At 70.3% G+C, this 54257-nt stretch carries 58 protein-coding genes (1 of these 58 running past the window's edge); 15 read left to right on the top strand and 43 right to left on the bottom strand.

Going from position 1 to position 54257, the window contains the following annotated elements; genetic code table 11:
* Positions 1–432 carry the 5' end (the start) of a relaxase/mobilization nuclease domain-containing protein gene (locus ACZ46W_RS34700; RefSeq protein ID WP_468346276.1) on the bottom strand. The gene continues 1338 nt to the left of window position 1, outside the view, so only the first 432 of its 1770 coding nucleotides appear in the window; its start codon is at positions 430–432; its stop codon lies beyond the left edge, outside the window.
* The gene (mobC, locus tag ACZ46W_RS34695; RefSeq protein ID WP_468346274.1) at positions 429–863 is read right to left on the bottom strand and encodes a plasmid mobilization relaxosome protein MobC; all 435 of its coding nucleotides are present in this window, start codon (positions 861–863) and stop codon (positions 429–431) included. The genes ACZ46W_RS34700 and mobC overlap by 4 nt, the downstream gene beginning before the upstream one ends.
* A 245-nt stretch (positions 864–1108) precedes the next feature.
* Between mobC and ACZ46W_RS34690 the strand changes: the two genes are divergently transcribed.
* Positions 1109–1489, top strand: coding sequence for a hypothetical protein (locus ACZ46W_RS34690; RefSeq protein WP_468346272.1), 381 nt, complete (start codon positions 1109–1111; stop codon positions 1487–1489).
* 80 nt (positions 1490–1569) lie between these two features.
* Here ACZ46W_RS34690 and ACZ46W_RS34685 read toward each other — a convergent pair whose 3' ends face one another.
* From ACZ46W_RS34685 to ACZ46W_RS34665, 5 genes are all read right to left on the bottom strand, one after another.
* A complete protein-coding gene (locus tag ACZ46W_RS34685; RefSeq protein ID WP_468346270.1) occupies positions 1570–3240 on the bottom strand; it encodes a DNA cytosine methyltransferase in 1671 nt (556 codons plus the stop codon).
* 424 nt (positions 3241–3664) lie between these two features.
* A complete protein-coding gene (locus ACZ46W_RS34680; protein WP_468346268.1) occupies positions 3665–6076 on the bottom strand; it encodes a DUF6248 family natural product biosynthesis protein in 2412 nt (803 codons plus the stop codon).
* Between the two features lie 213 nt (positions 6077–6289).
* A complete protein-coding gene (locus ACZ46W_RS34675; protein ID WP_468346266.1) occupies positions 6290–6889 on the bottom strand; it encodes a hypothetical protein in 600 nt (199 codons plus the stop codon).
* Between the two features lie 254 nt (positions 6890–7143).
* Positions 7144–7731, bottom strand: coding sequence for a hypothetical protein (locus ACZ46W_RS34670; RefSeq protein WP_468346264.1), 588 nt, complete (start codon positions 7729–7731; stop codon positions 7144–7146).
* Between the two features lie 101 nt (positions 7732–7832).
* Entirely contained in the window at positions 7833–8222 is a 390-nt protein-coding gene (locus ACZ46W_RS34665; protein ID WP_468346262.1) for a hypothetical protein, read from the bottom strand.
* 720 nt (positions 8223–8942) lie between these two features.
* Here ACZ46W_RS34665 and ACZ46W_RS34660 point away from each other — a divergent pair.
* Together ACZ46W_RS34660 and ACZ46W_RS34655 are read left to right on the top strand one after the other, a co-directional pair.
* The gene (locus tag ACZ46W_RS34660) at positions 8943–9956 is read left to right on the top strand and encodes a hypothetical protein (protein WP_468346260.1); all 1014 of its coding nucleotides are present in this window, start codon (positions 8943–8945) and stop codon (positions 9954–9956) included.
* Between the two features lie 263 nt (positions 9957–10219).
* Positions 10220–10552 carry a hypothetical protein gene (locus tag ACZ46W_RS34655; RefSeq protein WP_468346258.1) on the top strand — a complete coding sequence of 111 codons (333 nt, stop codon included), beginning with the start codon at positions 10220–10222 and terminating at the stop codon, positions 10550–10552.
* Positions 10553–10720: 168 nt separating this feature from the next.
* Here the strand turns inward: ACZ46W_RS34655 and ACZ46W_RS34650 are convergent, their stop codons facing one another.
* Positions 10721–12019, bottom strand: a complete 1299-nt coding sequence (locus ACZ46W_RS34650; protein ID WP_468346256.1) for a competence protein CoiA family protein — start codon at positions 12017–12019, stop codon at positions 10721–10723.
* 345 nt (positions 12020–12364) lie between these two features.
* Here ACZ46W_RS34650 and ACZ46W_RS34645 point away from each other — a divergent pair, with 345 nt between their 5' ends.
* Positions 12365–12682: a hypothetical protein gene (locus tag ACZ46W_RS34645; protein WP_468346254.1), complete on the top strand. Its 318-nt coding sequence runs from the start codon at positions 12365–12367 to the stop codon at positions 12680–12682.
* Positions 12683–13212: 530 nt separating this feature from the next.
* On the opposite strand, the gene ACZ46W_RS34640 is transcribed toward ACZ46W_RS34645, so the two are convergent.
* The 15 genes from ACZ46W_RS34640 to ACZ46W_RS34570 all read right to left on the bottom strand — a co-directional run bounded on the left by ACZ46W_RS34640 (position 13213) and on the right by ACZ46W_RS34570 (position 27605).
* Positions 13213–14325 carry a helix-turn-helix domain-containing protein gene (locus ACZ46W_RS34640; protein WP_468346252.1) on the bottom strand — a complete coding sequence of 371 codons (1113 nt, stop codon included), beginning with the start codon at positions 14323–14325 and terminating at the stop codon, positions 13213–13215.
* 329 nt (positions 14326–14654) lie between these two features.
* Complete coding sequence (locus tag ACZ46W_RS34635; protein ID WP_468346250.1) at positions 14655–14882, bottom strand: hypothetical protein; 228 nt, start codon at positions 14880–14882, stop codon at positions 14655–14657.
* Between the two features lie 592 nt (positions 14883–15474).
* Positions 15475–16197, bottom strand: coding sequence for a hypothetical protein (locus ACZ46W_RS34630; RefSeq protein WP_468346248.1), 723 nt, complete (start codon positions 16195–16197; stop codon positions 15475–15477).
* A 221-nt stretch (positions 16198–16418) separates the two neighbouring features.
* On the bottom strand, positions 16419–16982 hold the full coding sequence (locus ACZ46W_RS34625; protein ID WP_468346246.1) for a Uma2 family endonuclease: 564 nt from the start codon (positions 16980–16982) through the stop codon (positions 16419–16421).
* A gap of 104 nt (positions 16983–17086) precedes the next feature.
* On the bottom strand, positions 17087–17482 hold the full coding sequence (locus ACZ46W_RS34620; RefSeq protein ID WP_468346244.1) for a hypothetical protein: 396 nt from the start codon (positions 17480–17482) through the stop codon (positions 17087–17089).
* A gap of 361 nt (positions 17483–17843) precedes the next feature.
* Positions 17844–18353 (bottom strand): hypothetical protein, encoded by a 510-nt coding sequence (locus ACZ46W_RS34615; RefSeq protein ID WP_468346242.1) that lies wholly within the window; start codon positions 18351–18353, stop codon positions 17844–17846.
* Between the two features lie 76 nt (positions 18354–18429).
* On the bottom strand, positions 18430–20634 hold the full coding sequence (locus ACZ46W_RS34610) for a hypothetical protein (RefSeq protein WP_468346240.1): 2205 nt from the start codon (positions 20632–20634) through the stop codon (positions 18430–18432).
* A gap of 83 nt (positions 20635–20717) precedes the next feature.
* Positions 20718–21107 carry a hypothetical protein gene (locus ACZ46W_RS34605; protein WP_468346238.1) on the bottom strand — a complete coding sequence of 130 codons (390 nt, stop codon included), beginning with the start codon at positions 21105–21107 and terminating at the stop codon, positions 20718–20720.
* A 2-nt stretch (positions 21108–21109) separates the two neighbouring features.
* The gene (locus ACZ46W_RS34600; RefSeq protein WP_468346236.1) at positions 21110–22981 is read right to left on the bottom strand and encodes an ICP22 family protein; all 1872 of its coding nucleotides are present in this window, start codon (positions 22979–22981) and stop codon (positions 21110–21112) included.
* 416 nt (positions 22982–23397) lie between these two features.
* Positions 23398–23634 carry a hypothetical protein gene (locus ACZ46W_RS34595; RefSeq protein WP_468346234.1) on the bottom strand — a complete coding sequence of 79 codons (237 nt, stop codon included), beginning with the start codon at positions 23632–23634 and terminating at the stop codon, positions 23398–23400.
* Positions 23631–24110: a hypothetical protein gene (locus ACZ46W_RS34590; protein ID WP_468346232.1), complete on the bottom strand. Its 480-nt coding sequence runs from the start codon at positions 24108–24110 to the stop codon at positions 23631–23633. The genes ACZ46W_RS34595 and ACZ46W_RS34590 overlap by 4 nt, the downstream gene beginning before the upstream one ends.
* An 85-nt stretch (positions 24111–24195) precedes the next feature.
* Entirely contained in the window at positions 24196–26073 is a 1878-nt protein-coding gene (locus tag ACZ46W_RS34585) for a hypothetical protein (protein ID WP_468346230.1), read from the bottom strand.
* A gap of 59 nt (positions 26074–26132) precedes the next feature.
* Complete coding sequence (locus tag ACZ46W_RS34580) at positions 26133–26555, bottom strand: hypothetical protein (RefSeq protein WP_468346228.1); 423 nt, start codon at positions 26553–26555, stop codon at positions 26133–26135.
* Positions 26552–27097 carry a hypothetical protein gene (locus ACZ46W_RS34575; RefSeq protein ID WP_468346226.1) on the bottom strand — a complete coding sequence of 182 codons (546 nt, stop codon included), beginning with the start codon at positions 27095–27097 and terminating at the stop codon, positions 26552–26554. Before ACZ46W_RS34575 ends, ACZ46W_RS34580 begins: the two co-directional genes overlap by 4 nt.
* Positions 27098–27218: 121 nt before the next feature.
* Positions 27219–27605, bottom strand: a complete 387-nt coding sequence (locus tag ACZ46W_RS34570) for a hypothetical protein (RefSeq protein ID WP_468346224.1) — start codon at positions 27603–27605, stop codon at positions 27219–27221.
* A 497-nt stretch (positions 27606–28102) separates the two neighbouring features.
* On the opposite strand from ACZ46W_RS34570, the gene ACZ46W_RS34565 reads away from it, so the two are divergent.
* Both ACZ46W_RS34565 and ACZ46W_RS34560 read left to right on the top strand, forming a co-directional pair.
* Positions 28103–28864, top strand: coding sequence for a GntR family transcriptional regulator (locus ACZ46W_RS34565; protein WP_468346222.1), 762 nt, complete (start codon positions 28103–28105; stop codon positions 28862–28864).
* The gene (locus ACZ46W_RS34560; RefSeq protein WP_468346220.1) at positions 28864–29430 is read left to right on the top strand and encodes a P-loop nucleotide/nucleoside kinase family protein; all 567 of its coding nucleotides are present in this window, start codon (positions 28864–28866) and stop codon (positions 29428–29430) included. The genes ACZ46W_RS34565 and ACZ46W_RS34560 overlap by 1 nt, the downstream gene beginning before the upstream one ends.
* A gap of 110 nt (positions 29431–29540) precedes the next feature.
* On the opposite strand, the gene ACZ46W_RS34555 is transcribed toward ACZ46W_RS34560, so the two are convergent.
* From ACZ46W_RS34555 to ACZ46W_RS34545, 3 genes are all read right to left on the bottom strand, one after another.
* The gene (locus ACZ46W_RS34555) at positions 29541–30560 is read right to left on the bottom strand and encodes a ParB/RepB/Spo0J family partition protein (RefSeq protein ID WP_468346218.1); all 1020 of its coding nucleotides are present in this window, start codon (positions 30558–30560) and stop codon (positions 29541–29543) included.
* A complete protein-coding gene (locus tag ACZ46W_RS34550; RefSeq protein WP_468346216.1) occupies positions 30557–31291 on the bottom strand; it encodes a ParA family protein in 735 nt (244 codons plus the stop codon). The genes ACZ46W_RS34555 and ACZ46W_RS34550 overlap by 4 nt, the downstream gene beginning before the upstream one ends.
* Positions 31292–31560: 269 nt before the next feature.
* Complete coding sequence (locus ACZ46W_RS34545; protein ID WP_468346214.1) at positions 31561–32808, bottom strand: cell wall protein; 1248 nt, start codon at positions 32806–32808, stop codon at positions 31561–31563.
* A gap of 456 nt (positions 32809–33264) precedes the next feature.
* Between ACZ46W_RS34545 and ACZ46W_RS34540 the strand changes: the two genes are divergently transcribed.
* Positions 33265–33618 carry a hypothetical protein gene (locus ACZ46W_RS34540; RefSeq protein ID WP_468346212.1) on the top strand — a complete coding sequence of 118 codons (354 nt, stop codon included), beginning with the start codon at positions 33265–33267 and terminating at the stop codon, positions 33616–33618.
* A gap of 315 nt (positions 33619–33933) precedes the next feature.
* The gene (locus ACZ46W_RS34535; protein WP_468346210.1) at positions 33934–34542 is read left to right on the top strand and encodes a hypothetical protein; all 609 of its coding nucleotides are present in this window, start codon (positions 33934–33936) and stop codon (positions 34540–34542) included.
* A gap of 403 nt (positions 34543–34945) precedes the next feature.
* Here the strand turns inward: ACZ46W_RS34535 and ACZ46W_RS34530 are convergent, their stop codons facing one another.
* Entirely contained in the window at positions 34946–35188 is a 243-nt protein-coding gene (locus ACZ46W_RS34530; RefSeq protein ID WP_468346208.1) for a hypothetical protein, read from the bottom strand.
* Between the two features lie 389 nt (positions 35189–35577).
* Between ACZ46W_RS34530 and ACZ46W_RS34525 the strand changes: the two genes are divergently transcribed.
* Entirely contained in the window at positions 35578–36402 is an 825-nt protein-coding gene (locus ACZ46W_RS34525; RefSeq protein WP_468346206.1) for a hypothetical protein, read from the top strand.
* Between the two features lie 167 nt (positions 36403–36569).
* On the opposite strand, the gene ACZ46W_RS34520 is transcribed toward ACZ46W_RS34525, so the two are convergent.
* Together ACZ46W_RS34520 and ACZ46W_RS34515 are read right to left on the bottom strand one after the other, a co-directional pair.
* On the bottom strand, positions 36570–37622 hold the full coding sequence (locus tag ACZ46W_RS34520) for a zeta toxin family protein (protein WP_468346204.1): 1053 nt from the start codon (positions 37620–37622) through the stop codon (positions 36570–36572).
* Positions 37615–37848: a hypothetical protein gene (locus tag ACZ46W_RS34515; protein WP_468346202.1), complete on the bottom strand. Its 234-nt coding sequence runs from the start codon at positions 37846–37848 to the stop codon at positions 37615–37617. The genes ACZ46W_RS34520 and ACZ46W_RS34515 overlap by 8 nt, the downstream gene beginning before the upstream one ends.
* Positions 37849–38020: 172 nt before the next feature.
* Here ACZ46W_RS34515 and ACZ46W_RS34510 point away from each other — a divergent pair, with 172 nt between their 5' ends.
* Positions 38021–38230, top strand: a complete 210-nt coding sequence (locus ACZ46W_RS34510; RefSeq protein ID WP_468346200.1) for a DUF397 domain-containing protein — start codon at positions 38021–38023, stop codon at positions 38228–38230.
* 207 nt (positions 38231–38437) lie between these two features.
* On the opposite strand, the gene ACZ46W_RS34505 is transcribed toward ACZ46W_RS34510, so the two are convergent.
* A complete protein-coding gene (locus ACZ46W_RS34505; RefSeq protein ID WP_468346198.1) occupies positions 38438–39052 on the bottom strand; it encodes a hypothetical protein in 615 nt (204 codons plus the stop codon).
* 206 nt (positions 39053–39258) lie between these two features.
* On the opposite strand from ACZ46W_RS34505, the gene ACZ46W_RS34500 reads away from it, so the two are divergent.
* Together ACZ46W_RS34500 and ACZ46W_RS34495 are read left to right on the top strand one after the other, a co-directional pair.
* Positions 39259–40161, top strand: a complete 903-nt coding sequence (locus tag ACZ46W_RS34500) for a hypothetical protein (protein ID WP_468346196.1) — start codon at positions 39259–39261, stop codon at positions 40159–40161.
* 35 nt (positions 40162–40196) lie between these two features.
* The gene (locus ACZ46W_RS34495; protein ID WP_468346194.1) at positions 40197–41327 is read left to right on the top strand and encodes a tyrosine-type recombinase/integrase; all 1131 of its coding nucleotides are present in this window, start codon (positions 40197–40199) and stop codon (positions 41325–41327) included.
* 86 nt (positions 41328–41413) lie between these two features.
* Here ACZ46W_RS34495 and ACZ46W_RS34490 read toward each other — a convergent pair whose 3' ends face one another.
* The 7 genes from ACZ46W_RS34490 to ACZ46W_RS34460 form a co-directional block, all read right to left on the bottom strand.
* Entirely contained in the window at positions 41414–42583 is a 1170-nt protein-coding gene (locus ACZ46W_RS34490) for a GNAT family N-acetyltransferase (RefSeq protein WP_468346192.1), read from the bottom strand.
* A gap of 9 nt (positions 42584–42592) precedes the next feature.
* Positions 42593–43123, bottom strand: a complete 531-nt coding sequence (locus ACZ46W_RS34485) for a MaoC family dehydratase (protein WP_468346190.1) — start codon at positions 43121–43123, stop codon at positions 42593–42595.
* Positions 43120–43968 carry an HpcH/HpaI aldolase/citrate lyase family protein gene (locus tag ACZ46W_RS34480; RefSeq protein ID WP_468346188.1) on the bottom strand — a complete coding sequence of 283 codons (849 nt, stop codon included), beginning with the start codon at positions 43966–43968 and terminating at the stop codon, positions 43120–43122. The genes ACZ46W_RS34485 and ACZ46W_RS34480 overlap by 4 nt, the downstream gene beginning before the upstream one ends.
* Before the next feature lie 7 nt (positions 43969–43975).
* Complete coding sequence (locus ACZ46W_RS34475) at positions 43976–44206, bottom strand: acyl carrier protein (protein WP_468346186.1); 231 nt, start codon at positions 44204–44206, stop codon at positions 43976–43978.
* A 114-nt stretch (positions 44207–44320) separates the two neighbouring features.
* Positions 44321–45340 (bottom strand): 4-hydroxy-2-oxovalerate aldolase, encoded by a 1020-nt coding sequence (gene dmpG, locus ACZ46W_RS34470; protein WP_468346350.1) that lies wholly within the window; start codon positions 45338–45340, stop codon positions 44321–44323.
* A gap of 23 nt (positions 45341–45363) precedes the next feature.
* Positions 45364–46230: an acetaldehyde dehydrogenase (acetylating) gene (locus ACZ46W_RS34465; RefSeq protein ID WP_468346184.1), complete on the bottom strand. Its 867-nt coding sequence runs from the start codon at positions 46228–46230 to the stop codon at positions 45364–45366.
* A gap of 73 nt (positions 46231–46303) precedes the next feature.
* Positions 46304–47095 carry a 2-keto-4-pentenoate hydratase gene (locus ACZ46W_RS34460; protein WP_468346182.1) on the bottom strand — a complete coding sequence of 264 codons (792 nt, stop codon included), beginning with the start codon at positions 47093–47095 and terminating at the stop codon, positions 46304–46306.
* 191 nt (positions 47096–47286) lie between these two features.
* Here ACZ46W_RS34460 and ACZ46W_RS34455 point away from each other — a divergent pair, with 191 nt between their 5' ends.
* Positions 47287–48660 carry a hypothetical protein gene (locus tag ACZ46W_RS34455; protein ID WP_468346180.1) on the top strand — a complete coding sequence of 458 codons (1374 nt, stop codon included), beginning with the start codon at positions 47287–47289 and terminating at the stop codon, positions 48658–48660.
* Between the two features lie 2 nt (positions 48661–48662).
* Here the strand turns inward: ACZ46W_RS34455 and ACZ46W_RS34450 are convergent, their stop codons facing one another.
* Positions 48663–49115 (bottom strand): NUDIX domain-containing protein, encoded by a 453-nt coding sequence (locus ACZ46W_RS34450; RefSeq protein WP_468346348.1) that lies wholly within the window; start codon positions 49113–49115, stop codon positions 48663–48665.
* 572 nt (positions 49116–49687) lie between these two features.
* On the opposite strand from ACZ46W_RS34450, the gene ACZ46W_RS34445 reads away from it, so the two are divergent.
* Positions 49688–50116, top strand: a complete 429-nt coding sequence (locus ACZ46W_RS34445; protein WP_468346178.1) for a hypothetical protein — start codon at positions 49688–49690, stop codon at positions 50114–50116.
* A 152-nt stretch (positions 50117–50268) separates the two neighbouring features.
* Here ACZ46W_RS34445 and ACZ46W_RS34440 read toward each other — a convergent pair whose 3' ends face one another.
* The 3 genes from ACZ46W_RS34440 to ACZ46W_RS34430 form a co-directional block, all read right to left on the bottom strand.
* Positions 50269–50511 carry a hypothetical protein gene (locus tag ACZ46W_RS34440; protein ID WP_468346176.1) on the bottom strand — a complete coding sequence of 81 codons (243 nt, stop codon included), beginning with the start codon at positions 50509–50511 and terminating at the stop codon, positions 50269–50271.
* Between the two features lie 318 nt (positions 50512–50829).
* The gene (locus ACZ46W_RS34435) at positions 50830–51144 is read right to left on the bottom strand and encodes a hypothetical protein (protein WP_468346174.1); all 315 of its coding nucleotides are present in this window, start codon (positions 51142–51144) and stop codon (positions 50830–50832) included.
* A gap of 16 nt (positions 51145–51160) precedes the next feature.
* Positions 51161–52168, bottom strand: coding sequence for a DNA polymerase Y family protein (locus ACZ46W_RS34430; RefSeq protein WP_468346172.1), 1008 nt, complete (start codon positions 52166–52168; stop codon positions 51161–51163).
* Positions 52169–52314: 146 nt separating this feature from the next.
* Between ACZ46W_RS34430 and ACZ46W_RS34425 the strand changes: the two genes are divergently transcribed.
* Positions 52315–52509, top strand: coding sequence for a hypothetical protein (locus ACZ46W_RS34425; RefSeq protein ID WP_468346170.1), 195 nt, complete (start codon positions 52315–52317; stop codon positions 52507–52509).
* 39 nt (positions 52510–52548) lie between these two features.
* On the opposite strand, the gene ku is transcribed toward ACZ46W_RS34425, so the two are convergent.
* Positions 52549–53460, bottom strand: coding sequence for a non-homologous end joining protein Ku (gene ku, locus ACZ46W_RS34420; protein WP_468346168.1), 912 nt, complete (start codon positions 53458–53460; stop codon positions 52549–52551).
* 252 nt (positions 53461–53712) lie between these two features.
* Entirely contained in the window at positions 53713–54063 is a 351-nt protein-coding gene (locus ACZ46W_RS34415; protein WP_468346166.1) for an SH3 domain-containing protein, read from the bottom strand.
* Positions 54064–54257: the final 194 nt, after the last annotated feature.

The following is a 54257-nucleotide window of genomic DNA, read 5'->3' as shown; positions in this document are numbered from 1 at the left end:
CGTGTCGGGCTGGCGCCCGTCCTCGCGGGCCCGGGTCGCCACGATGTGAATGTGGTCGTCCGCGTGACGCACAGCCACCCATCGGCACCCCTGCTCGTCGGTGTGCGGGGCGATGCCGGCGGCGTGCATCATCTCGCGCGCCACCCGGCCCCACTCCTCGTCCGACAGATGTCGATCCTCCGGTGGATTACGCACGGCGACGTGGAAGACGTGCAACGGCGGCTTCTTGCCCCGCAAGGCACGCACAGGAGCATCCAGCAACGTCGCGAGATCGGGGATGGAGAACTCCGGCGACCGAGCCGGATCGGGCACATAGGGGTCCCACGCGGCCACCATATGCGGGTCCACGTGCTCATCACGCTTGCCCGGACCGTACAGGTAGAACAGCAACCCGGCGGTGTCATCACCCGGCCTTGCTTCCTTCGGAATCACGAGCGCGGCCGCCGCTCTCTCATAACCTGCAACGTGGCCTCGTCGACATGCCGAACCGCCTCATGAACCCGCGCCAGCACGGCCTGGAGCTGGGCGCTAGTGACCTCACCTTCCGCGTTGAGCGCGTAGGCCACCTGGTTCAAGTTGTTGCCGATGCGGCGTAGCTGTCCTCGCGACTGGATGAGCTCCTGCAAGACGACCTTGGCGTCCGCCGAGACGGGGACCACCAGTTCCGTGGCGACGGCCAGCGACGCTTGCCCAACCCATGAGGCGAGTGCTTGATTTTCTCGGTCAGCCGCCGCCTGCACGATGGCCAGTTCGGCATCGTTGAAGGAGACCTTGAGGCGGTGCGACCGAGGCCCACCCGGCTCGCGCCCTCGGCGTCGTACCAAAGCGCGCGGTGTCTTCTCATCCGACGGCGACTCGTCCACGCTGGCGCCCCCACTCTTGCCTCACCGGTCCGTCCCCGGACCAAGATCGATGACGGCCAACCCTAGTGCAGACCGTTCAGCGAATTCCGGTTACTGGGCCCAGTAACCTACAACTCGCTGCCGGTGGTTACTGCCTCCCCTAAAAGCGCCAGGTAGTCGTGACGTGCGGTCAAAGTCGATGCCATCTCCGGCACTCGACCGGAGACCGGGCGGTCGCCGAAATGCCGGGCGCTACGATCGCCCCCATGCCAAGCGCTGATGAGATCTTGCAGAAGATGAGGGAACTCCAGGCACGCCGGGAAGCGGCCGTGGCCCCCCTGGTGGACATCCTGGCCAAGCGGAGCAGCCTGCTGGAGCAGGTCGCCGCGCTCGACGAGCCGTACGGCAAGGCATACGTCGACGCCGAAGCGGGGGGATGGACGGCGGAGGAGCTGGCGAACCTGGGCGCGGACGAGCCGGTGAAGCGGCCGCGGGTCCGCTCGCGGCGGTCGCGGTCGTCGGCGACAAAGGCCGACGGCCAGCCGTCTGCGGCGGCCTCCGAGGGCTCCTCTCCGGCGGGGACGATCCCGGCTCAGGACGGGGCGGCCGCGGCCGCGGCGACGGCGGACAGCACCCGCTCGGCCTGACCGTTCCACTCCCCCGGACGCACGCGAAGGGCCCCGCATCGCGGGGCCCTTCGTCGTTGGTGTCTCGTCCCGGCCGCCGGTTAGACGGCGGGCTTCCAGTCAGTGGCCGTGGCCGACGTCCGCGGGGCGAACAGGGTGCGCAGGAGAGTCTGCTTCCCGATCAGCGTGAGCTGCGCCTCGACCTTCGGCTCCGCCTTCTTGTGCAGCCGGTACAGCGCCGCCTGGTAGCCGGAGACCGGCTTGTACCAGTCCTCGCCCTGGACCGCGGCGGAGATGGCGGCGCCCATGAATGGTGAGACGGCGTCGGCGATCATCTGGGCGATGTTCCGCTTCCCTTCCGCGCGTACCCGGGGCGGGATGTAGGTCCACGGGTAGTCCCGGCGGAAGCCGACCAGGACTCCGAGATCCGGCAGGGACACCGTGGTGGTTCCCTCGCCCTGGGGGACGTCGGCCGGGCGGAACTTGATCCCGTACCAGGGGGTGGTGACGCACATGCCGACCCGGTTGAGGGGGAAGCTGCCGCCGCCGTTCGGCCTGCCGGTCTTGGGGTTGACCTTGCGCTTGCCGCGGGTGTCGGCCCACCAGGTGGCCGGGAGGTTCAGGGCGTGGGCGACGGTCACGACCGGGAGCGCGGGGCGGCCCTGGTAGGGCTCGATCCGGCGGTCCAGCTCGGGCATCCAGTCGGGCAGCTTGCCGGTCTTCTTGAGCACGTGGGCGAACATGTCGCGGGCCGCCGCCTGGCCGTCGACGTGATCGGCGTACCGGGGGTGCTCGTAGCGGGTGGCGACCATCCAGGCCCGCTCGCGGTGGGTGGCTGCGCCGAAGTCGGCGGCGTCCGCGATCTGCCACGAGCACCAGGCCCAGCCGAAGCCCTCGGGGATGGTGATCTCGGACTGGATGGCCTCCGCCAGGGCGGGGGTCTGCTTCAGCAGGTTCGCCGATTGCTCCATCGTGATGGAGACCAGGGGGGCGCCGATCTGCACCAGGCACATGGGCCAGATGAGCATCTCCGCCATGAGCGCGGTGCGCTCGTCGGAGACCGCCGATGCGGCCCACTCGCGGAACGCGGCCGGGGCCATGCAGGGGGGCAGGTGGCCGCCGCCGCACTGGTCGCCCCAGCCGTGTGCGTCGGGGTGGTCCTCCATGCCGTCGATGATGTCGCCGTAGTAGTGGTGGGGGCCGCCGTAGAGGCTGCACAGGTCGTCGACCTCCCGGAAGCCGAACGCCTCGGACGCCTGCCACATGACGCTCTGGAGTTCGGTGATTTCCTGGCTGTTCCAGGCGGACCGCTTGCCCCCGTCGGAGAGGGTCTGGCAGGGGGGCGAACCGTGGAAGCGGCGGGTGCAGCGCAGGGCGGGGTGGCGGGGGTCCAGCGTCCTGATGTCCGCCTCCACCACCCAGTGACCGGCTGCCCGGGCCGTCGCCGCGGCGTGCCGGTTCTGCTCGATGAGCACCCAGTCGCCGCCGTCGTCGACCAGTGCGCGCCCGGCCGACATGCCGCCCGGTCCGCCGAAGGCCTCGACGCCGCGCTCCGGCTCGCCCTTCTGCCAGGTGCGCGCCCAGTGCGGAGGGTAGGGGGCGGCGAAGTCGGTGCACGCGCGGCAGTCGGCGCAGTCCGCGCCGGTGTCGCACACGGTGCAGTCGTCCTCGCATGTCCAGCCGTCCCACTCGTACACCGCCGGCTTGAAGCCGTTCGCGTACGGACGCCCGTCCTCGTCCGTCGCCACGGCGGTGTCGTGCACCTCGTTCATGCGCTCTGTCCTTGATCGTTGAGGCTTCTCGGTGGTGCCGGTTCGGGATTCCCGCCCCGTCCGACACTGCTAATTCAATCAAGTTTTGGGGGGCTCGTCAAGGCATCTACGCAGGTCACATGACGTTTCCGCCCCGGCGTCGGGACGCCGTACGACCGCCTCGGTCGGGGGGCTCCCTCCTCGGTCGGGCAGGCGTCAGCCGACCGCGGGCCGTGTCGGGGTGCCGGGCTCGCCGGAGGCGACCGCCGGAGGCGGCTTGGCCTGGCGGCCCGGCGCGGGCTGTGGTCCCCTCGGGGTGCCCGTCCGAGGAGGGAGCGCTCCGGCCGCCCACCCCCCCTGCACCACCCACTCACCGCAAGGTCGCCGCATCCGCCCGCCCCCTCCGAGGGAGGGCCGGGGGGTGTGGGGGGCAGCGCCCCCCGCGTCACCACAAGGCGGCCTGCAGGGCGCCTTCCGCGGGCGCCTGTACCGGCGTTGCGGCCGGTGCAGGGACGGGCGCGGGCGCCGCTGGCGGAGCGGCCGGAGCGGGCTTCGCCTTCGCCGCCGGACGGGCCGGAGCGGGGCCGTCCTTGGGGCACGCGCACCGGCACCACCACACGCACGGCTCGCCGCCGGGCCGCAGAATGAGCCGGGCGACGGCGCGCCCCTGATGGTTGGTCACCGAGTCCCGGTTGTCGTCGATGTCCGGGCCGCCCTTCTGCCGGTGCACGCAGATGTCGCACCGCCCGGAGAGGCAGTTCCAGCAGGTGCCCCGCTCGCACATGCTCCAGCGCGCGAAGCCGTGCGGGTACTTGCGCTCGATCTGCTGGAGGTGCCCGGGCCACACGTGCTCGCGCACCCACGCGCCTGCCTCCTCCGGCATCGGCGAGGCGTTGGGGACCGGGTCGATGATGCCCATGATCAGGGCGCCCTGGAAGTTGAGCGCGGCCGTGTCCCGCACCCGCTTGCGCTCCTCGTGGGTGAGGACCCGTTGGGGGCGCCGGATGACCGTGCGGATGTCGTGCGCGGGGCGCTCTTCGCGAGCGGCTCGGGGGGCGAACAGGCGCCGCAGCAGAGGCTGCTCGGCGTGCACTGCGGCGGCCGCCGGCGGGGCCGTCTCGGCGGGCGCGGGGACGGCGGCGTGCTCCGCCGGGGCCGCGTCGTGGGCGGGCCGCTGCTCGCCCTTGAACAGACGCCCCTTGGACAGCAGCGGGTAGCCGCCGCTGCGCTTCGGCAGCGAGGGGAGCTTGGCGTCCTTCGCGGCGGGCTCGGCGACGCCCTGGCGCTCCGCGCGCCACAGCAGACGGGCTACCCGGTGCCCCGTCGGCGACTTCACGAGACAGCGGCGACCGGAACCGTCCAGGTGCACGTTCAGCAGCCCAGCCGCCCACAGTCCGGTCACGCGCGCCCGGGCCACCCGCTTGTTGACGTCCCACCGGTCCGGCACGCAGTCCAGGGCCCAGAACCCGTCATCAAGCTCGGCCAGCTCGGCGTGCTCGGCCCAGGTCAGCACGGTGCGCTGCGCGGCCGACAGCGGCCAGCGCTTCACCTCGGCGACCTCCTCTTCGGTGAGCCGGTCGTCGGCCGGGCGGTGCGCCTCGTCGTAGTGCTCGCGGGCCGCCCGGGCGGCGTCGTGCTTGTCGTCCCACTCGCCGGGCAGCTCGGTGCGCATGCCGCCCTGGCACCGGCCGCACTGGATGGCCCACCAGTCGCGGTACCGGGTCGACGGCAGCGGCAGGAAGTACATCCCCGGCGGCAGGGTCGGCCCGGCCGGGACCGGCGTCGCGATGGGCTCGGCGGCCGTCGCCGGCGCGTCCGCGGCCCGGGGTTCGTCGGCCGGGCGGGGCGTCTGCGCGGCGGGAGCGGGGTTCGGGACGCCGGGGCAGTAGCCGCCCTCGTCCTCCCACTGCTCGACCGCTTCGCGTTCAGCGCGCATCTCCTGCTCGGCGAGCGTCACCGGCCGCCGGTACCGGCCCACCGCGCCGTACTCCAGGGCGGGCAGACGGCGGGCGGCGGCCTTCTTGTCGTCCATGCGCTTGTGGCGCTTCGCGACCCGGGCGAAGCGGGCCTCGTACGCCGCCGTGTCGCTGTCGTACAGGCCCGCCGGGTGCAGCCGCGCAAGCTCCAGGGCGACCTGCCCCATCGGGGTGGGCACGAGCACGTGAGCGCCGTCGGAAGCGGCGACCACGGTGAGGAACCCGGCGGCGCGCAGGTCCTGGGTCCGCTCCCGGTGGACCCTGCGGCCGCCGCTCCACACGCCGTACACGGCCGCCTGCCGGGCCCGTCCGTCACGCCAGTACAGGCGGCCGGTCTCCGCGGCCTCCAGCACCCGCACGTGTCCGGCACTCCAGCCGAGAGCGGGCACGGCGTTCTCGGCGAGGAAGGCGTTCATGCGGGCCAGGTGCCGGTTGTCGCTGTCCATGCCGGTGGCGGCCCGCTCGGCGGCCTCCTGCTCGGCCTCCGCCCGGCGCCGCTCGCTCTCCAGCTCGGCGTGCTCCTGGGGGGTGAGCCTGCGCTCCAGGGCGGGCCGCAGGGCGGCGGCCGTCACCTCGACCCCGGCCGCCTCCTGGGCACGAGCGGCGTAGTCGACGGCGCTGCGGGCGCAGTGACGCAGCGCGCTGTCCGGCATCTCCGGGTCGGCCGCCCACTGCTCCGCCCGGGCGGCGCACCCCTCGGCCTCGACGGCCTCCCGGTGAACCGCGTGCATGACCTCCTCCAGGCGCGCTTCGTTCCGGGAGCTGCTGCGGCACACGGCGTTCAGCGCCTTGTCGTCAGCGGCGGCGGCGAGGGCGGCGGCCTTGCGGGCCACCCGGAGGCAGGTCTGCGGGGTCGGCTCCCCCGGCTCGATCTCGACCATGTGCTCTGTCCTTGATCGTTGAGGCTTCTCGGTGGCGTGGCGTCGGCCCGGGATTCCCGCCCCGTCCGACACTGCTAATTCAATCAAGTTTGAGGGGTTAGGTCAAGGCGAAATCGCAGATCAGGTCCGGTTTCTTGGCCTTCTCGCGGGCGCACCGGCGGCCAGCGTCGCCCGGTCGGGGGCGGGGCTGGCCGGGCGCGTTCCGGCCGCCGGTCAGCCCTGCCTGCGGGCCTGGGTGACGATGCGCTTCCAGGTGCTCAGGCCTCCGCCGTGGCGCTCGGCGAGGACGGCGGCGGTCTCCCCCGCCTTCCGGCTGGGCGCGGCGGCCAGGGCCTCGACGGCCAGGGCGATCCGGGGGTCCGGCCCCTTCGCCGGCGGGCGGCCGGCCGTTCCGGCCCGCGGGCCGGAGTCGGCGTACTCCCACAGTTGGCGCCGGGTGCGGTACTCGCGCACCCGGCCGCTCTCCAGCTCCTTGGTGCGTACGGGGGCGGGCCACCCGGGCGGCGGGTTGTCGCGGTAGTGGCTGATCGCGCTGACGTCGATCCCGAGCACCTTGGCCTGGTCCGCCGGGGGCAGCTCCTCGTCGGGGTTGCCGCTGTAGTCGACGCCGTTGCGCTGGCGCCGGTACTGGGTGTGCCAGCGCTCCCACTCCTCCAGGTCCCAGTACAGGGCACGGTCGATCCGGCGGGCGGGTGGGTGCCCGTTGCCCTCGCGATCCGCCCACAGGGCGCGCAGGGTGGCGTCCCCCTTGTACCCGGCCCGCTCGGACAGCTCGGCCCGCGTGGCGTACAGCCGTCCGTCGATGGTCTTCATCAGTCCTGCTCCTTGGTGTGTGCGGAACGCGTCTACCATGTTGGCGTGCTCGGTTGACGGCCTGTTGAGGGCCTTCGGTGGCCGGGCCGCTGCGGCCGACGGGATTCCCACGCTTTTGCGCCCCGTCGGCCGCCTTGCGTCTCCGGCCGGCGCCCCGCCGGCTCGTTGGTCGTGAGGCGGCATCCCCACGGCCAGTGGCCAGCCGGGCCCGGGGTGATCCGGGCCCGGCTGGCCGGGCGAGCGGCGGGGCGGAGCTACTGGCCGTAGGCGGCGATCAGCTCGCGGACCTTGGCGTCACCGACGCACCCGGCGGGCGCTCCGAACTCCGCGGACGCCGGGTGCCGGTAGGTGCTGGGCAGTTCGCCGTTGCGGCCGCGCTGGTGGGACCAGTAGCGCGGGCCCTGCCAGCCGCACAGTTCGCACTCCTGCCACCACGGGTTGTCGCTGCCGGGAAAGCCGGTGTACGGCTTCCAGCGGTGCAGCGCCAGCGCGGTCATGACCTGCTGTGCGGTCTCAACGTTGCGGGGCGTCTGCGGCATCCGCGGGTGCAGCAGGGGCACCGGCTCGACGAGCACGGGGACGGCGGCGGTCACGTCGGCCAGGGACATGGCCGCGATGCGACCGGCCGCGTACTCGGCGACCAGATGGGCGGCCGCCTGGTCGACGCCGCGGCGGCCCTTCTCGGGGCGGCCGATGTTGTCCTCGCCCTCGCCGGTGAGGGTGATCCAGTCGCGGTGCCAGCGGAACACGGCGCCGAGCACGGTGTCCTTGCCGATGAGGACGGGGTAGCGGCGCTCCCAGTCCGGTTGGCCGAGTCGGTACGACAGGGTCGTGGTGTTCATGCGGGTGGCCTTTCGTTGAGGTTGATCGGTGTTGGGCGACCGGGCCGGTGGCGCGGGCGGGGATTCCCGCCCCCGCCCGCGTCACCGGCGGCGGCCGCAGATCAGTGGCAGGTCGGGGTGCCGTCGACCATGCAGCCGTGCTGCATGTGGGTCATGAACTCCAGGTGCTCCTCGCACATGCGGGGCGTCCACGGCGTCAGCGGGGAGATCGGGAGGTAGGTGCACCGCACGGGGTGCTGCTGAGCGGCCCGGGCGGTCTCGTAGCCGTCGTACAGCTCGCCGTCGCTGCCGCCGTCCGCGATGCGGATCGCGACCCACCCGCGGCCGCCGCGCTCCAGGTGGGTGTTGATCACCTCGCCCATGCGGGCGGCGGCGCTGGCCACGGCGTACTCGCGGCGGGCGCGGGTGGGGTCGCCGGGCAGGTCGCTGTACATCTCCCGGACCGTGCGCGCCCGCTCGGCGCGGTCCGGGGTGGTCAGGTAGTCGGTCATCTGTGCGACCTTTCGTTGAGATTGATCGGTGCGGACCCGGAGGCCCTGGTGTCTGCCGGGGATTCCCGCCCCCTTCGACACTGCTAATTCAATCATGTTTTGAGAGCCTGGTCAACCTGAAAGCGCAGCTCAGGCAGCCTTTTCAGGGCTCTGATCCGGCGTCATCACGCCGTACGACCGCCTCAGTCGGGGGGGGCTCCCTCCTCGGTCGGGCAGGCGCCAGCCACCGCAGGCCGTGTCGGGGTGCCGGGCTCGCCGGAGGCGACCGCCGGAGGCGGCTTGGCCTGGCGGCCCGGCGCGGGCTGTGGTCCCCTCGGGGTGCCCGGCCGAGGAGGGAGCCCCCCGCCCCCCTGCACCACCCACCCACGTCAAGATCAAAATCGCCCCCGGCCCCCTCCGAGAGAGGGCCGGGGGGTGTGGGGGGCAGCGCCCCCCACGTCACCAACGGCGTAGACCGGGTCTGAAGGGCGCGCGTCCCGTCGCGAAGCATCGTGCGGCGGGCTTCCTCGGTGACCTCGCTGAAGCAGATCACCGGGGCGTCGGTCCGGAAGGTCTGTGCCCCGCGCAGGGTCCCGCTGTGCAGGATGCTCACCAGGCGCTGCTTCGGCGTGCTCGTCGACAGAACCCATGTGGTTCCGCTCCAAGATTCTTTGACACTTCGCCCTCATCCCGGGCCCGAGGGTTGGAAGCTCGACAACGACGACGCCCTGGGAGCAGCAGATGAAGATGACCGATGACGACTTCGGCCGTTCGCTCAAGACCTTCGGTAGGAGATGGCTCAAGCTCGCCGGCCGTGCGGAGTTCGACCTGACCCGCAGCTTCCTGGTTCTTGGCGTCGACAGCATCCCGCAGCGCTGCATCGTGCGTCCCCGCCGCACCAAGCCGGCCCGGGGCGATCTGTTCTACGTCTGCCCCGGCCCCACGGAGGGGCGGTCGTGGCTCAGTTACGTTGCCGCACCCCTCTGCGAAGTCAGCCACGTCGAAAGGGCTGCACGTCTGCTGGCCGCCCTGGACCTCGTCCAGCTACTTCCTCCACAGGATGTAGTCCGCGACCTGGCAACCCTTGTCGGTCGCCTCCTGCTGGTGTTCAGCGTGCGGGCCCGGTCCGGCGACTCCAAGGTCAGGGCCGAAGCTGAAGCAGCGGTCGCTGCCGCGCTGCGGGCCCGCAGCGCGATCTTGCAGTCCGTCGGGGCGGACGACTGGAAGCCGGCTGTTGCCTCCTTCGCACAGATCTATCTGGGTATCGCCCGGACAGATGCGGAGTGGTTGGAGGCTGTCTCGGCCGCCCTGCTCGGCGACTGGGTCGACGTACTGGGTGCACGACCACAGGACGATGACGGCACACTCCACCATCTGCGCCGGGAGGCACAGGTCGTGCATCGGCAACTGATGCCGTTGTGGCAGCGAAAGTCTGGGCCGGGGCGGGTCTGGATGCTGGATTACCGGCTGCCGTCCGGTGAAGCCCTGCACGAGTTGGTCGGCGGGTCGTACCGGATCGACGATGAGGCGCTGGCCTGGTATCCGGACCGCGGCGACGCCTGTGCGGTGTTCACCTCTCTGAAGGAGGACGAGCAGCACGTCGCCCGTGCCTTCGCGCTCGGCGGCGGATCGTGGGCGGAGGCCGCAGCCACCGCCGGGGTGCCGACTCAGGTCGGCCAGCGCGTGATGCGCAAGCTCAGGCGGCTCGGCCTGCAGTATCAGGAACGGCGGACTGTCCTGGCTGGTGCCATGTGAACGGCGCGTCCGCGCTTGTGTGGGCAGCGCTGCCGGAATTCCTCGGCAGCCTAAGCGCCGGGCTCGTCCTCGCGTGGGGAGCGCGACTTGCTCGCCGAGCCCGACCAGCACGACGTCGCACCCGGCAGAACAGGCGCAGCCCCGCCTCGTGTTCGAGGCTCCGGTAGCCGGAGATGGAGGCAGGCACCCTAAGAAAACGGCACGTCCCCGCGACCGCACGCGCGAGGCTGTCGACCACGCCACCGAAAAGTGAGGACACGGCAATGAGCGACGACCTGAGCCCTGAGGTCAACACGTACCCGCCCGAGCTGCTGAACGCCATCGGTGACCTCCTCGCCACCGCGCACCGTCACCAGGTCGGCGTTGCCTTCGAGCCGGACGGGGAGGGATGGCGTATCCATTACCTCGTCGACGACTGGCCAGCCGTGGAGGAGTACCAGCTCTCCGCCGGACCTCTCTCCGACGCCTATGACCTTCAGACAGCATCCGCTGCTGCTCTCCGCCCGCTCGTGAAGTTGGGCGTATCGGTAACGGAGCACTTCAAGGGCCGCAACGGGGAGTATATGCAGCGGGCACCGTGGGACACCCAGACGTAAGGAGACGACCATCCGCGCGCGTGGCTCCGTCACCGGTTGGGTGGCGGCTCGCCACCGGCCAGGCGGCAGCGGTCGCCACCCGCGCGCATCTCCGAGACGACGTCTAGCCGTTCAACCCCCACCTGGGTTCCTCCACCGTGAGGGCCCGAACCATCGATGCCGGCACCGTCACGGAGTGGATCGGCTGCGTCGGCAGACCGTGCACAGTGGGTTCCCTCCGGCGCCGTACCGGTGGGTGGGCTCTCGGCAGGACGAGCAGGGTCCGACGTGTTCGGGTGGGCAGCTCAAGGACCGGGCCGTGGTTGGGCGGTCCTGGCGGGATGAGGCCCCAGCGAGGGTCGGCTGTGCCGGAGGCCCGGCCGTACGCGGCAGCGCCAGCGCGGGAGCCGGCGCCGTGACGGCCGGAGCGGCCTGCGCCGCCGCAGAGGAAGAGGTAAGCGCGCCCGGGTCCGACACAGTGATGCCGGCGGGCAGGATGGCGACAGTATCCCGGGGCGTGCTGTATCGGCCCTCCTTCTCCTCCTGCCTTTGTTGGTAGGAGCACTGGCGGCTCAGCGGGAGACGTTCAGGTTCGGAGGGGTCGCTGTCGTCTACGGTGCCGGGCTCGGAGTCTGCCACGGCGTCGCTGGTGGCGTCGAGGTACCTGTCGTGGTCCTGCGTGCTGACCCACAGGTGCGACGCGCGGCGGCGTCGGCCGGGCTGGGCGGGGATGTAGAGGGGCACGTACTCGCTGGCGGCCGTGGCGCCGATGAGGCGGTCGAGGTGCATGCCGAGGGTGGGCGCCCAGGTACCGTGCCACTGGTTGCAGCGTCCGTAACCACGATCGGGGCAGGGCAACGGGTTACGGCTGTCGCACTTCTTGAGCTTCAGGTCTTTCACGCCGCCCCGGACGAGGAGCGCGTTGCCGCTGGAAAACGCCTCGAGGGGCATCTTGTCGATGCGGGCCCACGGCGCGCGTTCGATGAGGGGTGCGCTGATGTCGTCGGTGGTCCACAGCGGGCTCAGCCCGTCGGCGCGGGCGATGTCGCTGCGTTTGGCCACGGCCTGGGCGGTGGCGTAGGACAACTGGATCTCGCACCCGAGCTGCAACCCGTTCTCTCCGTGGACGAGAACATCGGTGCGGCGGCGGCCGTCAGGTGCACGTGCCTCGAGCTCGGCGGCGAAACCGGCGTTCTCGGCGGCCCGGGCGATACGTTCCTTGAGCGCCTTGTGCCGTGGGCTCTCTGGCGCCGTGGGGTGCCGGATGCCGGTGGTGTAGTGGACGGCGATCGGCCGTCCCTTGCGTAGCTGGAGGAACATCCACTGCGGACATCCGGGGTCGTTCTCCCGGCACTCCAGACACTCCAGGTCGCCCTTGACGGTCCTGCCGTACAGCGATTCCCACAGCCGTCGGTCTTCTCGAACATTGAGGTCGAGCTCGGAGAGGTTGATCGCTCCCAGTTCCTGGTGGAACACACCCTTTGCCATACAAGTGAAGCTACGGGTTGCCACTGACAATTGACGGAGAGCTATCCCCTGGCCCCCGGTGCGCGCCCCAGGGGCGTCTGTAGCTCCACGCCGCGCCGGGCCTCCACGGCTGCGGTCAACAGCGTGGCCGGGTCATCCCAGCCCGCGTGACCTGCCAAGGGGGACGCCGCTCAGGGCCGGAGTTCCTCCACGGCTAGCGGTGGATCTAACGGAGAACGTCACGGCGGACTCATCGAAGGAACGGCAGGTGATCGTCTCGCTCACTACCCTGCCGGGATGGAATTACTGCCACCCGTACTCCGGGGCTTCGACGGACACCCGCATGCCAGGCTGGCGGCAAAGGTAATGGCCGATCTCACCAAGGCCGGGATCCCCGTGCACGTCGTCGACGACGCGGATGACCACTCCCACGTGAACGGTGGGGTCGTTCTCTATATCTCCGAACCGCCGGGGAAGGAGCTGCTGCTGTCCTGGTACGTGCCGGAGGAGGAGAAGTACCGCATGCGGGACGCACCGAATGGCCCAGCGGTGATGGGCGCCGTCGCCACGCTCACGGCCGCGGTGGTCAGCGTCCTGACGGCCTTCAACCACCGCGTGCGCACGGAGTACGACGACCAGGACTTCCCGTACCCATTCATCTACGTACGGCTTGACGCGGGCTGACAACTTGACGGCTGACCCTGTTGGGCCCAATAGGTCTTACCAGTCATGACGTGCGACGGCGCTCACCCCGTGCCGCTGGTGTGAGCGCCGTCCTCGTTCGTGTGGTTCGGCCGTGCCCGGTGCCCCTGCTCCGCTACGGCGCCGTCATGAGCAAGTCTTTCGCCCCAGGGCGAGGCCCATCCGGCGTGTGACATCTGCCCGTCGAAACGGCTGCCGCGCGACGCGTTCGTCGTGTACGACTGGCGGCGTCGATCCAAAAACCGTTCGTTCACCGGCCCCCGCGCGGCGCGGTACGCCTGATGGGTGAAGCCGCCCGGGTTCCAGGTGCCACCGGCGAATCCGTCCTCATGTCGGCGGCGTGGACGAACTTGATGCCGGTCCGCTCCAGGGTGCGGCACAGCGTGGTGAACTGCGCGGGGAGCGCGTGGGACATGACGTCCGGGGACCGGCTGCGCGGTACGCGCTGGGGGCCTCTGTACACCTGCTCAGCCGGTTGGGGCTGTTGGGTCTAACGGGTCTAGCAGCGCTCTTCACTCTCGCGCCTCGGCGGACGGGACCTCATGTCGCCGGGTAATGGAGGCAGGAGGACGTACTCGTACACGTGGAGCGGGGACTCTTGGGTAGAGGCAGGCGTAATACTGGGCCTGCAGGCGACAGCGACGCCAGCCTTCGGTCGTCAGCACCATCCTCGTCCCGTCTACTGCTGCACGATCCCGTTCAGGCGTAACGAACCCGCGGGCGATCAGCCCGTTCCATGCCTGAGCGGCTTCTTCGCCGAGGAACGGTTCAACAGCCCATGTGGCGCCGTGCTCAAGCAAGTGCCCCATGGTCCTCCACTGCTGACTCGTCATCGCCTCAGCCAGGAAGCGTACGAGGGTGGAGGCGGCTCGGTGTGGCCGCTCAGCGATGACCGCCTCAATGGCTTGCCGCTCCCTCCTCGCGTCCTCTTCAGCCCGGGCACTCTGGGCGTAGGCCAGATTCGCGTCTACCACGTCGAGGTTCCGCAGCAAGTTTCGGTACAGGCCGAGCTCATGGTTGACCAGGCGGCAGACCACAGTGACGGGACGACGAAGCAGCGCCGTGATCTCCAGGAGCTCCGTGTCATCCGGGTTCACGACGGCAGGCCGGTACTTCTCATGCGCTCGCCTGAAGAGCACTTCCAGATGTGCTGCGATGGCCTCCCGGCGTTCGGATGCGACCGGGTGGTGATCAAGCGCTCGGTGGATCATCGGGAGAGGGATCTGCAACGCGTCCGCGAGGCGCAGCGGGAGGGTGCCGTCATCACGCGCGGGCAGTATGGCCAGACGCTCGACCGCTCGGTATGTGGCGCGGCTCACACCTACCCGCTCGGCCAGCTCGGCTGCGGTGAAGCCGGCGTAGCAGCGTAGATCGCGAATCTGATCGTGCCGACCTCTCGTGGGCTCGTACAGCTCACGGGGATGTACCCGGAAAATTGCGGCGATCTGCCGGATGCGGCCGGGTTCGGGTACGGAGTCTCCCGATTCGTAAGCGAGGACCCGGGCCTTGGACGTCTTCAGCCTGTGAGCCAGGTCGGCGGCGCTCAGCCTACGGCCGTCGACTTCCCTACTGGCTCGTAGCTTCTTCAGGACCTGGGGGTCGAACTTGGCCGCCCCACGCGTCATCGAAGGCTCCCCCCGAGTTGCTCCGTCGATGACTCACGGTACCGTCTAAGGACAACTTGATGCCTAGGGATGCACCCAGACGGGCTAGGAACGGCGTTTGCGCTGTTCAGCGACCAATGGAGGTATCGCTTAGGGTCAAAACGTGTTCCGCTGGACGCGTACGACCGGCAGGGTCGTTGCGTCAGCGGGATGCTGGCGGTGAGATAGCCCTGCATCGCGGGGTACTCAACGTGTACGCCGAAAAAGAGATGGACCCGCGTCCAGGAGTGGAATCTCGAACGCGGGTCACTGCCGGCTTCGGCATCAGGCGGCGGGTGAGGGGGCAATCCTCATCCGCCGCTGCCGTTGATCAGTTCAAGGATCTGGTTGACGAACTGGATGACGTCTCCAGCCGACCTGACCCAGAACTGCCACGGCGCGACACCGCGATCCGGCTCCTGCTGGTTCTCCTGATCCGCGATTTCGTCGTGCCGGCCCGCTTTCGCCAGGGGGTCGCCCTGGTCCTGCGGGTCCGGAACTTCGTCGTCCCGGTCCTGAGACCTCTCGGAGTCGGCCATCCGAATCGTGCTCCTCTTCCAGTGGTGGGGCTCCGGGCCGGTTGACCCGTACGCCGCCTACCGGTCGGACACCGCCGGAAGAGAGATGGGATGAGACTACCGGGTCGCGAGCACATGTACGCCCTGCCACAAGCAGCCCCGGCGTGGCCAAAGATGGCCACATGGTGAGCAACGTGCGTGCCAGCCAGACCACTTGACCCAACCTTCCGGTCAAATGCGCTGCTCACAGCCGGTTTTAGCCATTTCCGCCATGGTGCCTCCGAGCACATCCATGCGCCCGCGCGTGCTCCCGTCGATCGAGAAGAATGAGCTGCACACGCCCCCTCCGACCGGCTGCGGGACGACATTCGCACGTCTGCCACCGGTCTGGCGGCAGCCTGAAATGCGGGTGGCGGTGTTAGCCCTGGCGAGGCCACACGGACGGCCCGCCATGGCCCTGTGTAAGGCTGGTTCTGGTGGTAGGCGGTGGCCGGTGTCTCCTGGGCCGCCTGGACCGCCTGGACCGCTCGACGGCCGCGCGCTTTTGCTGGACGCGTACGCGGCGCGGGCTTGCTCTCGATGTCGTGGAGCTCGGACTTCGCCGCGACCGCGCTCACCGTGGCGCCGGCGCACGTGGTGCCGGTGGCGTCCCACGTGATCCGGCGCGCCTCTTGCCCGCACCGGCGACACCGACGAGGGCGTCGATGCCGTGCCCGGCAGTCAGCGTCCGCTCGATCGCCTCGCGCTGCTGGGCGGACAACTCGAACCCGTTGGCGACCTCGAACACCGACACGGCGGCCACGGCCTCGATCGCCTCGGTCAGCCGAGCCACGGTGAGCTGAGCGTCGGGATGCGCGCGTACTGACGCCGTGGAGGCGAGCAGCCGGGCGCCGGTAGCGGGGTGGCACCCGTTCATCCACCAGCGTGCGGCGCCCTTGGCGTCGTCGTTCAGGCGCTCGCCCTCGCCCCATCCGAAGGCGCTCCCGCCGCTGCCCACCCACATCAGGTGGCCATCGCCTTCCGGTGGCGGTCGGTAGTCGACGGTGGCATCGGCCGCGTCGTCCAGGACGACGGTCTCGGCGGCGTCGGCCTCCAACACGCCGCATCCTGCTTGCTCGCGCAGCCGGTAGTCGACCTGCTCGTCCGCCACGATCTTCGTCAGCCAGGCCACCAGGCCCGCTACCCGGCTTGTGCACTTGTGCACTGTTCCGGCCCCGCTGTGCCGGACCTCCCGTCGATCTTGTACCTGTGGGTGAGCGTCGCGCTCATCCACAGCGATCTTTGACACTAATGCCAGATCGCCGGTCACCGAAGAAGTGAAGACCGTGATGGTCAAGCAAGGATCGGAGGGGGCGGCCCGGTGGGGGAGTCCGGGGCTTCCGGCGGAGCCCGTCCTCTGCGCCGGCGATCGCGGGCAGGGACAGGCGGGTGACTACGGATGGTGATCGCCAGAGCGGGGCGCGGCTGACCAGCGGCCCGTGCCTCGGAACGCAAGGAGGCCCTCGTGCTGCCGGAGGGGATCGGCGGCACGAGGGCCGGGGAAAGCTGTATGGGCGGTTACCGGCGGACCAGGGATCCGGGGTCGAACGCGATCGGGAAGGGCTCGTCGACCCGGGCGACCGCGCCCGCCAGGAGCGGCGGCTGGTCGGCGTAGGAACCGCCCTGCAGGCGGCCGATCAGGAGCCGCGGGGCGGGCTCCAGCTCAATGCGCCAGTAGTGCTCGATGCCCGCCGCGGCGTACAGAGACGGCTTGAGCTTGCGGTCGGTGACCCTCGTCGACGGCGATGCGATCTCCACAACGGCGAGAACGTCCTGCGCGGGGACGGCCACCCCCGCCTCCTCGGCGGCCGCCGCGTCGATGATGGCCAGATCCGGGATGAGCAGCCCGTCGGGGACGATGACGTTGATTCCCTCGAACACCTCGACGTCGGCATCGGCGGCCTCGGCGGCCTGCTCCAGCAGGACGTGCAGGCGGTGCGAGGCGCGCTGGTGCGGCAGGCTGGGCGCGGGGCTCATCATGAGTTGCCCCCCGACCAGCTCGACGCGCTGCGTCGTGTCCTCGGGTAGTGCCAGGACGGCGTCCAGCGTCCAGGGGCCAGCGTGGTTGTAGGCGACACTCACAGCTTCCTTTCACCTCCTCCCGGACAGTCTCCAGTGTGACCCGGCGCCGTGGCCGCTGTCTCCCCTGGAGCCGTCCGGCGCGATCCGGGACGGAGCAGGCACCTTCACTCGTCCTCGTAGACGGAGGGACTGTCGTAGGTCATGTCACCAGTGAGCTGGCTGATCCTGGCGAACGTGCCCGCCAGGGCGAGGGCGCGCGTTTCGGCTTCGCGCATCTGGTCGTGGGCCTCCCGCATGCGCACGTCGATGTCCGGAGCGTCCTGTCCCGGCCCAGGCACCAGGCGGATGAAGCCGGAGGCAACGAGAACGTCCGGAGCGGCACTCATCTGGCGGATGCTCTGGGGGAAGCGCCGGGTGAGCTGGTCCAGGGCGTTGCTGGTCCCGTTGATGCTCGACGGGTACGGGTAGGCGGCCTTGTCGTCCAGGGTGCGGTGGTTGAGCGCCCGGATTTCCTCGGCGGCCGCCGAGGCCATCTCGTACGGGCTGCGGTTCAGGTCCAACGGAATCTCCTACGGTGAGCTCGAGGAAGCCGGGGCCGATGAGCGCGACCCCCGGCTTCACTGTGTCGGACTGGTCCGACGGTGCGGGCCAGATTGCCCACGCACGGCTGGCTTGAGGGAGGTCTCAGTCATGACCGGTGCCTGCCTGGCCGTGCGGATACTTCGTGGCGGTTGGGAGTGTTAGGTCGACGATGTGGGTGAGAAGGTCGGTGAGGCTGGCGGAGGACGAGGACGACGATCGCCAGCAGGACGACGCCGCTGAGGGACACGGCCACGACGACTCTCCTCGTCGGACGACACTCCTGTTGGACCTAACAGGGGTGATGGGCGTTGGTCTGCGCTTTTGCTGGTCGGTGGCCTGTCAGCGGCGGAGCTCGTTGCGGGTGCGGGCGATCAGGCCGCGGGTCTGGGTGCTGTAGCTGCTGTGGTCCTGGTGGACCGTGCCCTCGTAGTGCTGGTGGATCACCGGCGGGGCGGCCTGCGCTGTGTCTTTGGCCTGGCGGACCAGACGGCACAGCGCGAGGATGGCGACCGTGGGGGCGCCGAGGACGATGCCGCAGACGACGGGGTCGGCGTACTGGGACAGGTACATCAGGACTCCGGCGGACACGCCGACCATGGACACGGATCCGGCGCCGGCGAGCATGAGGACGCTGGTATCGGTGGCTTGCCGGCTCATCGGGGGCCGTCCGGGCTGCGGCACGGGCGGGGCGGCGCCGATGGCGGGGACGGGGGTGGCGTCGCGGAACGACGTCGGGATCTCGGCCGGGGGCAGCGGCGTGGGGCGGTAGGCGTCCGCGATGAGGCGGCGGGCCTCGACCGCCTCGGCTTGGGTCAGGGGCGTCTTGCTGGGGTCGGGCACGGGCACCATGGCAGTGCCTCCTTCCGTGACGGAACAGGGGACGGCGGGCCCTGGAGCGGCGTCTCCGGGGCCCTGGTGGTGCGGGTCAGGTGCGGGTGAGGTCGTCGTACGCGGCGGCCGCGTCTTCGGCGGTGATGCCGTCGCCGGTGACGGCGTCGATGACCATCTGCCGGTCGGCGTCGGGGAGCATGTGCAGGAAGCGGGTGACCCGGTCGGCCGCCGACTGCCGCTTGCCCTTGAGCTTGGGCTTGGTCTTGCGGGTCTTGACGGGCGCCTTGCCGCCGTCGTCCTCGTCGTCCGGGGCGTCCTCGTCGTCCTCGTCGTCCGGGGCGTTCCAGTCGCCGAGGAGACCGAGCTCGTCCAGCTTGTTGATCTCGTACGGGGTCAGGTGCTGGACGGTGTCGGGGAACAGGGCGGCGAGGTTGGCCTCGGCGTCGGGTCCGGACAGGTCGACGTACAGGGTGCGCATCAGGATGGGTCGGCCCTTGATGATGATCCAGCCGACGCCGCCGATGCCGGTGGCGTCCTCGGGGGACTCCTCTCCGGCGATGCGCTGCTCGATGGTGAGCCGGGTGCCGCCGTACTCGCCGGGCAGCGGCTCGGGGATCAGTTCGCCGGGGACCAGGCCGTCGAAGGCGCGGCGGGTGGCGGCGGCGTCGCCCATGTTGAGGATGACCGGGCGGGAGTTGGCCTTGAGCTGGTTACGCATGGTGGTGGTGAAGCCGTCGTCGACCTTGATGTCCTGGCCGGCGGGCTTGAAGGCGATGGCGTACTTGCGGCCCTTCACGCCGAGGAGTTCGCCGAGGATGGTGATCCGCTCGCCGTACTTCTCGTCCTTGGTCGCGGCCAGGTACTCGTCCGCGTTGACGGTGAGCGGGTTGTAGGGGCAGCCGGGGTCGTTCGGCTTCCAGTCGCGGACCGTGCCGTCGGCGCGGGGCATCGAGCCGCGGATGTCCATCAGCGCGACGGCCGCGCGCAGCATCCGGTACATGAACAGCGGGCCGACGCCGTGGCGGTCGACGTGCGGAGCGAGTAGGGCGATCTTGCCGTCGGGGGCCTCGGTGGCGACCCAGTTCACCATCCCGGCGTTGGCCGCGGCGGCCACGCCCAGCACGATCAACTGTGACTTGCCGGAGCCGGAGGCGCCGGCGGTCAGGCCCAGGGCGATGCCCTCGGGCCGGTGGACGCGGCCGCGCACGTACGAGCCGTCGTAGGCGACGCCGAGCCGCCAGAAGCCCTTGGCGTCGGGGGTGACGTCGGCGCGGGTGGCGTGGCGGACCACCACCAGCGGTGGCTCGTCGCACACCATGACGTGCACGCGGTTGCGCTCGACGTGGGTGAAGACGCGCAGGTCGTCCTCGGAGGCGCCGACGGCGGTGCACACCTTCTTGATGTCCGGGCGGGGTGCCTCGGTCTCGTCTTCCATCCGGGCCACGTAGTGGGTGACGCCGCGTTCGTCGTCGCGGGTGCGGTACTCCAGGACCGACCCGGGGATGGCCTTGCCCTGGTGGGCGATGTTCTTCGCCCACCACTTCTTGTCTGCGTCGTCTCCGCCACCGTGCTTGTGGGCGTGGGGGGTGACGACGATTTCCTTCCAGCCCGGGCCGTAGGCGGTGCCGTCGGGGCCGTGGACAGTGTTGATCACCTTCACGGCCTCCTCGGGGGCGCCGAAGGCCGCCGCGACGTCCCGGTCGGCCAGCTCCGGCACGGCGCAGCCGTCCGGGGCTTTGACCAGGGCGGAGAAGTCGATGCTCGTGCCGTGGCGCTCGATGTTGAGCAGCCGGGTGTCGCCCGAGACCGGCGCCCGGTCCCACATTGCGCGCACCTGGCGGGTGAACTCGTCTTCCTCTTCCTCCCGCTCACCCTCGTTGTCCGGCTGCCGGTCCTCGTCCTGGATTTCGTTGAGGAACTGCTGGGCGAGGCGTACGGTGCCGGTGCGGGAAAGCGGTGCGAGCAGGCCCATCGACAAGCCCCAGCCTGCCGAGACGACGGCGTCGATTCCCCAGCCGGGCGTGAGGATGGCGGTGATGTCGACCGCGACGGCGGAGGCGAACGGCAGGGCCCGCATGACGGTCTTGAGCAGGCTCGCGTCGGGCATCTCCGCTTTCCGCCAGGCGCGCATCGCCGCGATACCGGCGGGAATTCCGGCGGTGGCGAGCACGGCGAGATTGGCCGCCCCGGAGGGATCGACGTTGGGGGCGATGGTCAGACCGAGTGCTGCCGCCCCGTAGACGGCGCGCTCCAGGTAGACACGGCGGGCAATCGCGTGTCCGTAGGCCGCGGTCGACATGAGGGTGAACCTCCTTTTCTGGTTGAGGAAGGTGAGGGGCGGGCCGCATGCCGCGGCCCGCCCCTGCTTGAGGAGCGCTGATGTCAGCCCTCGAAGAAGCCGGGCTTCGGCGTCTTGGTGGTCCTGTTGCGGCGGATGTCGTCCAGGCCGCTGTACTTCGCGCGGTGTGCGCCGGCGGCGGCCCGCGCGGCGTCGGCCGCCTCGCTCGCCGCCGCCTTGGTGCGCAGGGCGGCGGTGGCTGCCCCGCCGAGCTGGGTGGCGACGCTGGAGGTCATCTCGACGTACCGGCCGTCGCCGTCGGCGTCGTCGAGCTCACCGGCGGTCGCGGTGGCCAACGCGGCGTAGGACTTCATCTGCTCGTGCACCCGGGTCAGTCCTTCGACCGCCGTGTCGAGTGCGGTGGCGAAGCCGCGGAGCTTCTTCTGCAGCCCCGCGTAGTGGTTGCCGTCGGACGTACGGGCAAGGTCGGTCATCTCTACCCCTCGTGGTGGACGGCGGCCGAGGCGTGCCGGAGTCCGGCGTCGTGCTTGGCGTTCTGGTCGCGGCGGTAGTCGGCGTTCACGGCCCGGGCGGCCATCAGGGAGCCCTCGGACGCCTGCTTGCAATCGCTGGCCATGCGCGTCGCCTCGGCCGCCATGCGCTTCGACTGCTCGACCAGCGTGTCGATCCGGGCCATCACGCTGGCGTCCTTGATGTTGTGATCGCCCGCCAGCTCCTGCTGCATCTCCTCGATCGCCTTGGCCGTGGCCTGCATGGTGTTGGCGACCTGCTGGGCTTCATCGCCCGCCTCACCGGCCCCGAGCGCGATGCGGCTCATCACCAGCAGGTAGTTGCCCAGGGTCAGCTCGGTGCGGTGCCGTGCTGCCAGGCCGCTCTGGGCGCCTGTGGTCTCTACCGTGCTCACGTGCTCCTCCGTGGTGTGCGTACCGCCCGGGTGGGGCCGGGGCCGCCTGGTTCCGGGCCGCGGCGTGTGGGGTTCGGGCGCCCGGGGCAGTCCGCGCTGTCCGGTGGTGACGGCCCCGGCCGGCGTCGGCTCGGGCGGCGGGGGCGGGTCATCACGGACCCACAGGAACGGATCGCGGATCGGGCCGCTCGCGGCCCGCGCCGAGTCCCATGCGTCCTCCCGCTCGTACGACGCCCCGGTTCCCGGTCCGGTCGAGCCGGGCCAACCGGGGCCGGTTGACGGGCCGGGGCGGGTTGAACTGCTCGCCGGACCCGGGCCGGTGGTGCTGTCCGCTGCGCCGGGCGGCGGCTCAGCCGTCCGGCTGCTGTCCGTGCCGGGCGGCTCCCCGTCTGTGCCCTTCGAACCGGTCCCACTGGCTGCGTCGCCGGAGGCGGCTTCTGCGTCCTTCGGGCTCGCCTCCGTATCGGTCCGCTCCTCGTCGGACTTCTTCTCATCCGGCTTGTCGTCCTTGCCGGGGCCGGTCGGCTCCTCGTCCTCGGCCTTCTTGGTGTCGGTCTTGCTCTTGCTGATGACCGGGGGATCGAGGTCCTTGCGGCGCTCCGCCAGACGGCGCTGGGCCTCCTCGGCGACCGCGTCGCCCAGGGTCGTGCGCCCCGCGTCGGCGGCTTCCTTCTCCGCCTTCTTCGCCGCCGCACGCTCGGCCTTCCGCGCCGTACGGCGGGCCTTGTCCTCTGCCTTTCGCTCGGCCTTCTCCGCCCGGCGTGCTTCCTTCTGAGCGGTGCGATCGGCCAGGGCGGCGGCGTGGCGGGCGCCGCGCCGCTCCAGCCGGGCGGCCTGTCCGGCGGCCTTGCGCTCTTGGCGGCCGCGGGCCCGCTCCATCGCCGGGCTGGACGCCGGCGAGCTGGGCGACTTGCCCCCGGTCGGCGACTTGCCGCCGGACCCCTTCCCGGAGCCGGACCCCTTCGAGTCCGTCCCCTTCCCCGAACCGCCCAAGGATCCCGAGCCCTTCGCCCCCGGGCCCTTCGAGTCCTTCGACGATCCCGGAGCCTTCGGCCCGGCCCCCTTGCCGCCCGACCCGGAGGCAGGCCCGGGCTTGCCCTTGCCGCCGCCCGCCCCTCCGGAACCGGAGCCCCGGCCCGAGCCACCGCCGGAACTCCCAGAGCCACCGCCGCCCTTGCCCCCGCCGGCGGCCTTGCGGCCGTACTCCTGGCTGGAGGGGACGGTGGCCTTCGCGCGGGCCTCGCGGGCCTGGTCGCCGAGCTTCTTCATCGCCAGCGCGTGCTCGGCTTCCTGCTCCAGCCCAGCGACCTTGGCCTTCATCCGCGCCTCGCGCAGCGGTGCGGCTTCGGCGTGCTCGGCCATGCGCCGCTGGCGCCAGTCGGATACGACCATCGCCATGCCGCGCAGCGCGGCCAGGGCCACCGCGAGCGGGGCCGCGATCATCAGCGCCCCCGTTCCTCCAGGGCCTGCCTCAGCAGAGTTGGCTGCGGAGCCGCTCCTCGGCGGCAGGGCGGGCATCGGGGACGAGGTCGCTGTAATGGCGGCCGCGGACTCGGCCGCCGAGACCCGGTCGGGGATGACCGGCAGCTCCATCGTGGTCTCTTCAGGCGACTCCGGCCGGGGAGGCGGGGTGGTGCGGCGGGGCGGGGGCAGCCCCGGCATTCCGCTCAGCCCCTCCTCCCGGGAGGGGAAGGGGATCAGGTCCCCGTCATCGGACATGACTCTCCTCGTTGACAGACAGTGACCGTCTCGTGTAAGCGCGCGCGTGTCCGCGCGTCTGCGTGTCCGTGCGTCCGGTTGGGGCAGCATCAGGGCCGCTCCCCGACCGGGGAGCGGCCCTGACCACGCCCGCGTGGTGACTACCGTCCGTAGCGGGTGCAGAAGTTCTCCAGCGTCCGCGCGAGCTCCACGACGGCCGTCGGGTTGCCCTGCTGCTGCTGTTGCTTGGCGACCGCCTTGGCCTCCTCGACCCAGGCGAGGATCACGCCCCACTCGCCCAGGCGCTTCGAGTAGTCGGCGATCCGCTGCTCGCGGTGCTGTTCCTGGCGCAGCCGCCGGGCCTCCGCCCGGGTCATCGGCCTCGTGCTCGTGTTCACGCCGCCCCCCGCTTCTTCGTCTCCAGGTCGTACAGCGATGCCGCGACCTCGCCGCCGGCCGCCTCCTCCCGGTCCTCCTTCTTGCTGGTCAGGGCCTGGGCGGTCTTGTGCAAGGACTTGTGGGCGACCTCGGCGATCGCGGCGTTGCGCTGCGCCCGGGACAGGGCCTTCGCCCGGCGCTGCTCGGGCAGGACCGCGACGTGGGCGGTGTGGTCGGCGAGCGCGATCTGGAGGGCCTGGATCGCCTCGTACTGGATCCGCGCCGCCTTGACCAGGGCCTTCGCGTGCTTCTCCAGCTTCCTGGAGCGCCGGGCGGCGGCCTTGAAGCGGTCGCCCTCGATGTGCTCGGTGCGGTACTTCGCCCGGATCGCGGCGAGCAGGTCGTCGTAGACCTCGTGGTCGGTGCCGTGGCTGCGGCGCCGCGTCTGGCTGAACTCGGCGAACGCTTCCGGGGACAGCAGGTGGGACAGGTCCATGAGGGACTCCTTCTTCTCAGGGTTGGGGCCCGCCGGTCTTCGGGGGCAGAAGGCGGGCCCGGCCCGCGTCGTACGGCCGTGCGTCTCAGCGCGACGGCGTCAGGTGCTTGGTGCGGTCGGCTGGGCTCAGGAGCCCGGCCTCGGACAGCAGCCGTACGGCCCGGTCGCGGTTGCATCCGAGTGCCGTACGGGCGGCGTTGACGGTGACGGACCCGTCGTGCGTACGGGGCAGGCCCCGCAGGATCTCGATGCACTCGGCGTCCGTACGGGACGGGGCCGAGCCGCCCGTACGGCCCTTCGCCGTACGGGCGGCCGTACGGTCCGTACGGGTGCGAGGCGTACGGCCCGTACGGTCCTCGTCCGTACGGGCGCCCGTACGGTCCGTACGGGCAGCGCCCGTACGGTCTGCCGTACGCCCCGTACGGTCTTCATCCGTACGCCCCGTACGGATGGGCTCCGTACGGGCCGCCGGAGAAACGGCCACCGGGTTCTCGTACGGCCCGTCCGGCGCGCCGCCGGTCTCCTCGTCCTCGCCCTCGCCGTGGTTGTCCATGAGCTTGTGGACGCGCCACACGACGCCGACGAACATCGTCACGACGGCGATGATGAGGAAGGTCTTGCCGTCGGCCTCCGGCACGGCGAGGTGGTACGTGATGTTCGCGCCGAGCATCAGCAGAAGCGCCGGGTACACGTCCTTCTCGCGCTTGAACGCAACGACGCAGTAGATGTCGATGCACACCGGCAGCAGCGGCGACCAGGGGCCGAAGCCGACCATGAGCGCCAAGTGGTACTCGCCAGTGGCCGCCAGCCCGATCGCGGCGAACAGGGCCAGCCACACCATCAGGTCCCAGAACTTCCGGGACAAGGAGCGCTTGCGCTTGGCCCACGACTGCTTCCGGGCCGCCGCCTTGCGGGCCTTCGCCAGTTGGGTCTCGGCGCTGCGCTGCAGTCTTTCGGCGCGGGCGGTGGCCTCGACCGCCTCCTTCATCACCTGCGCCTTCTCCTGCTCGGCGCCGGCGACGATCGCGCGGGCGGCCTTGCGGGCCTCGGCCTCGGCGTTGCGCCGCATCGCCTCGGCCTCAGCGGCCAGCGCCTTGCGCTGCTCCTGGCGGCGCAGCTCGTGCTGCTCGCCGAGCTTGCGGAACTCCGCCTCGGTCTCGGCCCGAGCCCTCTCGACCTCCTTGCGGTGCTCGTCCAGCTCGGCCCGGATGGCCGTGCGCCGCTCGGCGAGTTCCTCGTTCAGCTCCAGCAGCGCCGTACGGCGGGCGAGGTCGGTCTCGGCGGCGACCGCCGCGTGCGCGGCCGCCGTCTCATTCGCCTGCTCCTGGGCCTCCCCGAGGATCCGCGCCGCGTCCGCCAGGGCGGTGCGGTAGGCGGCCTCGGCGGAGGCCCGGCGCAGGGCCGCAAGCTCGGTCGCCTGCTTCTCCGCCTCGACGAGCAGCGTGCGGGCCGCCTCCTCGGCGGCCGCCGTCATCTCCTTGGCCGCCCGCTTGGCAGCCGCCGTGATCTCGGCAGCGGTGCGTTCGGCGTCGGCGCGGGCGGCGGCGAGGAGGTCTGCCGCCCCCTGGTCGGCGGCGGCGCGGACGGTGTCCGCCTCGCCCCCGGCCCGGCGCAGCCGGTCTCCGGCCTCCTCGGCGGCCTCGACCAGGACCTGCCTGGCGTCGGCGGCCGCCGCGCGCCGGATCGTGCGGCCCGACTCCTCGGCGGCGGCGAGCAGCCGGGCCGCCTCCTCGGCGGCCTGCTGCCGGGCGAATTCAAGAGTGTCGGCCGCCCGGTCCATCAGGTCGGCCGCCCGGTCACGCATATCAGCGAGGCGGGCGTCCGCCTCCTGCCGCACCTCCGGGCTCGGCGGCACGGTCTCCGCCCCAGCCGGGCGGCGCGGCGGCGGTGTCGTCTTGGCCGACGGCTTCCTCGCCGCCGTCTTCTTCCGGGTGGTGTTGCGGGTGCCGGTACGGGCCGCCACGCAGACTCTCCTCTCGTACGGGTGGCCGCCTCATCGGCGGCCACCGTGTGCGTGTGCGGTCACTCAGCCCGGGCGAGGCGAACGGCCATGCGGTCGACCGCGTCGACGACACGTTGACCCACGTGCTCGACACGCAGCCGGAACATCCAGTCACCCGCCCGCCGCAGACCCGCATCCGCCTTGGTGAGCGGCCCGGACACCACCTCGTGGAGGTGGCACTCCAGCCCCATCGACCCGGCGCCGCGCAGCGCGCGCACCACCTGGGCCACCGCGTACAGGGCGGTGACGTAGCTGAACAGCGCCAGCGCCGACGCCCGCCGCTGCGTCGTACGGACCAGGCCGCCGCGGGCCCGGGCGACCACCGCCATCGCGGCGAGGTTCTGGTGAACCTCGAAGTCGACCGCCGACCAGGTCTCCACCGGCCCGCGGCTGCTCCGGAACGCCTCAACGGCGGCCTTGCTGGACTTGAGCAGTGAGGTCATGCCTGTGCCGCCTCTCGGTTGGCGCGGATACGACGCTGGAGCTCCAGGTAGACGAGCAGGAGGCTGATCGGGGCCTGCATCCCGTAGGCCAGGCGCGCGGTGATGATCAGGGACTCCGTCGGGGTCGCCGACAGCGCGTCGGCGCACCGCTGGCAGCCGCCGTCGAGATGCTCGGCGAGGATCGTGGGCTGCCGGGACTGGTGCGGGTAGTCCCACACGCCCGCCGGCGGCATCGGCCGCTCCCGCTGCGCGGCGTCCCGGCTGGGCTGTTCGGCGAGCCGGTCCCGCTGCTCGGCCGCACGGTCCCGCTCGGCGGTCAGCCGGTCGACGGCCCGCTGCGCCTCACCGAGCTGCACGTACAGCTCCGCGAGCTGGCGCAGCGTGTCCTTGTGCGTCTCGCTCGCCCGGTCCAGCGACCGCTGGTACGACGCGAGGCGCATCTTCGTGTTCTCCAGGTCGAGCTCCACGGCGGGAAGCCGCTGGGCCTTGTCGGCCTGGTCCTCCAGCCAGCGGAGGTCTTGGGCGAGGATGAGTCGGATCATCGTCCCCCCACCCCCGACACGGCCTGTCCGTGGCGCCGGAGCTCGGCCTCCGCTTGGCGGCGGGCCTCCTCGGCGCGCTGCGTGGCTTCGGCGGCGTCCTTGACCGCCTGTTCCTGGGGGATCACAGCAGGTGGGAGGGGTCGGCGGTGGCGGCGCCGGTCAGCACCGCGAGCTCATCGGCGGTCACCCAGCCCTGCGGGATCAGGACCCGCAAGGTGACGGTGCCCTGGCACATCGAGCCGCTGACGGCGAGCCCTCCGCTGGAAAGCGTCCGCGGCTGGGCGTCGTCGATCTCGGCGAGCAGCGCCGGCAGCACGCTCGTGGCGGTCGGCGTCACGGTGATCGTGGCGACGATCGTGGAGGGGGCGACGGTGAACTCGACGCTGATACCGAGCCGGGCCAAACCCTCGACCGCCTCGACCAGCGGGAAGGCGTCGGCGATGGCGTCGTGGATGTCTTCAGTGATGCCGGTGATGTTCAGCGGCAGGTCGGACGGCATGATGGTCATGCGGATCAGCTCCTGTGAGTCGCTTGGTCCGTGCTGACCCCCGGCACATATGGCGTCTCCAGCGCCGTGCCGGGGGTCGCGCCGTCTGTGCGGCGCGGTGAGCGGACGGGGACTCGCACCCTCGGCCCCACCCCTGGGGCCCTCTGCAGATCCGCTCTCGGGCTGCCATGCGGCCAGCCCCCCGCTCAAGACCTCACCAGCCGGAAAACCGCTGGTGAGAGGGTCGTCTCGTCGCAATGACGGCAGGGGCTCCGCGCCCGAAATTCAGTCCACTGTTGAGTTCTCAAGAGACCGCGAGCGCTCATCCGACGTCCCCCCTCTCGGGGTTGTTCCGAGGGCGCAGTTACGGATGGCCAAGTCCGTTCAACTCAGGTGCTTCTGGTCGCTCATCAGTTCTTGACGAACCGCCTGGCGACGAACCCTAGGGTTCCCTAGGGTTCCCTATGGTGTCAAGCGCTACAGTAGGGTTCTCAAGAGAAAGCGAAGGGAGCGAGGACATGTCCGAGCGGGTCGACAATCGGCCGCCAAACGCCAGGATTGCGGCGCATTACCGTGACCTGATCGCGTCTGGGGCGCTCGCCCCGGGAACGCTGCTGCCCAGCATCAAAACGCTGGCGGAGGAGTGGAAGGTCAGTACGGCTACGGTCGAGAAGGCACTCGGCAAGCTCCGAGCGGAGAACCTCGTCCGAGGAATCCACGGGGTCGGGACCGAGGTGATCGGCCAGCCGGTGTCACTGTCGTCCGGCGCACAACGCCAGGACCGGGGCCAGCGCACCGGATCTAGCTGGGGAACCGGCGAGAGGTCCGATGGCCACACCGCGTCAATGACAGCAGCACCGAAGGACGTGGCTGCCGCCCTTGGACTCGCCCCTGGGGACCAGGTAATCCGTAGGACCCGCGTCTACCGCGACGGGCATGGCATCGTCGCTCACTCGACCAGCTGGATTCCGGCCGAGTTCGCGCAGGTGCTGCCGGAACTGAGCCGACCGGAGCGGCTACGGGGCGGGACAAGCCTCGATCTCATCGCAAAGACGACAGGCCGTCGGGCCGAGAAGCGCATTGACGAGACTGGCGCGCGGATCGCCACGGCCGAGGACCTGGAACTCCTGGAACTCGAGCCTGGCACGGTCGCGGCCATCCTTGTGTTGACGGCCCAGTTCCTTGACGCCCAAGGCCGCCCCCTGGAGTTCGGCGTGGACCTTGGCGCCCCAGGTCGTACCCGGGTCGATACGTCGGACATGACGCGGACACCAAGGTGATGGACGACAGCCGCGAAAGCGCGACCTCCCGCGAACGGCCACCACGCTGCGTCCTGATGGCTGGTCTTCCCGGGTCGGGGAAGACCACGCTCGCTCGTGAACTCGCGCGCCACGGCTTCGTGCGCCTGTGCCCGGACGAACGAGTCTGGCAGCAGCACGGCCACTACGGACGCGACTTCCCGAGGGGGGAGTACCGGATTAGGGAGCGGCCGATCCTCGCGCAGATCGCCATCGAGTTGCGCAGCGCCCTGGCTGCCGGCCGCGACGTCGTGGTGGACCACGGCTTCTGGACAGCCGAGGAGCGCACGGAGTGGCGTGAGCTCGGAGAGCAAGCGGGCGCCGATGTCGTCCTGCTCTACCTGCCCGGCGAGCATGACGCTTTGTGGCAACGGATCAAGGAACGGAACGAGAAGACCTTCAACGATCCGAACGCCATGTACTTCAGCGAGGACGACCTGCGGCGCCACGCCCGCCGCTTCGTCGCGCCGGGCCATGACGAGCAGCACGTCGTTTGGGACGGCCGACTCGACTCGGTCTTGTCGATGTTGCAGCGGGACACACGGTGACTGTCTACCTCATGACTGCCCTGGGAGACGGCCGAATCCCGGCCTAACGGCGAAGGCCCCCGTCACGCCACTCATAGAGTGAGGCACGACGGGGGCCAGAAGCCGGTTGGTCAGGTGGCAGGCATCCCGTCTTGCCGCTCAAGCTCCTTGCCGATCCGCTCGTACAGGGCCACCATCTGCTCGCGGTCCATCTTCTCGATGGCGATCTCCGCGACGCGCAGCCCGTCCTCCCACGGCATACGGATCGGCGGCTTTGCCGGCGTCACCGCGGTGATATTCGCGGGCATCTGCACGGGGGCCTCCGGCCTGGTAGCGGGTGGCACAGCGCCAGCCTTGGCCTCAGCACGCGGCCCCGGGAGCGGCTCGGTCGGGGCGTTGTGCACCGTGCCGGCATGGGTTGGCTGCGGCGCAGAACCGACCGAAGCCGTCGACGGGGTCATAACCCGGTTATGGCCCTGCGGCGACGCTCCGGACGCCTCTGCCTGCTTGGCCCGCCACACCGCGTGCTGTTCGCCCGGAGGAGCGGCCGCGATCTGCCGTGCGTCCTTCACCTTTAGGGCTCCGGTTTCGACGGCTTGCTGCAGTTCCGGGTCAAGCTTCAGCAGGCTCAGTCGCTGGGAGACGTAGGCCTGGGTCTTCCCGATCCGCTTGGCGACCTTGCCTTGGGACCCGTACCGCTCCACCATGCTCTGCAGAAACGCGGCTTCCCTCATGGGAGCCAGCGCCTTGCGGTGGATGTTCTCGATAATGACGGCCTCGTCGAGGGAGCCCTCGCCCTGTCCCAGGTCGTCACGTAGCTGGATGTCGATGCGAGTCCAGCCCAGGGAGCGGGCGGCCTCGAGCCGCCGGTTGCCTCCCAGGGTGACGTACTGGGCATCGCCCACGGCGGCGGCGTGCTGGGGTTTGTGTCGAAGGTACACATCCCTCGACATGGCCAGCACCGGTTGGAGCTGGCCCACTTCCCTGAAGCTCTGGATCAGTTCGTCCAGATCGAGATCGTCGGCGTCGCGCGGATTGTCGGGGTTGCCGGTGATCGTGTGCAGGAGGGCGCTGACCGGCGGGGGCCCCGCCGGTTCCTCAGCGGCGGCCGTGCTGCCCAGCAGATCCGCGAACGAGGTCTTCTTGCTCATCGTGCGTCCTTGCCACCAGCGCCCAGCTCGAGGGCGAGACGGAAGAAGTCCTCGCGTGCCTCCATCGCGACGCGGTTCTTCGGGTACTGGGTGACGACGTGTCCCTCGGAAGCGGCGCGGGTGTGCACCTTGTAGTGCCGGATCACGGTGTTGGCGCGGGGCCAGCCTTGAGCGTCGATAAACGCCTTGGTGTCCTCGAGGTCCGCGGTGCCGTCCCGTGGGTCCCAGTTGGAGATGACGACCTTGAAAGGGATACGGCGAGGTTTGACGATCTCTTCAATGGTGGTGACGGTCGGGGGGAAGCCGAGGGGCTCCGGTTCGACGGGGATGATGATGTCGTCCGCTGCGGCGAGGACGGCGCGCAGAGCGTCTGCGGCGGCGGAGTCGCCGAGGGCGTCGCCAGCCCGCTTCTTCTCCTCTTCGGAGATGTCGGCCCAGCCCGGGGTGTCGACGAAGATGTGCCGGATCTTCTTGGACTTCTTCAGTTCCGCCAGGCCAGCGAGCTGGTCTTCAGTGTGGGCCTGGATGAAGCTGAAGGGGAGGGTGTCCCCGACGCGTTCGGCCCACCAGGTGGCTGAGCCTTGGGGGTCGATGGATACGGCGACAACGTAGTCGGGGTCACCGTCGGGGGATTGTCCCCACACGTCTGCGGTGACGGCCGCGGTGTTGACCGTGATGGTGGATTTCCCGACGCCGCCCTTGCGGTTCAGGAGGACGGTAACTCTTGCCATGTGCTTCTCCGTGTACTTCCCGAGGTTCTCGGTACTTCGGACCGGCACAGCATGTCATGTGGTGACGGGCGTGCGTGCCGGGCGCGCGGCGGAACCGCTCATAACCGGGTTATAGGTCACCGGGTGGTCAGCCTCAAAGGGCCGGGTCATAACCGGGTTATGACCTGGTTCGGGGCTCACTGGTCGAGCCAGGCTCGTTCGACTCGGCGCCGAGGTGGCCGAGGACGGCGCCGAAGGCGACCGGGTCCCGCCCGGACTACTGGGGGTGGTCAGGCATAGCGGGCCTCTTGGTCCTTGGAGCGGGCGTCCATGCGGACGGCGTAGGTGACGAGTTGCTCGCCGTACAGGTCGATCGCGTCGTCGGGGTCCTCGGCGTAGTGGGCGGCGACCTCGGGCCAGATGCTCCAGTCGCGGCGGGCGAGGTACCGGTCCCGGTCGGTGCGCTCCGGCTCGGGCGCCTCCTCGGTAGCCAGGCCGAAGAGGCGGGCGAGCGAGTCGACGTCGTCCTCGTTGGCGGTGGTCCAGGTCTGGGCGGCGAGGAGCGCCTCGGCTGCGGCCTGGGCCTCGAGGCGGGCGGTGTCCTCGGCGAGGGTGGCACGCAGGAAGTTCGCGGGCTGCTTCGGCCGCCAACCCGGGCACATGCCGGCGAGTTCGTCGGCGATCTGCATGGCGTCCAGGCCGCGGTCGATGAGCGGCCGCAGCGCGTACGCGAGGCGGCGAAGGCCCTCGGGCTGGGTCCAGTTCACCAGCGGCCGGACCTGCCGGGCGATGCGGATGTCACGGGCGACCTGCAGCGGGCTACGGCGCGCAGCCGTCCCCTGGCCGCTGCTGCTGGCCTTCTGGCGGGGGGTCGATGCGGTTTGCCGACCCGCGTGCGGGGTGTAGTTCCTACCACCCTCTACCTTCAGCTTTCCCTCTTCCTCACCCCAGGTAAGGGAAGGGGGCGCACACCGGTGGGGGCTCTGGTTGTCCACAGGCGGGGTATCCACAGGGGCCGGGGCCTGGCCGCGCTTGTCGATGACGATCCGGGCGTCGTACCCGCAGCCGACGAGACGGTGGCCCATGGCGTGGTCGTAGACGGCGGGGATGACCGCCGCGTACACCGTCGCGGTACCGGCGTACCCGCCGAGGCCGAGGGCGCGGCGGATGTTGGCGCGGGTGCCGTGCTGCACCCAGGCCAGCGCGCCGAGCTCTCGCAGGGCGGCGACGTGCCGCTTGATGGTGGCTCTGTTCAGACCGAGGCGGGCCACCATCTCGTCGAGGCAGTAGCGGGCGTGCCCGGAGTCGAAGTCCATGCGCCCGGCGAGATCTTCGGCGACCCGGAGGGTCGTGGCGTTGGCCCTGGGATGCAGGCCGGCGGCGACAAGCCACTCGACGGAACGGAGCCAGCGGCGCGGTCCGGTGCGGCGGGACGCGGTGTGGGTGACTTCCTGAGCGGCACCGCGGACCGGCTGGAAGGCGGTCTGGCAGCACTCAATGCCGTCGACCGGGGGGGAAATAGGGGATGAAACGCCCACACGGGCGTGCTCAAGCTGACAAGCAGCGTGCTCGTACGGCACTATGTACCCGTCCTTCTTCTGGAAGAGGGCATGCAAAAGCCCCGCTTCGGTGGGTGCTGGTTCCGCGAAGAACCTGATGGATCGCTCGAACACTCGGGCCCGGTCGCCAAACCGGATCTGAAGTTCGGGCCTTAGCTCGAAGCGCCAACTTCGAGCCGTAGGAAGTGGCCGCGCACGGTGCGCCAACACCAGCGGCCGGCGGTAGAGGATGCGCCCCCGCCAAGGGGCCCAGGACCTCCCGCCCAGGAAGAGCTAGGTCACTTGATCTCCATTAGTCGGTGCATTCTGCGCCGGAACAGGCGCAGAAGTCTGGGTAAGGGGCCAGCCGTTGCCCTCAGGGATGTTTGCCGGACGGATCGGCAAGCTGGCTTCCCGGTCGCATGGCGTTGGTGCGGGACCGCGGTTGCACGCGCGGTGATCCACCGGTTCTGCATCCAGCGGCTTGGCGTCGATGGCCGTGGTCCGGCGGAGCTGCCGGACGACCGCGCTCATGCGGTCGCGGTGGTTGTGGTGACAGGGCCCGTGCTCGACGGCGGTGTGATGTTCACGCCGGAGTCTCGGGTCCCACTGTCTGAGCGCCCGGGTGGGCGGGTACGCTTCGCCATGTCGTCGCCTTTGTCGTTGAAGGTTGGCGGCCAGCCGGAGGAGTTCTTGCAAACTGCCTTCGGCACCGGCCTCGCGTCGATCCCGGTTACCAGCCGGGGGAGCGAGGCCGTTCTGCGTTTCTGTGCGCCTTCAAACCTGAATGGTCGTCTGGCGCCGGGCTGAGCCTACCGTTTGCCCACGCTACTTGTCCTCCTCCTCTCTAACTCGTGTCTAATGTCGGCTTGTCATCAGATGTGCTGCTCATCGGACAGCCGCACGATCCAGATGGTGAGTCACCTTTGGTGAGGCGATTGCGGGTGGCGGGGAAGGCCGGGAAGGACTCGTCGTTCGGGCCGCACACCGAGCATCCCAGGGCCGGTCACACGCGAGTTTCCGCACTGCTCCGGCGCGTACGACGACAGGCGCAGAAGCAGGCCGAAGCCGAAGCGGCCGTCACCCGACTGAGTACCCCTGAAGTGGCCGCACCATGATGGGCGGATGACCGACTACACCCATCTCGTGGCGGCCGCCGCGCACGCCGCTGGCCCGTGCCCCGAAGGCCACGAAGCAGCCTGGCAGCGCCGCGTGCACGACCTGGCCATCGATCTCGCCTTCACCGCCCGGGAGGTTGACCAGGCCATGAAGACGCTGGACGCGACCAGGCCCTTCGCCGCCTTCCTGGAGAGGGTGGAGATCGAGCAGACGAGCCGCCGTGGGCTGCTGACGCTGCGCCCGGGAGACGGGCCAGCGGAAACGATCCGTACCGAGCAGGAGGACACCACCCGCGGGAAGACGATGATCGCCCGGGCCCGTGAGCTGGAGGGCCGCTGGGTGCTGGTGTACCGGTACAACGAGCCGAAGGCATCGAGCGCCAACCGCCGCGGCGACTTCGGCAACGTGCGGATGGTCGCGAGGCTGATGGACCTCGGCGAAGGCGCGCTCTCGTTTGACACCGCACGCGAGGTGATCACTGCGGACGCCGGCGGCGACGCGCATCTGGCCGCGCGGATGTGGAAGGAGGCCGGTTTGCCGATGAACGGCAATATCCCGGTTGCCGACCTGGAGCCGCTGAGGAGCGCCGTGCGGGCCCAGGTCGAGCAGCCGTAGCACGAGGCGCCCCTCCCGGGTCATCCCCCTCGGCGCGTACCTCCCCGGTCGCTCTCGTTTAGGTCACCACGGGGATTGGCTGGTAACAGCGAAAAGCGTCCACGGTCCCCCAGGCCGGCCCGTGGCCCCCCGTGGGCCGTGGTGGGTCCGTGTCGGACCGTACCGGACCGGGACGATCCGAGCCGACCCGACACGGACCACAAGACCAGCAGCAGCCGAACGGGGGGGGGCGTGGGCGAGGGGCGCTTTTCGCTGTTACCAAGCCTTCGGAGGGAGCGCGCCTCCGGCGCGCAAAGCGAGCGGACAACCAGGGGCGGAGCCGGGGACCGGCCCTCGGCCGCCGCGCCGTACCGGGGCCTGAGGAACATCCGTGTCAGATCGTGCGCTAACAGTTGATCCGTCCCTACTTGCCTTCACCGCCGTTCAGGTGGTCACGGGCGGCCACCTTGTAAGCGTCGATTGCTTCCCGAAGCATGGAATAGGCGTGACGCTCGTCCTGCATGGAGTAGGCGCTGCTGTTCGTATCTGCCTGGGCGAAGGCGCGCACCACGCCGGCCCATGTTTCGACGCGCTCCGCGAGTTCGGCAACGTGCTCTGGGCCTTCAAGCTGGACCACGGGAAGCGTCCGCGGGATGGAACTGAACAACGCGGATCCTTCCGCGAGAAGTTCTCGGACGCGCTGCCTGACACGGTCTCGGTGGAGTTGAGGGTCTCCCGTGTCGGGAATCTCCGCGAGAGCCTGTTCCACACACGTACCCTCCCTGGTCGCGGAGGCGTAGCTGTTGGCAGCTTCCAGAAAGGCGGCGTATGCGTCCCGCTGGTGTTGTCGGCGGACGGCGTCCACGGGGCCGCGGCGTGCTCCTCGCGCTTGTGCGCGCCCGGCGGCGTATGCGGCTGTTGCGGCAAGGACTGCAGTGGGTGTGGTGATAACGGCGGCAAGTACGGCGGGATCCATGACCGGTGAGCATGCCGCACCCGCCAGCCGTCGTCTGTGGCGGAGCCCGGCCGGGCCGGCGGCTGCGTACCCTGTCGGGCGTGACCACGACCGCCTCGGACGACATCAGCGCCTTCCTGGACTACCTGCGCAAGGAGCAGTACGCCCTCGCCACCCAGCGCGTCCGCGGCCGGTTCCTCGCCGAGTACCTGGGGCACGCTCTCAGCACCGACGGCACCCCGCCGAACCTGAGCAGCGCCGAGCTGCTGGAGCTTCCCCGCGCCCATGCCTGGCTGACCGACGCCAAGGCCGGACTCACCCGCCAGCGCAACACTCTCCGCGGCCCCGACGCCCCCTCCGCCGACGCCTCCGACCGCGTACGCACTATCACCTACAACGCCTTCGCCGAGTTCGTCGGCACCCCCTGGCGCCTGGAGGTCCCGCCCAACCCCTCCGGCGAACACCTCGACCCCGACGAGGCGCAGCGCGTCCTTCACACCCTCGCCGTCCAGCGGCCCACCGGCGCCAACGCGGCCACCTCCATCCGCACCGCGGCCCTCGCAGCGCTCGTGGCCGCCACCGGCCGCACCGTCAGCGAGCTCGCCGCCCTGGACGTCGCCGACCTCCAGCTCGACCACCGGCCCCCGCGCGTCCTCCTCGACGGCGGGCCCCTCCCCCTCGACACCGACACCGTGCGCACCGTGCGTCGCTGGCTGCGCCAGCGCGCCGGCATCACCTCCGCCCTTGAAGGCACCGACCCCGGCTACCTGTGGGTGCCCACCAAGAACGGCCGCCCCATCGACGACCAAGTCCCGCCCGGCGCCCGCCGCGCCGCCGTACGCACCCTGCACGACGCCCACCGCCGCCTCGTCCTCGGCATCCTCGGCACCCCCCTACGCCCCGGCGCGCTCCGCGGCCCCCGCTGATCGTCACGCCCGCCGGGCATGGCTCGTTGAACCGAAATGACGATCCGAACGACGTGCTGGACGATGGCCTCGTGGCAGCCCTGGCCGCCGTGCGGTCACCCCCTGGTGCTGACGGGTCCGCCCGCCCACCGGCGATGCCTGGCGCATGGTTGCTGAAGGCCTGGGCGTCACCGGCTGCGACCGGAACTGCTCTCTCGACCCGGGGCTCGGGGCGGGGCTGGACGCTGTGCTGGTGGGGGAGGCGCGGCCTTCTTCGTGGCTCTGGACGAGGGCAGGGTGGTCGAGCGCTTCCGTGCCGCCTTGGTGCTGACCCTGCTCCCCCCGGTCGGTGGGGCGAGCATCGGGGCGGCAAGCTCGTCCACCCGGGCCAGGCGCTTGCCCCACTCCGCGGCGCTCTCCCCGGCGGGCGTCGCCACAGCGGCCCGCCGTTGAAGGAAGTCCTGCCTCGTGGCGGCGTCCCAGGGCTGCATCCGGGTCTCCTCGACAACCTCGCGTGCCGGCCGGGACGGGTGCCACGTACCGTCGCCACCCCGGTGCTTGCTGAAGACGACCCCGCTGGCGTCGACAACGTGCAGCGCGTCGGCCAGTCCGCGCTCCTCGACGGCCGTCATGATGACCGGAACACCGTCGAACACGGCCTGCTGCAACTCCAGGGAGACCAGGAAGCTGTACCCCGGGCCCTCGGCGAGGGCGTGCCGATGCCGGTCCATCACACCAACCTGAGACAGTGCCTGATGGAGCGCGGTGTACGCCAGCTCGGTGCCGTACCCGTCGGCACGGAAGGCGGCCACCCGGTTCAGGGTGTACTCCTGATGCGTGTACGGACCGATGAACATGATGTTCAGACGCCGCGTGCGGACCTCGTCCAGGATCTTCGCGCGAAGAACCTCGATGTCGGGGCCGCACAGACGCGCCGCCTCCAGCACGCCGTGTTCGCGGGCGAGCGCGTCATAGTGCGGGTGGAAGGCGTAGTGGTCGTCACCGTCGAAGTACACGACGTCCGTCAGCCCCAGATGCTCGGCAACCAGCGGCCGCAGCGTGGTCTTCCGGGAGCCCTGGGGACCCCCGAGCAGGACCATACGGGGGGCTTCCTGGGGCGCATGGCGGGCCAGGCCCGGCTGTACGTCCTCACGAAAGATCTCATCGAGCTGTTCGTCCGACAGGCGGCGCGGCGGCTTCTTCGCTTCCTGCCTTGCCGCCGGCACCGACGCGTCACTCACCGGCGTTGCCCTCGCGTACCGCAGCGAGCTGGGCGGGCATGTCCCGGAGGATCTCCGCGATCCGCTCCTGACTGTCGGCGGTCAAGACGTCGCGCTCGACCAGCAGCGGGGCGCGCTCCGCACGCAGGGCTCGTGCGGCCTCCGGACTGGGCGCCGCACCGATCCGTCCGCTGTAGGCGGCGATCACCGCGTTGAGCAGGGCACGCGCCCGCTCGTAGGCATCCATCTCTGCCGCAGTCCACCGCGGCGACCGTGTGGCATTCGGCATGAAACCCGCTCCCCGTCCCCCGATCGTGTCGGTGTGCCAACAGGTCACCCCGTACGGCACGTTGCTCCTAGACTCGCATGAATAGGCGTCGATGATCAGCCCGATTCGTCACGACCAGGAGAGGACCCGCATGCCGCTTCCGTCAACTGGATGGCACAAGAGCACCTACAGCAGCGACTTCGAAGATGCCTGCCTGGAGGCCTCCGTACGCGCGGACGGTGAGGGTGTGCAGATCCGGGACTCCAAGGACCGCACCCGCCGCCCGCTCGATGTCTCCGCGATGGCCTGGCAGGCCTTCCTCGACGGCCGCCCAGGACAGTGCGGGGCGTCTCACCGTTGAGATGTCCGGATTTCCGGACATCAAGAGCCGAAAGGCCCCGGGCACCGCTCGGCTCCGAGCCAGGCCGACACGGAACTGCTTCCGCGGAGGCGTCAGCGCTTAAGCTTCTCCGTCGCGAACCACCAGGCATCGATGCGCCGTCCGGCATCGCGTGTCGGGTTCTCGCCCTGGGCGCCCCTCGGCATGTCCGTCACACACTCCGCACGCTCAGGCCTCCACCGCCGCGTCCTGGCGTTGCGTCCTGTGGGCCCTGAGCCACGCAGCGAGGTCGTCGGCGTGCTCTTCGAGGAACTCCCCGGCGAATTCGCGCGCTCGGTGGGTGCGGTGCCCCATCTCCTCGAACAGCGCGGTGAGCCGGTCGACGACGGCCTGCGGGTTGCCGTGCCGCGGTGGGTGGATGCGGGCGAAGGCGTCGCGGAAGACGGCTGCGACCCTTGGGTCCATGCGGTAGCCGCTCTTCTTCTGGTTCTCAGCGCGCCCATGGTCGACGGCGGTCAGTGGAATGGTGGTGCCCTCGGGGAGCCAGCCGGCCCGGATGCCGCGGTTGACCGTCTTGGTGAGTGAGGCGGTCGGGCCGCGCAAGGCGGCCTCGCCGTAGCGGGCGCGGTACTCGTCGGCGTCCAGCCAGCCGTTGCCCTCGACCAGGGCGCGGAGGAACTGGCGGCCGCGACCGTGAAGTTCGCGGATCAGTGCGTCGGCGCGTTCGGGGGTCCAGGCGGCGCCGCCGATCTCGACCGTCAGGTCGCGCTGACGGACGAAGTCGAGCAGTTGGGCGGCGAGGTCCTCCTCCCCCGGCTCCGTCCGGAAAACGATCTCCGCCATGTGGGCCCTCCTGGAGAACTGAGCACAGTTTCGCCGAATTCCGGTGAAGCCTAGCCCAGGAGACCCTTAGTGTGGGCTGATTTCGTGGTCAAAGTCCCCCGATTCAGCGGCGCGTGGGACGCTACAGGAAAATTACAGTTTTCCTGTAGCTTCCCGGGGAGCGAGCTGAGTTAGCGTCAAGCGCTGTCCTGAAAGAGGGGTGTCACGTGGAACAGCCCGTTATGCCCGCTCCGGCCACGCCTCCGGCGCCGGAAGCGCGCGAGCTCGACTTCCCGCCGGTCGCCAACGGCGTGGATTACCTCGTCAGCGTGGTCGACCACCTGGCGGCGGACGCCCCGCCGGTCCCGCCGCGAAGCCTCAAGTTCGCCGTCATCCATCTCCACGCCGCGACGGAGGTGCTGCTGAAGGCCCGGCTGCTTCTAGAGCACTGGAGCCTGGTCTTCAAGGACCCCCTCCAGGCCACGGAGGACCGGTACCACGCCGGCGACTTCGAGAGCTGCGGCATCGACGAGACCATCGAACGGCTCGCGAACCTCGCCGGCGTCTCCATCAGCGACAGCGACCGTCACACGCTGCGCTCCCTCGCCAAGGACCGCAACGCCCTCCAGCACTACGGCCTGACCCACAGCGCCCTCGCCATCGAGGCCCGCGCTGGCCAGGTGCTCGACTTCCTCATCCGCTTCCTCGACGAAACGCTGCTTCCGGAGCTGAGCTCGGAGGAGAGCACCCGGATCGAGCCCGACATGGAACGTGTGCTCGACGGGCTGGACTCCATCCAGGCCTATGTCACCCAGCGCATGAAGCGGCTGCGCGGGACGCTGCGGGGGCACGAGAGCCGGACCGTGAACTGCGTGGACTGCCAGCAGATGGCCATGGTCGTCTCGCCCGAGGAAGACGACGCGGCCTGGATCGCGCAATGCCACTTCTGTGGACTTTCCGAACTCGGTCCCCGTTTCCTCGCCAATGCCTACGTCTACGGGCACCCCGACGCCGCCGAGATGGTCCACGACTGCCCCCAGTGTCAGAGCCCGACGTTCACGGACGGGGTCATCCTCGCCGACGGGCGCCTCGTGTCCTTCTGCTTTCTCTGCACAGCCACGAGCGACTGAAGCGACGCAACCACCGGAAGGGATAAGGGGATTCCATGACGCTCGTCACCATCCCGGCGGCGGCCGCCGTGCCGACCGTCCCGGCCGCCGAGGCACGCTCGGCCCGCACCTCCCTGGACCGCGTCACCAGCGGCGTACGGTCCCAGTGGCCGGCGCACGCGCGGAAGCTGTTCGAATACCTGACGGCGATCTACGGGGAGCACGACGCGCTGCCCACGCTGGCCGCGGCCTGGCTCACCCACCAGCGCTCCGACGGCACCCGCAAGACGTACGCGCAGAACTTCAAGCTGCTGGAGCGCTACGCCCGCCAGCACGACGTACACCCGCTCGCCGTGACGTTCCTGCTGGCGGACGCCTTCGCCCAGCAACTGGAGACCTGGCCCACCATGGTCTGGCGCGACGGCCGGCGCGTCGAAGAGGGCCCCCCGCGCGACGACGCCACCCGGCACAACGTCCTGTCCGCCTGCTCCTCCTTCTTCAAGTTCTTGCTGCTCACGAAGGCCCTGCCGAAGGAGCAGCTCGACTCCAACCCGTTCGAAGGCGTCCTGTACCCGGTCATCGACCCGCTGTTCACCCGCACCGAGGGCCTGACTGAGGAGGAGTACGCCAAGCTGGCCCGTACCGCCCGTGACGAGCACCGTCCCCGGCACACCGCCTTCCGGCTCTATGTGCTGATCCTGGTCCTGTACAACATGTGCCTGCGGATCGGCGCCGCGCTCGGCGCCCGCATCGAGAGACTCGGATACGACGGCGGCCACCACGTCCTGGAGGTGGAGGTCAAGGGCGGCTACTGGGTGAAGAAGGCCGTACCCCCGATGGTCTGGGACGCCATCCAGACCCTGATCGGCGAGCGTACGGAGGGCTTCATCTTCTGCACCGCCACCGGCCGGCCGCTCGACGAGCCGTCCCAGTTGCGAGCGATCCGTTCCGTCGCCAAGCGCGCCGGGCTGCCGCAGAAGAAGATCGGCCCGCACTCCATCAAGCACACCACCATCACCCTCGCCCTGGCCCGGCCACGCGCCCGGCCCGACAAGATCCAGCAGTGGGCCGACCACAACGACCCCCGCACCACCCAGAGGTACAACCGGCGCCGCGGCGCACTCGACGGCAGCCCCGCCTACGACGCCGCCGCCAGCCTTTCCGACCAGTTGTCCACCGGCGAATAGCGCACGCAGGGCGGCCTCGGTGGGTTCCCAGCACAGCGGCGATGTGCGCCTGGAGCCCGCTGATGAGGCCCGCGCGGTGGAGAGAACTAGAAGTGGTCGGGCAGCCAGGGTTCGAACTGTGCTGTGCTGCGGATGAGGGCCGCGAGTGCCTTCTCCGATACGGCGTGGACTCCTGCCATGCGGGCCGAGGTGGTGGATCGATAGCCGCCGGCGTACCAGACGGCGAGCTGGCGCCGTGTGAAGGTCACCTGCCCTCCTACGTTTGTGGGGACGATCTCGCCCGCTCCGTCCTTGAGCTGCAGCATCCACCGCTCCCACCGGCCGGTCTCGTTTTCGATCTCCATCGGGATGGCGGTGGTGCGGTCAGTCGGCCAGCCTCGGAGCCTGATGGCCTCGGGGATGTTGAGGATGCGGAGCATCCAGGGGTGCCAAGCTTCTGCTGTGGTGCGGTGGTGGCGGAGTCCATGGAGGAGGGTGGGGTAGGGCGGGAGGGCGCCGCGCCGGAAGGTGATGGTGCGGGCGCGGGTGTTGTGGCGTCCGAGGAAGGCGAGCATGGCGGCGGCGGTGGGCTGGCTGGTGGCCCAGAAGTCGTGGACGGTCAGGCTCATGCCGTGGCGGTCGTGCCGTTTGGTTGTGAGGGTCAGCAGGCCGGCGGTGGGGTGGCCGTGCCGCGCGAAGCGGTAGGTGGTGAGGTTGTTCTTGTCCTGTTTCCAGCGGGTCCACCAGGTGGGGCGGTGGACTGGTCCGTTCCACTGGCGGGCGAGTTCGCCCTGGAGGGCTTCGGCTTCGTCGGTCAGTCCGTGCTCGACCTCGAAGTCGTCACTGGCGAAGGAGTGCTTGAGGTCGTCGGAGGCTACTTCCCAGGCGAGGACGCCAGTGGGTGCTTCCCATCCGAGGCGGCGGGCGTAGCCGGTGGAGGAGGTGGTGATCGCGGAGATCACCGCGCCGCGCTCGATCAGGGGGTGCAGCCGTGCGGCCGTCATGTCGGTGGCGAGGTGGTCGCCGCGCTCCTCGGGGGCCACGCAGCCGTCGCCGAGGCAGGCGCTGGGGACGGGGGCGCCGCCGAAGAACTGGTCGACGAGGAGGCCGAGGCCGCCGGCGACGACCCGGCCGCCGCGGACGGCGACTTGGAGGTCGGCGTGCTCGCGCAGGTGGGTGATGTCGCCGATCGGGTGGCCGTAGGAGCGGGTGGCGAGCTTGTCGTACTGCTCCCACAGTGCGTCGTCGGCGGATGTGAAGGTCAGGGGCTGGTTCATGGTCGGCCTTCAGTAGTGGGTGGCGTCGCGGGCCGCGTGGGCGTCCAAGGGCACGAGGAAGGTGCGAGTGAAGGCCAGGACGCTGGTGCCCGCCTGGTTGTGGGCGGTGGTGTGGCAGGTGATGACCCCGGTGTCGGGACGGCTCTGGGAGACCCTGCGGGTGAGGATCTCCGTCTGCGCGTACAGGGTGTCGCCGATGTGGACGGGGGCGGTGAACCGCACCTGGTCGATGGCGAGGTTGGCGCTGGTCAGGCCGCTGACGCTGCGGACGGTCATGCCGCCCACGAGATTGAGGGTGACGCCGGAGCAGACCAGGATGCGACCCCACTGGGTCTGGCCGCTGTGGTGGGCGTCGGTGTGGATGGGGGCGACGTTGCCGCTCAGAGCTGTGCCGAGGAGGTTGTCGACTTCGGTGACGGTCCGGCCGGGCCGGTGCTCGATGACCAGGCCAGGCGCGAGCTCTTCGTAGGAGAGGCCGACGTTCTCCCGCACGCGGGCCTCGCCGATCTGGCGGTAGCCGTGGGGCAGTCCGGGGCTCATGACGCACCGTCCGCTTCGGCGACGATCGCGCGGGCCCGGTTGAAGAAGGGGGTGCCGCGCATCTGCCCGTCCACGGTGGTCACCGTTCCGCCGCTGGCGTCGGCGGCCGCGACGATGGCGCGGGCCTGCGCGATCTCCTCGCCGGTGATGGTGAAGACGTCGTTGATCACCTGCACGTGGCGGGGGTGGACGCAGCCCTTGCCGAAGAACCCCATGTCCTTGGCTCGCTCGGCGTCACGGCGCAGGGTGTCGGGGTCGTTTAGTTCCCAGGTGGGGGCGTCGATGGCGGGGACGTTCGCGGCGGAGGCGGCATTGATGAGGGCCGAGCGGGCGTAGTGGAGGGCGTCCCAGCTCAGGCCGCAGCGGACGGAGGCGGCGTAGTCGGCGGAGCCGAAGATCACGCCGCCGAGCCGGGGCGCGCGCATGATCGACGGGAGGGTGTTGAAGGCCCGCGGGCTTTCGATCAGCGCCCAGATGTCGGGGGTGTAGCCGTCGGCGTTGAGCGCGGCGGCGACGAGTTCGATGTCGCGGGGGGATTCCACCTTGGGGATCACGATGAGGTCGGGTCGGGCGGTGTAGCTGGCGAGGGCCGCGAGGTCCTTGATGCCCTCGATCGTGGTGAGGCTGTTCATCCGGATGCCGAGGGTGCACGGAGGGTCGGTGACGAAGAAGCCTTCCGCAGCGGTGCGGGCGGCGGGCTTCTCGTGGAGGGCGACGGAGTCCTCGATGTCGACGAGGGCGACCGCAGCGCCGGACGTGCGTGCGCTGGCGAAGCGGTCTCGGCGCAGGCCGGGTGTGATGATCCAGGCTCGCCCGGGCCGGCGGCTGGTGCTCATGCTGGTCATACGGTGTTCACCTTTCGATGCGCTTGGCGGTGATGAGCTGGTCGAGATCGCGGAGGGTGGCGGCATGCTCGATCTCCCTGTAACTCACGTCGATGCCGTAGCGCTCGGCGAGCAGGACCGAGAGCTCGACGACGGCGAGCGAGTCGAGTCCTGCGTGGTCAAGGCTGGTATCGCCGGTGAGCCGGTCGGCGGGAAGACTGAGGTCGTCGAGCAGGATGCGGGTGAAGTGTTCGTTCACGATCGGGTCCTTCCGGAGGGCAGTGGAGGTGAGGGGGCCCGGTAGAGCGACGGAAGCCCTGGGGCAGTCAGCGGCTCTGGGCTGAGGCGGCTGTTGGCGGCGCGCTGACTGGGGCTATCGGCTGGTCGCTTTGAGCTGCCGGGCGACTTCGCCGATCAGGTCTTCCTGTCCGGCGACGACCTGACGCTCGCCGAGGGCGAGGAACAGGTTGAGGGGGTCGACGCCTTCGGTGCGCGCGATCTCCAGGACCAGCCGCTTGAAGCCGGAGAACACCCCGGCGAGCCCGCTGACGACGGCGATCGAGTCGATGGACGGCGGGGCCTTCATCAGGCGATCGGCGGCGACGTCGGCGGCGGCCAAGATCTCGCGGAGCCCGATCCCGGTGTTGATGCTGCGGCGTTCGAGGACGGCCACGAGGACTTCGAGCTGGGTGTTGCCTGCGCCGGCGCCGAATCCGCGGGCGGTCGCGTCGATGACGGACGCGCCGGCATCCACGGCGGCCAGCGAGTTGGCCATCGCCAGGCCCAGGTTGTTGTGGCCGTGGAAGATCACCGGTACGTCGACGGCGGTGACGATGGCCTGCACGCGCTCGGCGACGTCGGCCGGAAGGTAGTGGCCTGCGGAGTCCATGATGCCGACGGCCTGGGCGCCGAACTTCGCCATCAGGGCGCACTGCTCGGCGAGCTCGTCGGGGCCTGCCATGTGACTCATGAGCAGGACGCCTTGGGCCTCGGCGCCGAGGTCGCGGACGACGCCGAGGTGGCGTTCGGTGACGTCGGCCTCGGTGCAGTGCGCGGCGATTCGTACGACGTCGGCGCCGTGGCGGACGGCGGCCGCCAGGTCACCGGAGGTGCCCCAGCCTGGGGCCATGAACACGCCCATCCGCGAGGAGGTAAGGGATTCGCGGACGGTGGTGAGCATCGTGGCGTCGTCGAGCCGGGCGCGGCCGATCTGGAGGCTGGAGGCGCCCAGGCCGTTGCCGTGGCCGACTTCCACCACGGGCACCTTCGCGGCGTTCGCGGCGGTGGCGTAGGCGCGGAGCTGATCGGTGTCCATCTGGTGGCCGACGGCGTGGTGGCCGTCGCGCAGCGTCGGGTCGTGCAGGAGGATCTGGGGCCGCTCGGGGCTGTCCATGCTGTCCATGGGTGGTGTTCCCTTCATCGCGAGGCGGCGGCCGACTGCTCGGCGAGCAGGACGGCGGCGGCGTTGATGATGTCGACGCTTCCGGCGTGGTGGGGCAGGCGGCGGCCAAAGGCGCCGACCTCCACCGCGACCGAGATGCGGCCTGGCTCCACGGCGAGGGAGGTCACCTTGTACCCGGGCGTGTAGGCGCGCACGGTGTCGGCGGCCGCCGCGATGCTCGTGCGGACCTGTGCGGGGCGGATGCCGTCCGCGAGGACGGTCATGGCCACCCGGAACGGTGGGGCGGGCCGGGCCGGGCTGAGGTTGACCAGCACCTTCACGTCGCGGGTTCCGGTGAACGTGCGGATCGCGGTGGAGGTGGTGGCGATGTACTGGTCGAGGTTCAGTCGGGTGGCCCGGCCGGCGCTCGCGCTGGCCCCGGTGGAGACCACCTCGATGTACGTGGGGGTGCAGCGCTGGGAGATGGTGTGCAGCAGGGGGATGGCCGCCTGCCCGCCGCAACTGACGAGGTTCAGGTGCCGGTACGCCGCCGCACGATGGCCGTTGACTCCCGGCACGATGACCGCCCCAAGGCCCGTGGGGGTCAGGTCGATCAGGGTCGTGCCGGTCGGGCGCAGGGCCGCCCAGTGCTCGGCGTGGCTGTCGGCGTTGGTGGCGTCGAAGACCATATCGAAGGGTCCGGCCTCCACCACGGCGCGGACCCCGCCGGCGGTGGTCAGATGGCCCATCTCGGCCGCCCGGCGCAGGCCCAGGCTGTCACGGTCGCGGCCCGCCACGAGCGCCAGTTCCAGCTTCGGCGATCGGCAGATCTTGTCAACGAGGTCGATCCCGATGAGGCCCGCGCCGAGTACGGCGACAGGGCGTCGTTCGTCAGCAGCCATTGGCCGCTCCTTCGTCCAAAGAGAGGAGTGGTGCACAGGGGTGTGGTGCCGGCCGGACGCCGCGCGCCGCGGGCTAGCGGACGTGCAGCTCGACCGGTGGCAGATGCGGCGACCGGGCGTGCACCGTGGTCTTGGCCCCAAGGGGGAGGCTGGCGTGCACCGCTCCGGCCAGGACCATCTGCCCGGCCCGCAGGCCGTCGCCGAAGCGGTGCAGCCGCCGGGCGAGCCAGGTCAGAACACGCAGCGGGTCGCCGAGGACGGCCCGGCCCTCCCCGGTAGCCACGGCGGTGCCGTCGACGCTGACGACCAGCGGCTCGGCCGCCAGATCCAGGTCCGCGCCGAGGGGCACCATGGGGCCGATCACTGCCCGCGCGCAGGAGGCGTTGTCGGCGATGCTGTCCGCAATCGTGATTCGCCAGCTCGTGAACCGGGTGTCGATCACCTCCAGGGCGAGGAACACCTCCTGCACTGCCGCCCGCGCCTCCTGCACGTCGAGATCCGGGCCCACCAGGTCACAGCCCAGCCGGAAGGCGAACTCCGTCTCCACCCGCGGCTGCATCAGCGCGGATCGGTCGAGGGTGCTGCCGGTGGGCAGCACCATGTCGTCCAGCAGGACGCCGGAGTCCGGCTCATCGACACCCATCTGCTCCTGGATGGCCTTGGAGGTCGCCCCGGCCTTGTGGCCGACGACCCTGGCGCCGCCCGCGATCCGCCTCCCGACCGCTGCGGCCTGGACTCGGTAGGCGGTCTCCAGCGACAAGCCCGGCCGCCGGACGGTCAGCGCGTCGATCGGGACTCGCTCGTACTCGGCGGCCAGCAGGGCCGACGCCGTAGTGGCGATCCAGCGGTCATCCCGCTCGTCCATGCAGATCCCTCCCAGGGCATGGGGCATCACATGCGGTTCGCAGACGTGGGCATGGCACGGGAGCTGTTCCGGGCGGCGCTGGTGCCGGCCGCCGGGCTCGGGCCTGATGAAGAGTCAACCGCCGGGTGCCCCCCGGCGGTACGGTGGCGGGCAGACCAAGCGGTATATCGCGTATATCCGGGCAGGTGCTCATGACCACGCGCACGCCGAACGTCCAGCTCAAAGCCCTTGTCGCCGATTCCGGCCTCACCTACGAAGCATTGGCCAAGGCAGTGTGCGCGGTGGCCGCCGAATGCGGCGCACGCCTACGCACGAACAAGTCCAACGTTGAGCACTGGATCTCTGGCTCAGCGCCCCGAGGAGACACACCCAGGTTCCTCGCGGTCGCGCTCTCCCGGCGCCTGGGCCGCCTCCTGACCCCCGCCGACCTCGGTCTGCCCTCCCCAGGCGAGGCTGAAAATGACACCATCGGACTGTCCCTCGGGGTCGACCCGCTGGATGCCCTGCTGCCCATGTGGAGGTACGAGTTGGACCGCCGCCGCTTCCTGACGGCCTCCGCCTACTCCGTGGCAGCCGCAGCCTTACCACTTAGCCACGTCCAGGACATCGCCGCCCGCACCACCGCCGCCCGCACCGGCCACACCGTCGGTATGGCCGAAGTCGCCGCCGTCCGCGACGTGATCATGGTGCTCTCCGAGATGGACGAACGCCACGGCGGACAGCACGGCCGCAGTGCCTTGGTTACCTACCTCCGCGACGATGTCGCCCCACTGTGCCGGGCCCGCTTCCGCACCGACGCGGTCCGCCAGCAGATGCTCTCCGCCGCGAGCCGCGGCGTCCATCTGCTGGGCTGGAAGTCCTACGACGCCGGACAGCAGGGCCTCGCCCAGCGCTACCACCTCCAGTCCTACGCCCTGGCCACCGAGTCCGGCCTGCGCGGACACGACGGCTTCGTCATGCGCACCATGGCCATGCAGGGCCTCAAGCTCCACCGCCCCGAGCACTGCCTGGGCCTGGCCGAGACCGGCCTGAACCGAGCCAAAGGGCACGTGGACGCCCAGACCGAAGCCCTCTTCCGTGTCGTCTACGCCCACACCCTCGCCAAGAGCGGCAAGCGCCGCGCGGCACTGACCGAGGCCGAGCACGCCCGCACCCTGTTGACCGGTGCGCCCGGCGACGCGGTGCCGTTCTGGGCGCTGGCCTGGGGCCCACCGCCCGCATCCGTGTACTCCCGGACCGCCAAGGTCCACGAGACCCTAGGAGACCACCGGGCCGCCGCCGAGCACTACGCTCTGGCCGCCACCGCCCGCCCGGCCGGCACCTATGCACGCATCGTCGCCCTGGACCTGGTCGCGGGCGCCGAGATGCATCTCAAGCGCGGCAGTATCGAGCAAGCGTGCGCCACCTGGCACCGGGCCATCGACCACATGGCCGGCGTCCGCTCCACCCGCACCCGCAAGGCCATCTCCCGCATGCGCAGCGACCTGGCGCGGTTCCGGGCCCGTGGCCTGCGGTGTGTGGCCGAGCTCGACGAACGGGGACGCGACTTCCTCACCGGCGCCTAGTTTCAGCGGTGCCCGCAGAAACGGCGGACGATCGGCTCCAGGTAGTCCGCGTGCGGACCGGTCAGGCCAGCCAGCTCGTCCGGTGAGCGCACCAGGGCCACATCGTCGAGTTCGGGGGCGCGGCCCTGAGCTCGGTCGGCTTCCGCTGCCGCAGTGAATCCCCTGCGCAGCGCCGCCTCGGGAAGGGCTGGGGCGAGGTAGGTCAGGCCGACGCTGCCGTTCTCGCCGCGGGTGACGACCCACAGCTTCAGGTCCTCGGCGCGCGCGGCGATTCCGAGTTCCTCCAGCAGCTCCCGCGCGGCCTGTCCGGCCAATGCCGACTCGTCGAGCATCGCTCCCTTCTGGGGAGGCTCCACAGACCCCCCTGGCAACTGCCATCTGCCCGGGGCGGCCGTCGAGGGCGACATTCTCGCTACCAGCACACGACCGTCGTCTGTCGGCTGGACGACGTTCACGAACAACGAGGCCAGTGCGGCGGCGCCTGGAACACGACGCAAGGCGTAGTGCCGGTATGTCACACGCACCCAGGAGACACGCAGGGTGCGCGGGCCCGTCAGCTCCACTCCGCCACACGCCACCACAGGACCGTCGAAGAGGTCGGGGTTGGCCCGGACTGCTACGTCCCACACCCGATCTCGAGCCTCAGCATCCTGGGGCGGCAGCGGCGGCTCCGCAGCTTCGGTCAGCAGGAGCCGTTCAACATCGAAGAGGTCAATGCCCACGGGGGACAGTGTCTCGGTCACCGCCCCACCCTAGAGCTGTCCTCCAGGACCGGGTCCTGCATTGGACCGCATGCACACCGGGAGCTGCGCCTGCAGGTGTCGGCGTTCGCGTGAAAGTGGCTCTGGCAAGATTCTGGTAGCTGGAGATCAGCTCGGTGCCGTGGTGACGAGGTTCTGCGAGTCCTGTGTGCTCTTCGTTCCTCAGTGCCCTGTGCATAGGTCGGTAATCGATGTGCTTGTTTGCCAGGACGTAACCTGCTGACCAGGCGGCACATCGTCGAGGCAGGTCGGGGGCCACTTTGAGTATGAGCGAGGTGTATGGAACGCACCCAGAGGTGATCGCAGCGCTGCTGGATGCAGTTGGCGAATCAGCGATGGTGCTGTCGTTCCGGGACGACCGCGCCTTCGCCGCACTCAGCGTGGGGCGGTTCGGGACTGTGGGATCGACTCGCCTGGACTGGTCCGGGGTCGAAGTGATCGAGCACTGCGAGTCGTTCGACGCCGACGAGCTGCGCCGGATGGTGGCATCCTGCGCTGGAGTGGACGAGCTTGCGGTCGTGTTCTGGAGCAATCTTGCAGTGCCGTCCGTTGCCTTGACTGCCGCTCTCGTGGCGGGCCATGCAGAGGCAGTGTTGGAGTGCTCTCCTGAATGCTGGATCTACCTCACCGACAGTGGAGTACTGATCGAGTTCCAGGACGGTGAGGGGTTCACAGCGGGAAGGGTCCCGCGCTGACGCTGGCGTTGGCACGGCCGAATACGGCGAGGCCCGTGAGCGTGGGGAATCTCCGTGAGCGGGACTATCCCTCAGGTAAGTGCAGAGAGGGGAGATTCAACGAGCCCTATCAGTGGTCGGCCGGTCCGTATATCGTCGGCGAAGGTGGGCGATCAGGACGACGCGGTGGCGGAGAAGAGAGACGCCGGCACGTCCGGCATGATCCGTTTCTGCAGCTTGACGTCGGTGATGCGGCCTTCGTTGGCTCCGGAGTTGTAAGGGGTCGTGATTCCCTGGGCGATGGCGTGCCGGTCTTCCTGCAGGGCTCCGGCGAGGCCGGTGAGAGGAGCGAGTCCGCTCTGTGCGAGGTCGCTCAGCCAGCCCGGCAAGGGTGCCGCGTCGTGGTTGTCGACCATGGTGGCGAAGCGGCGGACCAGGTCGTGGGTGAGCTGGAGTTCGGGGCAGTGTTCGAGGAGCCGGGGCAGGCGCTCGTTGATGTGCGGACTACGGCGGTGCGGGTGGGTGGTGATCCAGCAGCCGTCTCCCGGCGCCTCCCCCCCGTGGGCCCGGGCGACGAAGAAGCCCCCGGCGCGCTCCTACACCGAGCGTGGCCGGGGGCTTCGCCGTGTGCCGGGTGAGCCGCACCGGCACGGCGAGCGCACCGGTAATGGTCTGTGGTGGCCTGTTGCCGCCGGTGCGGCCTACCCGCTCCGCCGCCCGAGGCTGCATGCGTCTCAGGCGTCAGCCGAGTCGATCCGCAACGAGCCACCCGGCCTGGTGGCGGGTGGGTGGGCCAGGCGCAGCGCGGGCTGTGGCCAGGTGACGGTGCGCGCTGAGGTGGTGTGGGGGGTGATGCGGAGCAGCAGTTGGTAGTCGGTGCGGCCGTCGGGGTAGGTGTGGGCGGCCAGGACGGGGCTGTAGTGCCAGGTTCGTCCGTCCCAGGCGTACCGGGCTGGTCCTCGGCCCGGTGGCCAGGTCGTCACGGTGGGCGGTGGTCCGTCGTCCGGGTGCCAGGGCCGGGTCTCGGCCAGCGGGGGCGTCTCGCTCATGGGCAAGTCCCCTGTGTCATCCGGCGTGGCGGTAGGCGCCGGCGGGTCCGGCGAGCCTGCGGCCGCTGGCGGCGTACTTGGCGTTGATCCGGTCCAGCACGGGTTCGAGGTCGATGCGTGCTTCGCGGCCGCGGTCCAGCGACACCTGCGTACCTGGGGCGCTGTGGGTGGGCTGGAGGTCTTCGGCGGTGACGGTCAGGCGCCGGATGCGGGCCCGCTGGAAGGCGCACGCGTCCAGCAGCCGGAAGACACCGGTGCGGAGGTCTTCGGTGTGCGCGGAGGCCTGGGGCATCTGCCGGGTGCGCCGGATGGTTGTGCCGTCGGCGAAGCGCACGGCGAGAGTCAGCCCGCGCGCGACCTGCTCGCGACCGCGCAGGCGTTCACCGAGGTCGACGACGAGGTCGAGCAGAGCGGCGCGGATCAGGACGGGGTCGAGCATGTCGCGGTCGAAAGAGTGCTGAGTGCTGGTGGAAGCGGGCATCCGGCGGGGTGTGACAGGGCGCGGGTCGTGGCCGTGGGCGCGTTCATGCAGGATGCGTCCGGCCCGGGCGCCCAGGATGCGCTGCACGGTGCCGGCCGGTGTGTCGGCCAGGTCGCCGATGGTGGCCAGTCCGTAGCGGGTGAGGGTTTCGGCCTGGGCCGGGCCGATGCCGTGCAGGGCCTGTACGGGCAGGGGCTTGAGGAAGGCCCGGATCGCACGGGGGTCGTCGGGGATGTGGAGCAGGCCGCGTTCGTCAGTCCGGGCTGAGGCCATGGCGGCCAGGCTCCAGCTCGGGGCGATGCCGATGCGGGTGTCGGTGCCGTAGAGGGCCAGGGCCTGGACGCGGAAGCGCTGGGCGAGCTCGGCCGGAGTGCACCTGAACAGGCGGAGGCTGCCCTTGACCTGCCCCAGGGCCGCCGACGGGGGCAGCGGCTGGACCACCGGGGTGAAGGTGTCCAGCAGGTCCAGCACCTGCCGGTAGGCGGCCTCGGCGGTCTCCGGATGGCACCGCACGTGCCAGATCACGCTCACCGGCTGCTCCATTGCCCCGACCTCCTTCCTACTCCGCGACGGTATCGAATGTATATTCGAACATGCCACGTGGCGGCTTGCCCCTATGGGCCATCTGTCCGTGTTTGTGAGTATTGAGCCTGTCTGCGGTCCGGAGCGCCGAGCGCGAGGTCGCTGAGATGACGGTGGAGGAAGACGTGACTGTGCCGGGGCAGGGCAAGGCGGCTGCTGTGCTGGACTGCTCGCCGGACCAGGTGGGCTCGTGCGCCCGGTGCCACCAGCCCTGCCACCGCTACGGGGTCGGTGGCAACCCGCTGTGCCGTGCATGCCGGGAGGTCGTCGAAGCGGCCAGGGCAAAGCCGAAGACCACCTGACCCGGACCGCCAACGCCGACGTGTGACCTGTGTGCTCGGTCAGCTCGCCTTCTTCCGGCGCGCTGGGGCCTTCTTCGCCGTGCTCTTCTTGGCGGCCGTCTTCTTCGCCTGCGTCTTCTTCGCCGGCGTCTTCTTCGGCTTGGGCATCGCATGGATGGTGGCGTCCTCCCCGCGCGAGGCCCGCGCCTGCTCGACGGACGCGTTGAGGGCGGCCATCAGGTCGACCACCTGCCCGGCCGGGGCCTCCTCCCGCTCCGGAGCCTCGACGCGATGCCCCTCCGCCTTCGCGTGGATGACCTCTTCAAGGGCCTTTCTGTACTCGTCGTGGAAACCGCTGATGTCGTCGGTCGTCATGGCGTCGATGAGCGCGACCGCGCCGTCGACCTCCGAGTCGGCGATGTCCGTGGCCGGCGGCACGACCGCCGAGGAGTCGCGGATCTCGTCCGGCCAGCGCATCGAGTGCAGGGCGATCACCTCGCCGTCCAGCACCTGGAGCAAGCCGAGCCGCTCCCGGTTGTGCCAGGCGAACTTCGCGATGGCCACCCGCGAGGACCTGGCCAGGGCTTCACGGAGCAGCTTGTACGGCTTGGCCGCGACCTGCCCGTCGGCCGCCAGGTAGTAGCTGTCGCCGATCCGGATGGGGTCGATCGACTCGGCGGGGACGAACGCGACGATCTCGATCGCCTTCGCGGTCGGCAGCGGCATCGCGTCCAGCTCGGCGTCCGTGATCTCGACGACCGTGTCCTTGGCGATCTCGTAGCCACGGCCGATCTCGCCCTGGTCCAAGACCTTGCCGTCGAGCTCGCACACCTTCTGGTAGCGGATCCGGCCGCCGTCCTTCTCGTGGACCTGGTGGAAGGCAATGTTGTGCGACTCGGTCGCGCTCAGGACCTTGATCGGGATCGTGACGAGCCCGAAGCTGATCGCTCCTGTCCAGACGGGCCGTGGCATCAGGCACCTCCCAGGCTCCCCCCTGGGTGGATGACCAGCGTATGGCGAGCTGGCCGGCCAGGCACGGCCTGGCGGCCTGGTCCGGTGGCGAGCAGGGATGAGCTATGGCGCTCGTCGTCGGCGATCAGCGGGCCGATCGAGGACGGATGGCCAGGGCCCGGCGTCCGGCGAAGCGGAGACCGGGCCCTCGCGGCGGAGTCAGGAACGGCTCCGCCCCTCCGCGGCCGGGTGGAGCGGCAGGCCTACGGAGCCTCAGTTCAGTTGCATGCAGACGTGTGGCTTGAGGCCGGACTTCGCGACCCATCCGGTCGTGCCGGCCTTCAGGCCGGACCTGGAGCGGTCTTGAAGGCTGACTCGGTACCAGCCGCCTTTGGCCTTGTCCGCGCTGAGGTCGTCGTCGGGGTACAGCATGCCGATCGCCGTGTACTTCGTACCCGGCCCAGTCCGCAGTCGCAGGGCGCCTGTGGGGTGGTAGCCGCAGGTGTTGAACTCCTGAGTCACCGTGGTGGCCGCTTGTCCCGGCAGGGCCAGAGCGGCCGGTGCGGGCAGGATCGGGGCCAGTAGCAGGGCGGCGCCCAAGGGGAGCGAGATCGCTTTGCGCATGACCGCACCAACTGATCCGGGCCCCGGCATAGACACGCTCCGCCCGTGGGGATCACCCACATGTGCGATGCCTCGATCAGCTCCACCGGGTGGTCTTCAGGTATCTCGATCGCGGTGGCGGCGTACGTCGGCGTCCACCCGGGCCCGGACTCCGCCCGCCGCAGCGGGTGGTTGGCAGCTTGGCACCGTGGCTG

The organism is Streptomyces sp. NPDC031064 (assembly GCF_055570965.1).
Note: the sequence above shows the minus strand (reverse complement) of the source record. Positions and strands in the feature narration are given on the sequence as shown.

Excerpts from the sequence above, each read along its gene's own strand:
- ACZ46W_RS34690 (WP_468346272.1), top strand. The coding sequence starts at position 1,109 with ATGCCAAGCGCTGATGAGATCTTGCAGAAGATGAGGGAACTCCAGGCA.
- ACZ46W_RS34685 (WP_468346270.1), bottom strand. The coding sequence starts at position 3,240 with ATGAACGAGGTGCACGACACCGCCGTGGCGACGGACGAGGACGGGCGT.
- ACZ46W_RS34680 (WP_468346268.1), bottom strand. The coding sequence starts at position 6,076 with ATGGTCGAGATCGAGCCGGGGGAGCCGACCCCGCAGACCTGCCTCCGG.
- ACZ46W_RS34675 (WP_468346266.1), bottom strand. The coding sequence starts at position 6,889 with ATGAAGACCATCGACGGACGGCTGTACGCCACGCGGGCCGAGCTGTCC.
- ACZ46W_RS34670 (WP_468346264.1), bottom strand. The coding sequence starts at position 7,731 with ATGAACACCACGACCCTGTCGTACCGACTCGGCCAACCGGACTGGGAG.
- ACZ46W_RS34665 (WP_468346262.1), bottom strand. The coding sequence starts at position 8,222 with ATGACCGACTACCTGACCACCCCGGACCGCGCCGAGCGGGCGCGCACG.
- ACZ46W_RS34660 (WP_468346260.1), top strand. The coding sequence starts at position 8,943 with ATGAAGATGACCGATGACGACTTCGGCCGTTCGCTCAAGACCTTCGGT.
- ACZ46W_RS34655 (WP_468346258.1), top strand. The coding sequence starts at position 10,220 with ATGAGCGACGACCTGAGCCCTGAGGTCAACACGTACCCGCCCGAGCTG.
- ACZ46W_RS34650 (WP_468346256.1), bottom strand. The coding sequence starts at position 12,019 with ATGGCAAAGGGTGTGTTCCACCAGGAACTGGGAGCGATCAACCTCTCC.
- ACZ46W_RS34645 (WP_468346254.1), top strand. The coding sequence starts at position 12,365 with ATGGCCGATCTCACCAAGGCCGGGATCCCCGTGCACGTCGTCGACGAC.
- ACZ46W_RS34640 (WP_468346252.1), bottom strand. The coding sequence starts at position 14,325 with ATGACGCGTGGGGCGGCCAAGTTCGACCCCCAGGTCCTGAAGAAGCTA.
- ACZ46W_RS34635 (WP_468346250.1), bottom strand. The coding sequence starts at position 14,882 with ATGGCCGACTCCGAGAGGTCTCAGGACCGGGACGACGAAGTTCCGGAC.
- ACZ46W_RS34615 (WP_468346242.1), bottom strand. The coding sequence starts at position 18,353 with ATGGTGCCCGTGCCCGACCCCAGCAAGACGCCCCTGACCCAAGCCGAG.
- ACZ46W_RS34610 (WP_468346240.1), bottom strand. The coding sequence starts at position 20,634 with ATGTCGACCGCGGCCTACGGACACGCGATTGCCCGCCGTGTCTACCTG.
- ACZ46W_RS34605 (WP_468346238.1), bottom strand. The coding sequence starts at position 21,107 with ATGACCGACCTTGCCCGTACGTCCGACGGCAACCACTACGCGGGGCTG.
- ACZ46W_RS34600 (WP_468346236.1), bottom strand. The coding sequence starts at position 22,981 with ATGATCGCGGCCCCGCTCGCGGTGGCCCTGGCCGCGCTGCGCGGCATG.
- ACZ46W_RS34590 (WP_468346232.1), bottom strand. The coding sequence starts at position 24,110 with ATGGACCTGTCCCACCTGCTGTCCCCGGAAGCGTTCGCCGAGTTCAGC.
- ACZ46W_RS34580 (WP_468346228.1), bottom strand. The coding sequence starts at position 26,555 with ATGACCTCACTGCTCAAGTCCAGCAAGGCCGCCGTTGAGGCGTTCCGG.
- ACZ46W_RS34575 (WP_468346226.1), bottom strand. The coding sequence starts at position 27,097 with ATGATCCGACTCATCCTCGCCCAAGACCTCCGCTGGCTGGAGGACCAG.
- ACZ46W_RS34570 (WP_468346224.1), bottom strand. The coding sequence starts at position 27,605 with ATGACCATCATGCCGTCCGACCTGCCGCTGAACATCACCGGCATCACT.
- ACZ46W_RS34565 (WP_468346222.1), top strand. The coding sequence starts at position 28,103 with ATGTCCGAGCGGGTCGACAATCGGCCGCCAAACGCCAGGATTGCGGCG.
- ACZ46W_RS34560 (WP_468346220.1), top strand. The coding sequence starts at position 28,864 with ATGGACGACAGCCGCGAAAGCGCGACCTCCCGCGAACGGCCACCACGC.
- ACZ46W_RS34555 (WP_468346218.1), bottom strand. The coding sequence starts at position 30,560 with ATGAGCAAGAAGACCTCGTTCGCGGATCTGCTGGGCAGCACGGCCGCC.
- ACZ46W_RS34550 (WP_468346216.1), bottom strand. The coding sequence starts at position 31,291 with ATGGCAAGAGTTACCGTCCTCCTGAACCGCAAGGGCGGCGTCGGGAAA.
- ACZ46W_RS34535 (WP_468346210.1), top strand. The coding sequence starts at position 33,934 with ATGACCGACTACACCCATCTCGTGGCGGCCGCCGCGCACGCCGCTGGC.
- ACZ46W_RS34515 (WP_468346202.1), bottom strand. The coding sequence starts at position 37,848 with ATGGATGCCTACGAGCGGGCGCGTGCCCTGCTCAACGCGGTGATCGCC.
- ACZ46W_RS34510 (WP_468346200.1), top strand. The coding sequence starts at position 38,021 with ATGCCGCTTCCGTCAACTGGATGGCACAAGAGCACCTACAGCAGCGAC.
- ACZ46W_RS34505 (WP_468346198.1), bottom strand. The coding sequence starts at position 39,052 with ATGGCGGAGATCGTTTTCCGGACGGAGCCGGGGGAGGAGGACCTCGCC.
- ACZ46W_RS34495 (WP_468346194.1), top strand. The coding sequence starts at position 40,197 with ATGACGCTCGTCACCATCCCGGCGGCGGCCGCCGTGCCGACCGTCCCG.
- ACZ46W_RS34490 (WP_468346192.1), bottom strand. The coding sequence starts at position 42,583 with ATGAACCAGCCCCTGACCTTCACATCCGCCGACGACGCACTGTGGGAG.
- ACZ46W_RS34485 (WP_468346190.1), bottom strand. The coding sequence starts at position 43,123 with ATGAGCCCCGGACTGCCCCACGGCTACCGCCAGATCGGCGAGGCCCGC.
- ACZ46W_RS34480 (WP_468346188.1), bottom strand. The coding sequence starts at position 43,968 with ATGACCAGCATGAGCACCAGCCGCCGGCCCGGGCGAGCCTGGATCATC.
- dmpG (WP_468346350.1), bottom strand. The coding sequence starts at position 45,340 with ATGGACAGCCCCGAGCGGCCCCAGATCCTCCTGCACGACCCGACGCTG.
- ACZ46W_RS34465 (WP_468346184.1), bottom strand. The coding sequence starts at position 46,230 with ATGGCTGCTGACGAACGACGCCCTGTCGCCGTACTCGGCGCGGGCCTC.
- ACZ46W_RS34460 (WP_468346182.1), bottom strand. The coding sequence starts at position 47,095 with ATGGACGAGCGGGATGACCGCTGGATCGCCACTACGGCGTCGGCCCTG.
- ACZ46W_RS34455 (WP_468346180.1), top strand. The coding sequence starts at position 47,287 with ATGACCACGCGCACGCCGAACGTCCAGCTCAAAGCCCTTGTCGCCGAT.
- ACZ46W_RS34445 (WP_468346178.1), top strand. The coding sequence starts at position 49,688 with ATGAGCGAGGTGTATGGAACGCACCCAGAGGTGATCGCAGCGCTGCTG.
- ACZ46W_RS34440 (WP_468346176.1), bottom strand. The coding sequence starts at position 50,511 with ATGGTCGACAACCACGACGCGGCACCCTTGCCGGGCTGGCTGAGCGAC.
- ACZ46W_RS34435 (WP_468346174.1), bottom strand. The coding sequence starts at position 51,144 with ATGAGCGAGACGCCCCCGCTGGCCGAGACCCGGCCCTGGCACCCGGAC.
- ACZ46W_RS34430 (WP_468346172.1), bottom strand. The coding sequence starts at position 52,168 with ATGGAGCAGCCGGTGAGCGTGATCTGGCACGTGCGGTGCCATCCGGAG.
- ACZ46W_RS34425 (WP_468346170.1), top strand. The coding sequence starts at position 52,315 with ATGACGGTGGAGGAAGACGTGACTGTGCCGGGGCAGGGCAAGGCGGCT.
- ku (WP_468346168.1), bottom strand. The coding sequence starts at position 53,460 with ATGCCACGGCCCGTCTGGACAGGAGCGATCAGCTTCGGGCTCGTCACG.
- ACZ46W_RS34415 (WP_468346166.1), bottom strand. The coding sequence starts at position 54,063 with ATGCGCAAAGCGATCTCGCTCCCCTTGGGCGCCGCCCTGCTACTGGCC.